Consider the following 57,671-nt stretch of genomic DNA (forward strand, 5'->3'; position numbering starts at 1 on the left):
CTGGCATGGAGCTTCGTTGTGCTGGGCGTTGTGTTAGGTCTGGCAATGGGTTACGGCCAGGTCATGCGCGGGGCGCATTTCTTCTCTCACAACCTGTGGGCTGGGTGGTGGGTCTGGTTTTCTCAGGTGGTGGTCTACGGACTTGTTTCCACCCGGTTTGCTAAAGAGTAACGACACTATGTTAGAACATCTGAATTACGGGCTGTTTTATCTGATCAACGCCACACCGGCTTCCCCGGAGTGGTCTATCGATATCGCCACCTTTTTTGCAAAGGATCTGATTAGCATTGTTCCACTCCTTGCCGCGATCCTCTGGCTATGGGGCCCGCGCAGCCAGGTCAACTCCCAGCGTCAACTGGTGATCAAAGTTGCCATGGCGCTTGCGGTGAGCGTGCTGGCAAGCTTTGCGCTTGGGCATATTTTTCCTCACGATCGTCCTTTCGTTGATCATGTGGGTTATACCTTCCTGCACCATGCACCGGATGACTCCTTCCCAAGCGATCACGGTACGGTGATCTTTACCTTCGCGCTGGCGTTCCTGTTCTGGCACCGCGTCTGGTCTGGCGCTGTGCTGATGGTTGTCGCCGTCGCTATCGCCTGGTCGCGCATCTATCTGGGCGTGCACTGGCCGCTGGATATGGTGGGCGGTTTCCTCGTCGGATTGATTGGCTGCGTGAGCGCGGCGATCCTGTGGAGTCTGTTTGGTCAGGCGCTTTATAACGGGCTGTCGCAGCTTTATCGCACGCTTTTTGCCATCCCGATCCGCAAGGGTTGGGTGCGTGACTAACCCCAGCCCAACAGGTTACACTTGAGCCCCCGCATTGCGGGGGCTCACTTTTTCACCCCGAGGAATTATGGAAACACGTCGCGATGACCGCATTGCTCAGCTGCTTCAGGCGCTGAAGCGCAGTGATAAGCTGCATCTTAAAGAAGCCGCAAACCTGCTTGGCGTTTCTGAGATGACCATTCGTCGTGACCTGAACAGCGACAGCGCGCCCGTCGTGCTGCTGGGCGGGTATATTGTTCTTGAGCCCCGCAGCGCCAGCCATTATCTGATAAGCGACCAAAAGACGCGTCTGGTTGAAGAAAAGCGTAAAGCCGCACGTCAGGCCGCCTCTCTGGTACAGCCTCATCAGACGTTATTCTTTGATTGCGGGACGACAACCCCGTGGATAATCGAAGCCATAGACAGCAGTCTGCCTTTTACCGCCGTTTGCTATTCGCTGAACACCTTCCTTGCCTTGCAGGAAAAACCCGAGTGTCGGGTGATTCTCTGCGGTGGTGAGTTCCACGCCAGCAATGCTATCTTTAAGCCGCTTAATCTCCAGGACACGCTCAGCAACCTGTGCCCGGATATCGCCTTTTATTCCGCGGCCGGGGTCAATGTGCAGCAAGGGGCGACCTGTTTTAACCTGGAAGAGTTACCCGTGAAGCACTGGGCGTTAAACGCGGCGCAGTATCATGTCCTGGTGGTTGATCACAGTAAGTTTGGCAAGGTCCGTTCAGCACGAATGGGCGAGCTGGCACGCTTTGACGCGATCGCAAGCGATTGTCGCCCGGATGATGAACTGGTCGCCCATGCGAAGGCACAGCAGATTAAGTTGATGTATTAACCCTCTCCCACAACAAAAGGGCAAAGAGTGTAGGCCGGGTAAGGCGAAGCCGCCACCCGGCAAAAAAATCAGAACCAGCTACCAAACCAACCGTGGAATTTCATCATCACGAAGTCCCACATCCGGCTAAAGAACCCACCCTCTTCAACTGCTTCCATCACAATCAGCGGACGCTGTTCAATCGATTTGCCATTAAGCTGGAAATCAATAGTGCCGACCACCTGGCCTTTTTTCAGCGGCGCAGTGAGTTGGCTGTCGGTCAGGGTATAGCTGGCTTTCAGGTTTTTCAGCTGACCACGCGGAATGGTTACCGATCCACCCTCGCCTGCGCCAAGGTTGACCTCGCTCTTGTCGCCAAACCAGACTCGCTGGCTAATGAAGGTGGCATCAGGTTTGATAGGCGTAACGGTTTCGAAGAAACGGAAGCCCCAGGTCAGCAGTTTTTCCGATTCGTTAAAGCGAATACGGTCGGTTTTAGTACCCAGCACCACTGAAATCAGGCGCATATCGCCCTGAGTTGCGGAAGCGACAAGGTTGTAACCCGCGCCTGCCGTTGTCCCGGTCTTCATGCCATCAACGTTAACGTTGCTGCTCCACAGCAGGCGGTTGCGGTTCGGCTGGCGGATCTTATTGAAGGTAAACTCTTTTTCTTTGTGGATGGCATATTCGTCCGGCACGTCGTGGATAAGCGCCTTCCCTAACAACGCCATGTCACGCGCGGTACTGAACTGACCCGGCGCATCAAGGCCGTGCACGGTTTTAAAGGTGGTATTGCTCAGCCCGAGCTTCTGGGCATAGCCATTCATCAGGCCAATGAAGGAGTCCTGGCTGCCCGCGACATAATCAGCCAGGGCGATACAGGCATCGTTACCTGACTGAATAATCACCCCTTTATTTAAATCTGAGACTGAAACCTGATCGCCAGGCTTAAGGAACATCACCGAAGAGCCACGCAGCGCGGGGTTACCGGTCGCCCAGGCATCTTTCCCGATGGTGACCATATCTTCCAGCTTGATCTTACCGGCTTTTAACGCCTGACCGACCACGTAACTGGTCATTATTTTGGTCAGGCTGGCCGGGTCAAGCTGCTCGTCGGCGTTGCCTTCCGCCAGCACTTTGCCGCTGGCGTAATCCATTAAGATCCAGGCACGCGCATCAACAGGCGGGGCTTCAGGAGCTGCCTGCTCAGCTGCGTAGAGTGTCGGTGCAAAAAGAAAAAGAAGCGCAGAGCCTGCCGCCAGGCTGCGCAGAGAAGAAGTTTTTTGCGTCATAAATGCCACCCGAGTGTCCATTCAAAAAATTACGTCACATCACCGTGTCGCAAGAAGCGATGAGTAATAGCGCACTAAATCTGTTAAAGAAACCTAAACCAGGTAAAGTTTTTAAAGTTTATGCAATAACATCCGGATACGCTTTGATCAGCGTGATTTTTTTGTCTTCTGTTGCGTAATTGTTAGGTTTATCTCACCATGTCGAATTGCTGGCTCTGATTCACATCTCAGGTTGTTTGACTATTTCGGGAGTTAATATGATTACGCTGTGGGGCAGGAACAACTCAACCAACGTTAAGAAAGTCCTCTGGACGCTGGAAGAGCTGGATTTACCGTTTAAGCAGATTATGGCGGGTTTGCAGTATGGGGTGAACAAAGAGGCCGAATACCTGGCCATGAACCCGAACGGCCTGGTGCCACTGCTGCTTGACGATGAAACGAACATTACGCTCTGGGAATCCAACACCATCGTGCGTTACCTCGCCGCCCAGTACGGTCAGAGCCGCCTGTGGGTGGAAAGCCCGGCAAAACGCGCCCAGGGTGAAAAATGGATGGACTGGGCGAACCAGACGCTCTCTCCAACTCACCGGGTTATCCTGATGGGGCTTATCAGAACCCCGGAAGCAGAACGTGATTACCCGGCCATTCACGCCGCGCAGGACGCCTGCGAAACACTGTTTGCGTTAATGGACGATGAACTGGCGAAACATAAATGGTTCTCGGGTGACGCGTTCGGTGTGGGCGATATTGCCGTCGCACCATTTGTCTGGAATCTGACCAATATGGGGCTGAAGTGGACGCCACGTCCTCACCTTGAACGCTGGATCAAACAGCTCAGTGAGCGCCCGGCCTATCAACATGCAGTAATGACGCCCGTTTCCTGATTATCCCCCGGACGGGCTGACTTTCAGCAGTTGCCCGTCCGATTCGTCCGTCAGGATATACAGCGCCCCGTCTGGCCCCACGCGGACATCGCGAATACGCTGCCCTCTGTCCTCCAGAATGCGGCCATCCTCGGTTACACTGTTGCCTTTAACGCTCAGCACAATCACCGCCTTTTCCTTTAACGCTCCAATAAAGAGTTTGTTCTTCCACTGCGGGTGTACATCGCTGTTATAGAACGCCATTCCGCTCACGGCGGGCGAAACTTTCCAGTAAAACAGCGGTGGCTCAGTACCTTTAACCTGTTCGCCTTGTGATTCCGGGATCTTCAGGCCGCTGTAGTTGATACCGTATGTCGCCAGCGGCCAGCCGTAGTTTTTGCCTTTTTCCGGGATATTGATTTCATCCCCGCCGCGCGGGCCGTGTTCATTGAGCCACAGCGTGTTACTCCAGGGGTTCATCGCCATGCCCTGCGGGTTACGAATGCCGTAAGACCAGATTTCAGGCCGCGCACCGGGCGTATTCACAAAAGGGTTATCTCGCGGGACTTTCCCGTCCTGGGTCAGACGCACTACTTTCCCCTGTAGCTTGTCCAGCGCCTGCGCGGTCGGTCGCTGGTTGTTTTCGCCAAGGCCGATAAACAGATACCCTTTGTTGTCGAACACCAGCCTTCCGCCGAAGTGATTCCCCGTCGAGAGTTTTGGCATCTGGCGGAATACCACCTGGAACCCTTCAATCCGTGATACATCGTCGCTCAGGCGGCCATACCCTACCGCAGTACCGGCTTTCCCGTCGTGGCCCACTTCGGCATAGCTTAGCCAGACTCGCCGCGATTGTGCGAAATCAGGTGCCAGCACCACATCCAACAAGCCACCCTGCCCGCTCGCCCACACCTTAGGGACGCCAATAATCGGATCGGAAAGCCCCTTCCCTGCCTGCCAGTGCCTGAGCTGCCCGCCACGTAAGGTCACCAGCAGGCCATTGTTGTTGGGTAAAAATGCCAGCGACCAGGGGTGATCGAGCCTGTTCTGCAACACCTCGACCTTGACCGCATCGGGCGCAGCAAACAGAGAAACGGGAAATAACAATGCAGGCAGGAAAATCAGCGAGGATCGATGCATAACGCGCTCCTTTATCAGCAGATGGCATAAAGGTTAGCTACTCAGCCCGCGCGCGTTATCACTTTTACAAAAGCTTAATCAGATGGGGGAGTTGCCTCCCCCAGGGCTTAGTGCTGTTCGAGCTGGGCGTGCTCGTTCAGACACATGATGCAAAGAGAGATCGTAGTCAGGCAGTGTTCGAGCTTCTCCGCGTTGACGGTAATAAACGTTGGGCAGTCGTGGCGTCCGGTCATCAAACATACCCCTGCGATGGAGAGCACCTCGGCGGCACGACGCAGAGCCAACAGCTCACTTTCAGCGTACTCCGCTTTCAGGATGGGTGCTTTTTCACGCATGAAGTTGCAAAGTTCAAAGAAATTATCACGCAGATGTTCGCTTTCGCTGACTGACATATACCCTTTCGCCGTCCTCAGTTGCAGGTAAGCCGCAAGATCGATTCGGGCGTTGATCAGCTTGTTCAGCAGATCGCGTTTCAGTCTGTCAACGGACATGCTATTTCCTCCTCTGTCAGCCTTTGTGCACCTTCAGGATAAGTACAATTTTTGTTCAATTTACTGCCTCAGATCAATAAAACGCAACTGATTAACATCATTTACAATGTTACAACTTCTCCCCCCGGAAGGCGCTTCAATCAGGCCTATGCTATTTTTTTAACAGGATTGTTTTGTCTGTCACCATGCAGACCTTGAGGGGAATATGTCGACAATTCCAGTGTCAGAAAAAATATGTTCATTATCAAAGATTGACCTGAACCTGCTGACCATCTTTTGCTTAATTTATAGCGTGGGAAGTATTTCCAAAGTGGCCGACATGCTGAATATCTCGCCATCTGCGGTGAGTCAGTCACTGAGAAAACTGCGTGAAATGATGGGCGATAACCTGTTTGTCCGCAGCGGGAACATGCTGCTGCCTACGGTGTTTTCAGATGAACTTTACGACAACACCATCTCTATTATCGACCGTCTCTCGACGCTACTGCCCGGCTCGACACCGACGCTCAAAAAGCGCCTGACCCTGTATACCGAATCCTTTATCTCCCCACTGGTAGTGCCTGAACTAACAGAAAAACTGCTGCTGGCCAATTCCGACATCAGCCTGTTACACCGCACCGCCGACCTCAATGAGCAAAAAATAATAGAGTTGCTGAATATGCGCCAGGCAGACGTGGTGTTCTCCACCTTTGCCATTGAAAACAGCAATATTGCCTGTCAAAAAGTGTGCGATATGAAGCTGGTACTGGTCGCGGCGCAGGATAACCCTCGTTATGGCGATACGGTCACCGAGGCGTTATTCCGCGATGCCAGTCTGGTGGGGTACAACACGCGCAATGAGAAGATTATTTATTATCGCAGCATCGTGGATAAAAAATTTCGCTCCAGCGAGAGATGTCTGCTGACCACCTCGTTTGCCTCGATTTTAATCATCATTGCCAGAACCGAATGTCTGGGCATTATTCCTGAGCGGGCGTTCGCCACCTATTCGGAAATGTATAAACTCAAACGAATCGAAACGCATTTCCCGCTGCCACAGTTCAGCATTTACTCCTCATACAGAAAGGAGAACAACACGTTGCTCTCCTCTGTACTGGATGGTTTGTTGCAATAACCCCCTTCCTGAAGGTCGGGGGTTACGCGCTTACAGCCGTGTTTTACCGATATGCCAGATGTTGTCGGCATACTCCTGAATGGCGCGGTCAGACGAGAAATACCCCATGTTGGCAATATTATGCATCGCGCTGGATGTCCACTCCGCCGGATGACGGTACAGCTGATCCACTTTATTCTGACACTCAACGTAGCTACGGTAATCTGCCAGCACCTGGTAGTGATCGCCGAAGTTAATCAGCGAATCCAGCAGGTTACGATAACGATCAGGCTCCTGCGGGCTAAAGTGCCCGGTGCCGATTTGCGTCAGTATCTGACGCAGTTCCTCATCCTGTTCGAAGATTTTGTGCGGGTTATAACCACCGCAACGCAATGCTTCAACCTGCCGCGCCGTATTCCCGAAGATGAAGAAATGCTTCGCGCCAACGTGCTCCTGCATTTCGATATTGGCGCCATCCAGCGTCCCTATGGTCAGCGCGCCGTTCAGGGCAAATTTCATATTGCTGGTCCCTGAGGCTTCTGTCCCCGCCAGTGAAATCTGTTCAGAGAGATCCGCCGCCGGAATAATCATCTGCGCAAGGCTGACGCTGTAATCAGGGATAAACACCACCTTGAGCTTGCCGCCAATTTGCGGATCGTTATTCACCACCTGCGCCACATCGTTAATCAGGCGGATGATCTGCTTGGCCATGTAGTACGACGACGCCGCCTTACCCGCGAAAATATTTACCCGAGGAACCCAGTTCGCCTCCGGGTTTGCCTTAATGCGGTTATAGCGTGAGATAATGTGCAGCACATTCATCAACTGACGTTTGTATTCATGAATACGTTTCACTTGCACATCGAACAACGCCCCCGGGTTCACGACAATGTTAAATTGCGTGGCGATGTAATCAGCAAGACGTTTTTTATTCGCCCGCTTCGCCCGATAAATTGCCGAATTCACGGACGGGTAATCGATATACCATTTCAGTTCGCTGAGCTGGTTTAAGTCCGTTCGCCATGCCGGGCCAATATTCGTGTCCAGCACTGTGGCAAGCGACGGGTTGGCAAGCGCCAGCCAGCGACGCGCGGTGACACCGTTGGTGACGTTGGTAAAGCGTGTTGGGAAAATTCGCGCAAAATCAGCAAATAACGACTGTGACATTAAATCGGAATGCAGCTCCGATACACCGTTCACCTTATAGCTCACCACAACCGCCAGCCAGGCCATGCGCACAACGCGGCCATGTGATTCATCCACCAGCGACACGCGGCGCAGCAGGTCACCATCATTGCCATGTTGTTCACGCACCTTGTTCAGGAAGCGCTCGTTGATGTCGAAAATAATTTGCAGATGGCGCGGCAGAATGCGGCTCAGCATCGCCACAGGCCAGGTTTCCAGCGCTTCACTCATCAATGTATGGTTGGTGTAGGAGAAAATCTGGCATGTCACGTCCCAGGCTTTATCCCAGCTGAAATTATGGTCATCAATCAATACCCGCATCAGTTCCGGGATAGAGAGCACCGGATGGGTGTCGTTGAGGTGAATAGCAATCTTCTCAGCCAGATTGTCATAGGTTTTGTGCAGCAGATAATGGCGATTCAGGATGTCCTGAATGGTTGCCGAAGCCAGGAAATAGGCCTGCCGCAGACGCAGTTCGCGCCCGGCTTCCGTTGAATCATCGGGATAGAGCACGCGCGAGATCTTGTCGTAGTGATAGGTGTTTTCTCCCGACTCTGACACCTCTTCCTGCGCCAGGCGTGCAGCATTAATTTCGCTATTCACCTGCACATTCCACAGGCGCAGCGTATTCGTGGTATCGATTTTATAACCGGGAATAATTTGGTCGTGCGCCACCGCCAGGATCTCTTCGGTATCAATCCAGCGAGAAATATTACCTTCCTGCTGGACCCGGCCACCAAAGCGCACTTTATAATGCGTATTATGGCGTTTAAATTCCCACGGGTTGCCATATTCCAGCCAATAGTCAGGCGTCTCTTTCTGTCGCCCATCAATAATATTTTGCCTGAACATACCGTAATTATAACGGATACCGTAACCACAGCCCGGCAGACCTTGCGTCGCCAGAGAGTCGAGGAAACAGGCCGCCAGACGACCTAAACCGCCATTCCCCAGACCGGGATCATTTTCTTCATCAATTAATTCTTCGAGATCCAGTCCCATAGCATCCAGCGCGCTTTTCACTTCGTCGTAAATACCCAGTGATAACATTGCATTAGACAATGTGCGGCCGATTAAAAACTCCATCGAGAGATAATAAACCTGGCGCTCGTCCTGGGAGAACTGCGCCCGGTTGGAGCGATGCCAGCGCTCAACCAGCTGGTCACGCACGGCATACAGTGTGGCATTAAGCCATTCGCGATTGGTTGCGATAACAGGATCTTTGCCGACGGTATAAAGCAGTTTATCAATAATCGTTTTTTTCAGTGCTTCAATATCACAATGGTGTGATGTGTGTGTGATGATATTTTGCATAAGCGACCCTCTTCAGGTATCTGAATAATTATAGAAATAAACAGGTAAAATGTTATTTAAAATAAAATTAAAATATTACGCCTGATGTTTTTTAATATGATTTTTGACCGCTGTTTTTAATTCAGCCCGAATTCTGCGCTGAGTTAATCCGGTCGCGACAGCGATATAAGGAACGGAGACGCCATGAGAGTGAAGCGTTTTGGCCATTGCTAATTTTGACTGAACATAGATATCTTTCATTGAGAACCTCACAGGTGTAGTTGATGTGGTGAAAGATATCGCCTGGTGACTTTTTAGCCAATTAGCAACGCTTAAAGCCGGGATAAGTAATTCTAAACAGTGTTCAGCAGCAAAGCAGTTAACCTGCGGCAGACAGACAAGGCCACTTCAGCACACAGATCTGTATAAATCCCCCGCGGAACGCTGTAAAATCCCGCCCTGATAACTCCATAATTGATGAATTTTTAACCTATGAGCAATGTTACGCACCAGCCGAAAATCGGCTTCGTCTCCCTGGGCTGCCCGAAAGTCTAAAATAATACATTGCTGCCTTTTTTCTGATCCCCAGTATGACTGGCTTAGGCGAAAAAAAGCCGGGATATAAACCCGGCGCTTTTAATCAACATTTAATGCTTAGTGTCACAGGCTCATTCTTCACGAAAACCCGGTTTACCATTGGCTTTGCGCCATTCTTTGATCTCCTGAACAACTCCTTCAGGGCTATCTTCGCGGTCATCTCGGGGATAAAAGATGAGGTCAGATCCGTCAGGATGTTCGGTCAGGCGCTTAAACTCCAGTATGTTTTTGATATCTTCACTTTCTGAAGTATCCGCAACGTTGAAGAGTGAACGAACAAACTCCAAGAATTCGCTTTCTGTATAGTCACTTATACTTTTCAATTACTCACCTCGATGGATCTCAATGTGGCGTTTCGGTGTTACAACGCCCATGTTGTCAACGTCGTACACTTCGCCGCCTTCACTGATCGGTCTAATATGATGAATATCATATTTGATCTTGCCGCCAACTTGTTCGGATTCTCTCGGAGCGGGTGCTTTTCCTGCTCGAATATTACCTAAGTTGCCTCGTTTAAACTGTTGACTCAATTCCGGGTCTTTCGAAACTTCCAGCCAGAATGCTTGCCTGAAGCCGTCAAAGTTGGAGAATGTACGCCCACGCAGTTTATCGGCAATCTGTGACGGGATAGGCGAACCGTTGCCCTGATTCGCATCAGCTAACCAGGTGCCAGTTACCTTCTGACCTTTGCCTGTGACTTGCCCCGGCAGGTTGCGAAGATAAACATAAATCGGGTCAAACGTCCCCAACGGATGCACCAGAATATAGTCCCGGAATGGGCGCTCTCCCGGTGCTGGCGTTTCCGTTGCCCACGGGCTGTTAATCTCACTTTCAGGGTAAACCAGCACGTTTGGCGGAATGTAGATGTTATCCTGATTTCCAGTGTTGGATGGTGAAGCATATCCCGGATCGTCAGGTGTCCAGACGATTGTCGGCTTGCTTGCGCCATCTTCCCAAAACTCGTAATTTCCGGTGGTTATGTTTTTCTGGAGCATACGCACCGGCACTTTATCCTGACCGCCTCTGGCGCTGACGTGGAAACCTTTCGGTCTCATAGTGCCGTACTGGTCAGCTTCCCAGCGGAAACGTACACGGGTCGGAACATCTTCTTTATTCCGGGCGGCCTGCTCAAGGCGCATCCTGTCGATATAGTCCTGCTCACCGCTGTTGAGTTTTGGCGAGTAGAACATACCAAACAGAAAAACTGTTGTGGGGTTGGGGGCTATCCAGCGACCAGCGGTTGCAAAATTCCCACCGATTTTTTGCAGTGCCGCATATCCGGCCTCGGTTGTTACACCTGTCGTGATCCCGGTAGTTGTCGCGGCTCTTGCTGTTGCCATTCCTGCTGTCGCTGCGACTTTGGTTGTGTCCGGGGAACTGAAAAGGCGCTTATACCACGGGCGATTGTCTTCCGGTGGTGGAGTGGGGGCGGCTGGTTTGTGTTTCTTTGCTGCCTGCGCGTGCTGAACAGGTTCTTCTATTGGTTGTTCTGCTTGAGGAGTTGCACGGTAATAGCCAGCATGACCAAAATTATCAACGGATTCCTGATCAGTTCCTGCGTCAGTGCAGCCTTCACCTCGCAAACAGGATTTTGCAAAAACAGGCAGAGCACTCAGGGCAGCCGCAACGGTGGCGGCTTTGTTTACTGGTGGTTCAGATACCCCGAACGGATCGTTGATTTGTACGGTTCCAGGTGCGATAAGAAAATTGGTCCCTTGCGGACACCCGCAACGGATTTCTGCACCGTCCACCGCGACCGCGACGCGGTTTGAGCATCGGGGATCGCCGCTAACAATTACCCCCACCTCTCCGCATTTCGGGCAAGGAGTGGTCTTATCGCCGATATAGAGTTTCCACTTGCCCATGACAGACATACCAGGGCGGGCGGCAATACATTGTGCACCTGTAGAGGTTTTATCTCCATGTAGTCCAACATTTTTACCATGAACAGTGCAGCCTCTGTTTACAAATGCCATAGTGACCGCCTTAGTTCAGAAAATTCACTGATGTACTGTTGCATAAGTCCTTCTACTTGTTATAAAAATAATCCACCAGGTCATTTTACAATCAATAACCATACTTTCAATGAGCATTAGTTCTAAATAAAACATCGTTTCTTAACCAGTAGAATCGGTTGGCACTGAAAAGCCGCCGCGAGCGCAATTCTTCAGTACAAATTTCCTCCCAACCTCTGTAGAATCCGTGCCCTGACCATTCCAAAAATCGAACAATTTTTAACCTATGAGCAATGTTACGCACCAGCCGAAAATCGGCTTCGTCTCCCTGGGCTGCCCGAAAAACCTGGTGGATTCCGAACGTATCCTGACCGAACTTCGCACCGAAGGCTATGACGTGGTGCCAAGCTACGACAACGCCGACATGGTGATCGTAAACACCTGTGGTTTTATCGACAGCGCGGTTCAGGAGTCTCTGGAAGCCATTGGTGAAGCCCTGACTGAAAACGGCAAAGTGATCGTTACCGGCTGCCTGGGTGCCAAAGTGGATCAAATCCGCGAAGTGCACCCAAAAGTACTGGAGATCACCGGCCCGCACAGCTATGAGCAAGTACTGGAGCACGTGCACCACTATGTGCCAAAACCAAAGCACAACCCGTTCCTGAGCCTGGTGCCAGAACAGGGTGTAAAACTGACTCCGCGCCACTATGCGTACCTGAAAATTTCTGAAGGCTGCAACCATCGCTGCACCTTCTGCATCATCCCGTCTATGCGTGGTGACCTGGTGAGCCGCCCAATTGGCGAAGTGCTGGCGGAAGCCAAACGTCTGGCTGATGCTGGCGTGAAAGAGCTGCTGGTGATCTCTCAGGATACCTCTGCCTACGGCGTTGACGTGAAGCACCGTTCCGGCTTCCACAACGGCGAGCCGGTGAAAACCAGCATGGTTGGCCTGTGCGAGCAGCTTTCTAAACTGGGTATCTGGACGCGTCTGCACTACGTCTACCCTTATCCGCACGTTGATGACGTGATCCCATTGATGGCTGAAGGCAAGATCCTGCCATACCTGGATATCCCGCTTCAGCACGCAAGCCCGCGAATCCTTAAGCTGATGAAACGCCCAGGCTCTGTTGATCGCCAGCTGGCGCGCATCAAACAGTGGCGTGAAATCTGCCCGGACCTGACCCTGCGTTCAACGTTTATCGTTGGCTTCCCGGGTGAGACGGAAGAAGATTTCCAGATGCTTCTCGACTTCCTGAAAGAAGCACGTCTGGATCGCGTAGGCTGCTTCAAATACAGCCCGGTAGAAGGCGCGACGGCAAACGAACTGGCCGATCAGGTGCCGGAAGAAGTGAAAGAAGAGCGCTGGAACCGCTTTATGCAGCTGCAACAGCAGATCTCTGCTGAACGCTTGCAGGAAAAAGTGGGCCGCGAAGTTCTGGTCATTATCGATGAAGTGGACGAAGAAGGCGCGATTGGCCGCAGCATGGCAGATGCCCCGGAAATCGACGGCGCGGTATACCTGAACGGTGAAACCAACGTGAAGCCGGGTGATATCGTACGTGTGAAAGTCGAAAACGCAGACGAGTATGACCTGTGGGGTAGCCGGGTTTAATCTCCCGACTCCTCTTTTATAGGCCGGGTAAGGCGTATAGCCGCCACCCGGCACATTTCACTGCACTACCCTTTAATCCGCGGATCCAGCGCATCGCGCAACCCATCACCCAGCAGGTTAAACGCCAGCACGGTCAGGAAAATCGCCAGACTCGGAAATATCGCCACATGCGGCGCTATCACCATATCTGCCCTCGCCTCGTTGAGCATTGCTCCCCATTCCGGTGTTGGCGGCTGTGCCCCTAACCCCAGAAACGACAGACTCGCTGCAGAGATAATCGACACGCCAATACGCATCGTGAAATAGACCACGATGGATGACACCGTACCCGGCAGAATATGGCTGAACAGAATGGTGGTATCGCTGGCCCCCATACTGCGCGCCGACTCGATAAAGGTCTGCTGCTTAAGCACCAGCGTATTTCCGCGAACCAGGCGGGCAAACGCGGGGATGGAAAAGACCGCTACGGCGATAATCACGTTCGCCATCCCGCTACCCATAATGGCCACGACCGCGATGGCCAACAGGATGCCAGGAAACGCGAATAACACATCGCAAATGCGCATAGTGATTCTGTCCCACCAGCCTTCGTAGTACCCCGCCAGCAGGCCGAGCACCGTACCTATGGCTGCGCCTATCAACACGGCAAATACCCCGGCCGCCAGTGAGATACGGGTCCCCACCAGCACACGGCTAAAAATATCACGCCCGAGCGAATCCACGCCAAACCAGTGCAGCATCGAGGGTCCGTCATTCAGGCGGTCGTAATCAAAGTAATTTTCCGCATCAAAAGGGGCAACCCACGGGGCAAGGATCGCCACCACAATCAGCAGCAACACAAACAACCCTGCCGCCATGGCCACCGGCTGGCGGCGAAATCGCCGCCAGAACTCCAGCCACGGGGTTCTGATATGGTCCGGCTTTAACCCCGGCATGGCGTTCAAAACGGCCTGACGACGCCAGTTCAACAATCGCATCTTACTTATACCTGATAGCCGGGTTAATGGCGGCGTAGAGCACATCCACCACTAAGTTGATAAGAATAAACTCCAGCGAAAACAGCAGCACTTCGGCCTGAATAACCGGGTAATCGCGCATGTCGACGGAATCAACCAGCAAGCGCCCAAGCCCTGGCCAGTTAAACACCTTTTCCACCACAATCGAGCCGCCCAGCAAAAAGCCGAACTGAAGCCCCATCATCGTGACAACCGGGATCATCGCATTGCGAAAACCATGCTTGAGGATGACCCACTTCTCGCTTACCCCTTTCGCCCGCGCGGTGCGGATATAGTCTTCGCTCAGCACATCGACAAACGACGCGCGCGTAAACCGCGCCATCACCGCCGCCACGGCAGCCCCCAGCGTGAGCGATGGCAGAATGTAGTGTTTCCAGGTATCCGCCCCTACGGTCGGCAACCAGCCAAGCTCAACGGAGAAAACCTGCATCAGCAGCATCCCAAGCGCAAACGCCGGGAAGGAGATACCGGTCACGGCCAGCGCCATGCCCAGTTTATCCGGCCAGCGGTTACGCCACACGGCCGCGACAATCCCGGCCACCAGGCCAAACAGCACCGCCCAGGTCATGCTGGCGATAGTGAGCCAGAACGTCGGCATAAAGCGGCTGGCAATCTCTTCCGATACCGGGCGGCGCGACACCATCGACATGCCAAAATCGCCCTGCAACACGTTGCCGATATAGTGCAGGAACTGCTTATACAACGGCTGATCGAGTCCCAGCTGTTTGCGAACCAGCTCAATCACTGACGCATCCGCTTCTGGCCCTGCGATTAACCGCGCGGGATCACCCGGCAGCATATGGACGAACAAAAACACCAGCACCGCCACAATCAGTAGCGTAGGGATAAGCCCCAGCAGGCGTTTAAATACATAATTCAACATGCCTTTCCCTCTCATCCCGCAGGCCGTCGCCTGCGGGAATGAGTCTTTTATTTCAAATCAGCGTCATCAAAACTAAAGCCCGTATCCGGCATGATGTAGAACCCGGTCAGCGCTTTGTTATGCGCCGAAACCAGCTTTTCTACCACCAGCGGTACCCACGGAGACTCTTTCCAGATAACGTCCTGCGCATCTTTATAGAGACGCGCCTTCTCTTCTGGTTTTGTGGTTTTCAGGGCATCCGCCAGGTCTTTGTCCACCTGCGGATTGCTGTAGAACGCAGTGTTAAACAGCGTCGGCGGCCAGTTCTGCGAGGCAAACAGCGGCGATAGCGCCCAGTCTGCTTCGCCGGTCGATGCCGTCCAGCCGGTGTAGAACATTCTCACGCCGCTCTCTTTTTGCCCTTTACCTTCCACCTCTGCGGCGCGCTGCCCGGCATCCATCGCCGTGACCTGCGCTTTGATCCCCACCTGTGCCAGCTGCTGCTGGGTGAACTGCAACACTTTTTGCGCAGTACTGTGATTATGCGACGACCACAGCGTAGTGCTAAAGCCATTCGGGTAACCCGCTTCTTTCAGCAGCTCGCGCGCTTTGGCCGGATCGTACGGCCACGGCTGATAACTTTGCGCATAAGCAATGGCTGGCGGCAGCACTCCGGTTGCGGGGGTTGCATAACCGGCAAATGCCACTTTCACCAGCGCCTGGCGGTTTATCGCGTAGTTGATGGCTTCACGCACTTTCGGGTTATCAAACGGTTTTTGCGTGACGTTCATGCTGATGTAGCGTTGCATGATAGACGGGCTGGCCACCAGCTCAAGCTTGCTGTTTTTTGCAAGGATTGCCGCCTGCTCGTAGGGAATGGGGAAGGCAAACTGCGCCTCACCCGTTTGCAGCATCGCCGCACGGGTGTTGTTATCAACCACAGGACGCCAGGTAATCGTGTCCAGCTTCGGCAAACCTTTCTGCCAGTAACCGTCGAATTTTTTCACCTTCACAAAATCGGTCTGATTCCAGGTGACCAGTTCGTACGGCCCGGTGCCAACAGGATGGAAGCCAATCTCTTTACCGTATTTTTTCAGCGCTGCCGGGGAGATCATCGCCGTTGCCGGGTGCGCCAGAATATTGATAAACGCGGAGAACGGTTCTTTCAGGGTGATTTTCACCGTCGAAGGGTCAACGACCTCAGTGCTGGCGATGGTTTTAAACAGGTTATAACGCTTGAGGCTATTTTCCTGGTTACTGGCGCGATCGAGGTTAACTTTGACGGCTTCAGCATTGAAATCGGTGCCATCCTGGAACTTCACGCCGGTTTTGAGCTTTATCGTATACACCAGACCGTTGTCCGATATGGTGTAGCTTTCGGCCAGCACGTTTTTCAGCTTCATCTCTTTATCCAGGCCGAAAAGGCCCTGATAGAATGATTTGGCGACCGCCTGTGACAAGGTGTCGTTAGCGTCATACGGATCCAGGGTCGTGAAATTGGAGCCAACCGCAACAACCACATCTTTGGCAGCGAACGCGGGGGCTGCGGCCAGGGCTGCCGTCACGCTCGCGGCTAACAGCCATGTACGAGCAACAAATTTAACCATTGTGTTCTCCTGCCTGTTGTAAGTTATAACCGCGAGAATGCATTGTCCTGACGCGGAGGTGCCACAAAATGACCCGGACTGACTTCGCGAAGCGTCACGCGCTCCACCGATTCGCCCGGTTTACGAATATTGCCCGGCATCTCATCCTGCAACAGCACACGCTGGGCGTGGCGATGGGTAGGATCAGCAACCGGTACAGCCGCTATCAGCTTACGGGTATAGGGATGCTGCGGGTTTTCAAATACCGCCTGACGAGGGCCAATCTCAACAATCTGCCCCTGTAACATCACCGCGACCCGGTGGCTGATGCGCTCAACAACGGCCATATCGTGCGAGATAAATAAAAAAGCGATGCCCATATCCCGCTGTAGATCGAGCAATAAATTAATGATTTGCGCGCGAATAGAGACATCCAGCGCCGACACCGATTCATCGGCAATCACCACTTTCGGGTTCAGCGCCAGTGCGCGTGCAATACAGATTCGCTGCCGCTGACCACCGGAAAACTCATGCGGATACCGCCAGGCGTGTTCAGGCAGCAAGCCAACACGTTCCAGTAACCAGGCCACCCGCCGCTGGGCCGCATCACCATCGAGCAGGTTATGCACCCGCAGTGGCTCCATTATCGAATAGCCAACGGTATGACGCGGGTCGAGCGAGGCGTAGGGATCCTGAAAAATAAACTGAATATCCCGACGCAGCGGCTGGAGCTTACTGGAAGGCAGGGTATCAATACGTTCCCCGTTAAAGGTGATACTCCCTTCCTGAGACTCCACCAGCCGCAGCAACGCCCGCCCGGTGGTGGATTTACCGCAGCCCGATTCCCCGACCAGCGCCAGCGTTTCACCCGGCCAGAGATCAAAACTAACGTTCTCTACGGCATGAACTTCACGCTTCACGCGGTTAAACAGCCCACTGCGCAACGGGAAGCGGGTCACAAGATTGCGTACCTGCAAAACAGGTTGACCCGGTACAACCGTGTCCTGCTCTGTTTCAGCCTCCTGACGCCCGGTATCCCCCGGCGAAATCAGCGGAAAACGCCGCGGTAATGCGCTGCCGTTCATTGCGCCCAGACGCGGCACGGCAGCCAGCAATGCTTTGGTATAGGGATGTTCCGGGGCATGGAATATCTGCTCTACACTGCCCATTTCAACGGCAACGCCCTGGTGCATTACCAGCACACGATCGGCGACATCCGCCACAACGCCCATGTCATGAGTGATAAAAATCACCCCCATGTCCATTTCCTGTTGCAGCACTTTAATCAGTTGCAGGATCTGTGCCTGAATAGTCACATCCAGCGCGGTGGTCGGTTCGTCGGCAATCAGCACCGCAGGGCGACACGACAGCGCCATCGCAATCATCACGCGCTGGCGCATCCCGCCCGAAAGCTGATGCGGATAGCGCGACAAAATAGCCTGCGCCTCCGGAATACGCACCTGTTCCAGCATCCGTTTGGCTTCAGCCAGCGCTTCATCACCGCTTAGGCCCTGATGCAGGCGGATAGATTCTGCAATCTGCTCACCTACCGGGAAAACCGGGTTCAGGGAAGTCATCGGCTCCTGGAAAATCATCGCGATATCCGCGCCGCGTACCCCCTGCATTTGCGATGCGCTCAGTTCAGTTAAATCAATAACCTGTCGATTGCGACGACGCAGCAGCATCGTGTCGCACTCCACCTTTCCGCCCGACTGTTCGAGCAGGCGCATTAATGACAGCGCCGTGACCGACTTACCCGAACCGGACTCGCCTACAATCGCCAGCGTTTCACCACGATTAAGTGAAAACGATAGATTTTTTACTGCGGGGACGAACTGCCGCTCTTCCTGAAACGCAATATTCAGTTGTTGAACCGCCAGAACCTCGCGGCTGTCCAGCTTTTCACTGTGCGGCACGCATAACCCCCTTATTCACGATAAATCCCCGTACTGGGTGCATCTCCGGCATAGCCCCAGGCACGGTACATGCCTTCACTGTTAAAGGGCAACGCCACGTTCCCCTCATGATCCACAGCGATTAACCCACCCACACCGCCCAGCGCCGGGAGTTTTTCCATCACCACACGCTCACAGGCTTCCGCCAGACTCAAGCCGCCGTAATCCATCAGCGCGGTAATGTCATACGCTGCCAGTGCGCGAATAAACACCTCACCGGTTCCGGTACAGGAGACTGCCGCCGTGGCGTTATTGGCATAGCATCCCGCACCAGGGAGTGGGCTGTCGCCTACCCGCCCTGGCAGCTTATTGGTCATGCCACCCGTAGACGTTGCGGCGGCAAGGTTGCCGGCTTTATCCAGCGCAACCGCGCCTACCGTACCCATTTTGCTGTTCTCATCCAGCGGCGCGGTATGGTCAAGCTGTGTAATCCCCTCTGAGCGGGCATCCAGCAGTTGCTGATAGCGTTCCGGGGTCGAAAACAGGTCAGGCGATACCGATTCCATCCCGTGCGCAACGGCAAATTGTTCCGCCCCTGCGCCTGTCAGCAGGACATGAGGGCTGTTTTCCATCACCAGACGCGCCGCCAGAACAGGGTTACGCAGATGGCTTACCCCGGCAACCGCGCCGGCTTTAAGACTGACACCATCCATCACGCAGGCGTCAAGCTCGTGCGTTTCGTCGCGGGTAAACACCGAACCAATCCCGGCATTAAACAGCGGACACTCCTCGAGCAGACGAACAGCTTCGGTCACAACATCCAGCGCGCTCTCGCCCGCTTCCAGCATTCGCTGCCCTGTTTCCACAATATTATAAAGCGCGTCAATATAACGCTTTTCCTGCTCGGGACTGAGCTGCGCACGGGTGATTGCCCCTGCGCCGCCATGAATTGCGATTACCGCATTAACCATTTCGCCTCACCCACTCGCCTGATCAGCGGCTTTTTCTATAAATATCATTATCGTTGCTGATTCTTCAGATAATTTTTGAATATAGAAAGACGCCACGGTGATGTAAAGGGTACACCCATCGGGTCATACAGTTAGTGGCACTTTTCTGCCATAATGAGCGCTTTCGTTGTTACTCCGCAGGAGCCACCCATGGATTTTACCGCCGGACTGATGCCGCTCGACACGGCACTGACCCAGATGCTCAACCGCATTTCCCCGCTGCAAGACCACGAAACGCTGCCCTTAGTACGCTGTTTCGGTCGCATTGCGGCGCGCGATATCGTTTCTCCCCTCAACGTGCCGGGATTCGATAACTCCGCGATGGACGGTTACGCGGTACGCCTGGCGGATATCCAGACGGGTCTGGCGCTTCCGGTGGCGGGTAAAGCCTTTGCGGGCCAGCCGTTTAACGGTGAATGGCCTGCCGGGAGCTGCATCCGGATCATGACCGGCGCGCCAGTGCCAGCCGGTTGCGATGCTGTGGTGATGCAGGAAGAGACAGAACAAACCGACGAGGGCGTGCGTTTTACCGCCAGCGCCAAAGCAGGCCAGAACATCCGCCGCACGGGTGAAGATATTACGCTTGGCGCGACCGTTTTCAGCGCCGGGCAAAAACTGACGGTAGCGGAGCTGCCCGTGCTGGCGTCACTGGGTATCGCCGACATCGACGTTATCCGTCGTGTGCGCGTTGCAGTCTTTTCCACCGGCGATGAGCTGCAACTGCCAGGTCAGCCGCTGCAGGAGGGACAGATTTACGACACCAACCGCCTGGCGGTGCACCTGATGCTGGAACAGCTTGGCTGCGAAGTAGTCAACCTGGGTATTATTCCTGACGATCCCGAAAAGCTACGAGCCGCTTTTATTGAAGCGGATAAATGCGCGGATGTGGTGATAAGTTCCGGCGGTGTGTCTGTTGGCGAAGCGGATTACACCAAAACCATTCTTGAAGAGCTGGGCGAAATTGGCTTCTGGAAACTGGCTATCAAACCGGGTAAACCCTTCGCCTTTGGCAAGCTGGGGCGCAGCTGGTTCTGCGGCCTGCCGGGCAACCCGGTATCCGCAGCCCTGACCTTCTATCAGTTGGTGCAGCCGCTGCTGGCAAAACTGTCTGGCAATAAAGCCAGCCCGCTTCCGGTACGCCTGCGCGCGCGCGCGGCGACCCGTCTGAAGAAGTCACCGGGTCGTCTTGATTTCCAGCGTGGTATTCTGGCACGTAACGCTGATGGCGAGCTGGAAGTGAGCACCACGGGGCATCAGGGTTCGCATATTTTCAGCTCCTTTAGCCAGGGCAACTGCTTTATTGTGCTCGAGAGCGAACGCGGTCATGTGGAAGCAGGTGAATGGGTCGAGGTGGAAACCTTTAACCACCTGTTCGGGGGCTAATCATGACGGTGGAACTGAGCGATCAGGAGATGCTGCGCTACAACCGCCAGATTGTGCTGCGCGGTTTTGATTTCGACGGTCAGGAAGCGCTTAAGGCCGCCAGTGTACTGGTGGTGGGGCTGGGTGGTCTGGGCTGTGCCGCCGCGCAGTACCTGGCTGCGGCGGGTGTCGGTAGCATGACGCTGCTGGATTTTGACACCGTGTCGCTGTCTAATCTGCAACGCCAGACGTTGCACAGCGATGCCACCCTCGGCGAAGCCAAAGTCGAATCAGCAAAAACGGCACTAACCCGCATCAATCCCCACGTTCAGTTCACCCTTATTAACGCCATGCTTGAGGAAGACGCGCTGTTCGCGCAAATCGCCCGGCATGACCTGGTGCTGGATTGCACCGATAATGTCGCTATCCGTAATCAGCTAAATGCAGGCTGTTTTGCCCATAAAACACCGCTGGTTTCCGGGGCGGCAATCCGTATGGAAGGGCAAATCAGCGTGTTCACTTACGCCGAAGGCGAGCCCTGCTACCGCTGCCTGAGTCGTTTGTTTGGTGAAAATGCACTCACCTGCGTGGAAGCGGGAGTGATGGCACCGTTAGTGGGTGTAATTGGCTCAATGCAGGCGATGGAAGCGATCAAGGTACTGACCCGCTACGGCACGCCTGCGGCAGGCAAAATCGTGATGTATGACGCGATGACCTGCCAGTTCCGCGAGATGAAGCTGATGCGTAATCCGGGGTGTGAGGTTTGCGGAGGTTAAAGCAAACGGCAACCTTCAGGTTGCCGTTTTAATGTTTGCTCCCTCTCCCCGTGGGCTGAGGAATCCCCACAAAAATACGAGCACGGACGGCTCCCTCTCCTTTTCGGGAGAGGGCTGGGGTGAGGGGGAACATACGGCTGTGGTGGTCATTCCGTTCACTTTACGTTCCTTGCTACTCTGTCACCACAATACCGGTGAACGTGCCAGGGTAGCTCACCGCCGCTACCCTGGCGACCCGGGCTCCCGGCAAGAAAATAGTCGCTTCGCGATGCCCTCAGCGTTTGCTCCAGGCTAATCGGGGACGGGCGGATGAAACGTCCCTGTAAAGCCGCCCTCGCCGCGCATCCATGCGCGTCGCCCCGGCCTTCCGTAAACGCGTCGGCGATTTTCAGCCGGACCATGACACCGCTGTAAGTCCCTTAATTCAATGGCGTAATATCATCGCTGAATTAAAGACAAAAATTACTGGGGAACCCTCAGCCCTGTGTGAGAGGGTTGGGGTGAGGGCATCAGGCCGCACCCGTCAGATAGACGTCCGTCCAAATGCCCCCTGCCAGTCCTGCTCAAACTTCACAATCGCCGCATCCACAGCCGGTGATGCAATAAACTGCTGCGCCACATCCAGCGGCAGCGTAATTGACTCGCAACCCGCCAGCAGGCAGTCCAGCGCCTGACGCGGCGTTTTGAAACTGGCGGCCAGCACTTTGGACTGTGGAGCATGAAGCGACAACAACTGCTGTAACTCCACAACAGTCTGGATACCGTCCCCGCCCTGCGCATCCACACGGTTAACGTAAGGCGCAACATACTCAGCACCCGCCAGCGCGGACAACATCCCCTGTGCGGCACCGTATACCGCCGTGCCAAGCGTTGGAATACCTTCAGCTTTAAGCATTTTGATTGCCGCCAGCCCTTCTGCCGTCACCGGCACTTTTACCACCAGATCATTAATAATGGCACGCAGTTTACGCGCATCTTCCACCATGCCTTCTGCGGTGGTCGCCATTACCTGTGCAAACAGGCGACCTTTGCCACCCAGCGCGTCGTGCAGTTCAGGCAGTAAAACATCCAGCGGTGTTTTACCCGCCGCAACAATGCTCGGGTTAGTGGTTACGCCAGCCAGCGGGAAGATGCGGGCCAGTTTTTTGACTGCCGCAACGTCGGATGTGTCGAGATAAAGTTCCATGATGTAACCCTCAAAATTAGCCTGCATTTACCCTACCACGGCAAAACCTGCTCAAGAGTTGACCTGCATCAAGATAACTTTCATTCGAAAGTAATTTAATCTTCATATGCAAGATGAGAGGCGAAACAATGATCTTCAATATACAGCGTTATTCTACCCACGATGGCCCTGGTATTCGTACCGTGGTGTTCCTGAAAGGCTGCTCCCTGGGCTGCCGCTGGTGTCAGAACCCGGAAAGCCGCTCCCGTACCCGGGACGTGCTGTTCGACGCTCGTCTGTGCCTGGACGGCTGTGATCTGTGTCAGCAGGCAGCCCCGGGGTATATTGAGCGGGCATTAAATGGGCTGCTCATCCACCGCGAAAAACTGAACGCAGAAACGCTGGACGCCCTCACCGATTGCTGCCCGACTCAGGCTCTCACCGTCTGCGGTGAAGAACAGCAGGTCGAGGAGATTATGGCGACCGTGCTGCGCGATAGACCCTTTTACGACCGCAGCGGTGGCGGGATCACGCTCTCTGGCGGCGAACCCTTTATGAGCCCGGAGCTGGCGCACGCACTGTTTAAAACCAGCCACGAACAGGGAATTCATACCGCTGTTGAAACCTGTCTTCACGTGCCCTGGCACTATATCGAGCCATCCTTGCCCTATGTCGATCTGTTCCTGGCTGACCTGAAGCACGTGGATGGCGAGGTCTTCAGACAGTGGACGGACGGCTCGGCCAAACGCGTGCTGGATAACCTTAAGCGCCTTGCCGCTGCCGGAAAACAGCTCACCATTCGCGTGCCGCTGATCCAGGGCTTTAACGCCGATGAGGCCTCCATCACCGCCATCACTAATTTCGCCGCCGATGAACTGAACGTCCGCGATATTCATTTTCTGCCGTATCACACGCTGGGCATGAACAAATACACCCTGCTCAGCCAACCCTACTCTGCCCCTGATAAACCGCTGGATAATCCTGCGCTGCTGGATTTCGCGCAACAGTACGCCTGCCGGAAAGGGTTAACCGCGACCTTACGAGGATAAACTTATGACTACCCTGAATCTCAACACCCTCAGTGACCGTATTAAGGCACACAAAACCGCACTGGTGCACATTGTTAAGCCGCCAGTCTGTACCGAGCGCGCACAGCACTACACCGAGATGTATCAGCAGCACATGGACAAGCCGATCCCGGTACGTCGTGCGCTGGCCCTGGCGCATCACCTGGCGCAACGCACCATCTGGATCAAACACGATGAGCTGATCATCGGTAACCAGGCAAGTGAAGTCCGCGCGGCGCCAATCTTCCCGGAATACACCGTTTCCTGGATTGAAAAAGAGATTGATGACCTGGCGGATCGTCCGGGGGCAGGTTTTGCGGTAAGCGAAGAAAACAAACGCGTGCTGCATGAAATTTGCCCATGGTGGCGTGGGCAGACGGTGCAGGATCGCTGCTACGGCATGTTCACCGACGAGCAAAAAGGCTTGCTGGAAACCGGCATCATCAAGGCAGAAGGTAATATGACATCCGGTGATGCGCACCTGGCCGTGAACTTCCCGCTGGTGCTGGAAAAAGGCCTGGACGGGATACGTGCCAAAGTTTCCGAACGCCGCTCCCGTATCAACCTGACCGTGCTGGACGATCTGCATGGCGATCAGTTCCTGAAAGCGATTGATATTGTTCTGGAAGCGGTCAGCCTGCACATTGGACGTTTTGCCGCGCTGGCACGTGAAATGGCGTCAACCGAAACCCGTGAAAGCCGCCGTGACGAACTGCTGGCAATGGCTGAAAACTGCGATGTGATTGCCCACGAACCGCCAAAAACCTTCTGGCAGGCGCTGCAACTGTGCTATTTCATCCAGCTTGTCCTGCAAATTGAGTCCAACGGCCACTCAGTGTCGTTCGCCCGTATGGACCAGTATCTCTACCCATACTATCGTCGCGATGTCGAACTGAACCAGTCTCTCGATCGCGAACACGCCATTGAACTGCTGCACAGCTGCTGGCTGAAGCTGCTGGAAGTGAACAAGATCCGCTCTGGCTCACACTCGAAAGCGTCTGCGGGCAGCCCGCTGTATCAGAACGTCACCATCGGCGGTCAGAAGCTGGTGAACGGCGAGCCAATGGATGCGGTGAACCCGCTCTCTTACGCCATTCTCGAATCCTGTGGCCGTCTGCGCTCTACCCAGCCAAACCTGAGCGTGCGTTACCATGCGGGGATGAGCAACGATTTCCTCGACGCCTGCGTGCAGGTGATCCGCTGTGGTTTCGGGATGCCGGCCTTTAACAACGATGAAATCGTGATCCCGGAATTCATCAAACTCGGTGTTGAGAAAGACGATGCCTACGATTATGCGGCGATTGGCTGTATCGAAACCGCAGTCGGGGGCAAATGGGGCTATCGCTGTACCGGCATGAGCTTTATCAACTTTGCGCGAGTGATGCTGGCAGCACTGGAAGGTGGCCGCGATGCCACCAGCGGTAAAGTGTTCCTGCCACAGGAAAAAGCACTTTCCGCCGGTAACTTCGGCAACTTCGAAGAAGTGATGGCCGCGTGGGATACCCAGATCCGCTACTACACCCGTAAATCCATCGAAATTGAGTATGTGGTGGACACCATGCTGGAGGAGAACGTCCACGATATTCTCTGTTCTGCCCTGGTGGATGACTGTATCGAGCGCGCGAAAAGCATTAAGCAAGGTGGCGCGAAGTACGACTGGGTTTCCGGTCTACAGGTGGGTATTGCTAACCTCGGCAACAGCCTGTCAGCCATTAAAAAGCTGGTCTTCGAGCAGGGGGTTATCGGCCAGCAACAACTGGCGGCAGCACTTGCAGACGATTACGAAGGGTTAACCCACGAGCAGTTGCGCCAGCGCCTGATCAACGGTGCGCCGAAATACGGTAACGACGATGACAGCGTCGATTTACTGTTAACCCGCGCGTATGAAACCTATATTGCGGAACTTAAGCAGTACCACAACCCGCGCTACGGCCGTGGTCCAATTGGCGGTAATTACTACGCCGGGACATCTTCAATTTCGGCTAACGTACCGTTCGGCGCGGCGACGATGGCAACGCCTGATGGTCGTAAAGCGCATACGCCACTGGCGGAAGGCGCAAGCCCGGCTTCCGGCACTGACCATCTTGGCCCAACGGCGGTGATAGGCTCCGTAGGCAAGCTGCCGACTGAAGCGATTCTGGGCGGGGTACTGTTAAACCAGAAGCTGAACCCGGCAACGCTGGAAAACGATAGCGACCGCCAGAAGCTGATGGTCCTGCTGCGTACTTTCTTCGAGGTGCATAAAGGCTGGCATATTCAGTACAACATCGTATCGCGCGAAACGCTGATGGAAGCGAAGAAACACCCAGACCAGTACCGTGACCTGGTGGTGCGTGTCGCCGGTTACTCGGCATTCTTTACCGCCCTGTCGCCGGATGCGCAGGACGATATTATTGCGCGTACGGAACATACGCTGTAAAAAAATGCCCGGTGGCGCTGCGCTTACCGGGCCTACATCTTCTCCCCGTAGGCCGGGTAAGGCGAAGCCGCCACCCGGCTTACTGACTTTCATTCGAAATTAAATTTGTGCTCCCCGTCACCTTGTTATTAGAATGTTTCAAACGCAGTGACCCAGGAGCACAGTATGACCGTTAAAGTTATCGTCACCGATATGGACGGAACTTTCCTTGATGATGCCAAGCAGTACGACAGAGACCGCTTTCAGGCACAGTTTGAGCAGCTTAAAGCCCGTAATATTGCGTTCGTTGTCGCCAGCGGCAACCAGTATTACCAGCTCATCTCCTTCTTCCCGGAGCTGAAAGAGCAGATCTCCTTCGTGGCGGAAAACGGCGCGCTGGTTTTCGATCATGGCGAACAGATTTTCCACGGCGAGTTGACCCGTCATGAGTCGCAAATCGTCGTCGGCGAGTTACTGAAAGACAAAGGGCTGAATTTCGTGGCCTGCGGGCTGGAGAGCGCTTACGTCAGCGATACCGCCCCGGAAGAGTTTGTGAAGCTGATGTCAAAGCACTATCACCGCTTAAAACGCATCAGCGATTACCGCGAAATCAACGACATTCTTTTTAAGTTCTCCCTGAACCTGCCGGACAGCGATATCCCGAACCTTGTCGACAAACTGCATGTCTCGCTGGACGGTATTATGAAACCTGTCACCAGCGGCTTTGGCTTTGTTGATTTGATTATCCCGGGTCTGCACAAAGCCAACGGGATCAGCCGACTGCTGAAACGCTGGAAAATCTCCCCGCAGGAGTGCGTGGCCATCGGCGACAGTGGCAACGATGCGGAAATGCTGAAACTGGTGAAATATTCTTTTGCGATGGGCAACGCCGCACAGAGCATTAAAGACATCAGCCGCTATAGCACCGACGATAACAACCACCAGGGCGCGCTGAATGTCATTCAGGCCGTGCTCGACACACATTCCCCGTTCGACCTCTGATCGCTTCCCACCGGGGCGATGCCCCGGTACCTCACTCTTTTTTCATCCTGTGTTGCACGTCAAACTTTTAAACTTGCATTAACTTTTTTTTAACTTAAAGTATCACTTGTAGATATTTTTACTTTCGAATGAAAGATGCGAGGCTGTTATGACGTTGACGTTTACCAGTGAAATTTTGCCTGCGGACCACAAAGCAGCAATCCGTCAGATGAAACGCGAGTTACGTGCGCAGATCGGTGACGTACAGGCGGTGTTCGACAAGCTCAGTGATAACATCGCCACCCGTGTGGCAGAAATTAACGCGCTGAAAAATAAGGGCGAGTCCGTCTGGCCGGTGATCCCGTTTGCGGATGTCAAAAACGGTCAGATCACAGATGCACAGCGAGACGCAGTAAAACGCCGTGGCTGTGCGGTAATCAAAGGTCACTTCCCTCGCGAGCAGGCGCTGGCATGGGATAACTCGATGCTCGACTACCTCGATCTCAATCAGTTTGATGATGTCTATAAAGGCCCGGGCGATAACTTCTTCGGCACCTTAACGGCTTCCCGCCCGGAGATTTACCCTATTTACTGGTCCCAGGCGCAGATGCAGGCCCGCCAGAGCGAAGAGATGGCGCAGGTACAATCGTTCCTGAACCGTTTATGGACATTCGAGAGCAACGGTAAACAGTGGTTCAATCCGGATGTGAGCGTCATTTATCCTGACCGTATTCGCCGCCGCCCGCCGGGAACCACCTCCAAAGGTCTGGGCGCGCACACCGATTCCGGCGCGCTGGAGCGCTGGCTGCTGCCAGCTTATCAGCAGGTGTTCGCTCGCGTGTTTGACGGCAATGTAGAGAAATACGATCCGTGGAATGCCGCGCACCGTACCGAAGTGGAAGAGTACACTGTAGATAACACCACGAAGTGTTCTGTGTTCCGCACCTTCCAGGGCTGGACGGCACTGTCGGATATGATCCCGGGCCAGGGCCTGCTACACGTAGTGCCTATCCCGGAAGCGATGGCTTACATTCTGCTGCGCCCACTGCTGGACGACGTACCGGAAGATGAACTTTGTGGCGTGGCGCCAGGTCGCGTGCTGCCGATTTCTGAAAAATGGCATCCGTTGTTAATCGAAGCGTTAACCAGCATTCCGGCGCTGGAAGCGGGTGATTCTGTCTGGTGGCACTGCGACGTGATCCACTCCGTCGCCCCGGTAGAGGAACAACAAGGCTGGGGTAACGTGATGTATATCCCTGCCGCGCCGATGTGCGAGAAAAACCTCGCCTATGCGAAAAAGGTGAAAGCGGCGCTGGAAACCGGTGCATCTCCGGGCGATTTCCCGCATGAAGATTATGAAACCACCTGGCAGGATCGCTTTACCGTGAATGACCTGAATATCCACGGTAAGCGCGCGCTGGGCATGGTCTAACTGTCGTATAACCCTTCCCGCTCAACGGCGGTGCGTCGTTTCCCCTGACGTATCCGCCGTACTGATTCACGAATTGTCAGCGTTCCATTCAACAATAACGTACCAATCGGCGCTGTCGGGCGCATCAGTCGCTGCTGAAGCATATGCACCGCTTCTGTTCCGAGCTCATCGCGTGGAACGTGTATCGCCGTGAGCGGCACATCCTGGATGGCCGCCAGATTAAAACCATCAATACTCATCACCGACACATCCTGCGGAACGCGCAGCCCGTGCTTTTGCAAGGCGCTTATGGTTCCCGCAGCCATAAAATCACCGCCAACTAAAAACGCCGTGGGCAGGTCTTTCCCCTCTCGCTGACGGAGCCATTCGCTGACCAGCTGTTCGGTCTCTTTCGCGCTAAAGCTTGGTACTACCAGCAGGTCACGCTTGTCCGTAAATTTCAGATTATGGTATTGCCACGCTTCACGAATGCCCGCCAGACGTAGCTCCATGGTGTAACGACGCAGGCACAGCACAGTCATCACTTCGCGATGCCCCATTTCAAACAGATACTCAGCCGCGCGTTCACCGATGGCCCGGTGGTCAGGGGCAACTGCGGGTAGACGCATCAGACGATCGCGGCAGTTGATAAGCATACAAGGTTTACCCACATCCACCGCGAGATCGTGGATATGCGGATCGTCTATCCCCAGTAAAATAGCGGCCTGCGTATCGGCTTCATTCATGCGTGCCAGAAACAGCTGGGCGTCGCTGTCATTCTCTTCCAGCGCGCAATAACGCAGCCGGACTTCATGAGACGCCAGCCCTTTACTTACACTCTGGATAACCCGGTAGTAAAAGATGTCGGACCGCTCATCAAATGCCCGCTGCGGCGCAAAGACCATCAGGCTATTCAGCAACAGCCTGCCAGCTGCCATGCCATCCATCACGCCCAGCTCCCGCGCGCACTCCAGCACTTTGCTGCGCGCTTTTTCACTGGTGTTCGCCTTGCCTGCCAGCACCCGCGAAACCGTACTAATGGAAAGCTGAGTGCGGGCGGCAATTTCAGCGATTTTTAGCCTTTTATCCATTTTGTGATCTTGCTCCATTTGCGAAATGAAAAAATTTTCATAACGTGAATGCCAGGTAAACAGTGCATTAAACACAATGATGCCAAATGATTGCGGCCAGTTATGAGAAAGCTTGCACAAAATCCGCTATTGCCTGCCTATTTTCTCCCTTAATGTGAATTTGTCACACAGCTTCCATACTAGTTGTATAGCAACTTTTATCAGCAAAACGGATAACTATCAAAGCCATAAAAAAATGTGTGTGACATCCGAAACGTCTGCCCCCTACCGTCCCTCTAGTGGAGAGAGAAATGAGTCAGGATATCAATAACACTGCAACAGCAAGTAAAACCCGCCGGGTCATTAAAAACCTGCGCTGGTACGTACTGGTTCTGTTTTTACTTGGCGTCACCGTCAACTACATCACCCGTAACTCACTGGGAATTCTTGCACCTGAGCTGAAAGAGAGCCTGGGCATCACCACCGAGCAATACTCCTGGATAGTGGGCGCGTTCCAGATTGCCTACACCATTTTCCAGCCGCTGTGTGGCTGGCTGATTGATGTCATCGGCCTGAAGATTGGTTTTATGGTCTGTGCGGGTCTCTGGGCGCTGATGTGTATTTTCCATGCGGGAGCCGGAAGCTGGCTGCATCTTGCGATCCTGCGCTTCTTTATGGGTGCCTCAGAAGCGGCTGCCACCCCGGCGAACGCCAAAACCATCGGTGAATGGTTCCCGAAATCTGAACGCCCGGTGGCCGCCGGTTGGGCGGGTGTCGGCTTTTCGATTGGCGCGATGCTTGCACCACCGATTATCTACTTTGCCCATGCCTCGTTCGGCTGGCAGGGTGCATTTATGTTCACCGGCGTGCTGGCGCTGCTGTGGGTGATCCTCTGGTGGGCGTTTTATTACAACCCGGAACAGCACCCGAACCTGGGCAAGGATGAACTGGCATATATCAAGCAGGATAACGAACCGCCTGCGGTCAAACTGCCTTTCCTGACGGCGCTGAAGACGGTTTCAAAAAACAAACGTTTTTACGGTATTGCTATCCCGGCCTTTATGGCGGAACCGGCCTGGGCCGTGCTGAGCTTCTGGGTGCCATTGTACCTAGCCAAAGAGCACGGCATGGACCTGAAGCAGATTGCGATGTTCGCCTGGCTGCCGTTCCTCGCCGCCGATATCGGTAGCGTGGCGAGTGGCTATCTTACCCGGCTCTATACCCGCTGGTTCGGTTGCTCCCGCGTTAACTCAATCGTTGCCAGCTCCGTGACCGGCGCGTTCCTGATGATCTCTCTGGGCATCGTGGCTATTACCCGCGACCCGTATATCACCATTGTGCTGATCTCCATTGGTGGTTTTGGGCATCAGATTATCTCCTGCATGTTAAGCGCTCTGGTGGTGGAGTCTTTTGATAAGGGCCAGATGGCCACCGTCAACGGGATGCGCGGATCGGCGGCGTGGATCGCCAGTTTCCTGTTCTCTCTTTTGATTGGTGTTACCGCCGACAAAATCGGCTTTAACCCGCTGTTCATTGCCATGGGTTTCTTTGACCTGATTGGCGCTGTTTTCCTGGTGGCATTTATTGCTGAACGTCGCGCCAAGCGCGCCTGATAGTGGATGTATTGCATATGAAAACCCTGAAAAGCTGGACCGTAGATAAACAGTCGGCGAACCATCTGGAACTGGTGGTGGATAATCAGCACCGCCTGTGTCTGTATGTGCTGGAAGAGAACCTGTTCCGCGTGCTGATTAAACGCAAAGGCGAGCTGGCACTGGACCGCACCTGGAGCATCGCGCCAGAGAAAGATGTGCCGTGGGAAGGCCGTCGCCGCGACGATCTCAGCGGTTTTTCCTGCCCTGCCTGGACGCTGACACAACAGGGCGATACCCTGACGGTCGCCACGGAACAGCTGCGTGTGACAGTGCATCAGCCGCTGTGGCTGGAGTGGCATTACCGGAATGAAGCGGGCGAGTGGCAGCCGCTGGTGAATGACCGCCCGACCAGCGCCTATCTGCTGAACGCCCATGGCGATGGCGTGGCGCACTACCTGAGCCGTCGTAAAGACGAGCGTTTCTACGGTCTGGGTGAAAAAACCGGTGATTTACAGCGTAACGGTAAGCGCTATGAGATGCGTAACCTTGACGCCATGGGCTATAACGCGGTCAGTACCGACCCGCTCTACAAACATATTCCGTTCACTATCGCCCGTCGTGATGACGTGAGCTACGGCCTGTTTTATGACAACCTGAGCAGCTGCTGGCTGGATTTGGGTAACGAAATCGACAACTACCATACCGCCTATCGCCGCTGGCAGGCGGAAGCCGGCGACATCGATTACTACATCTTTACCGGTAAAAAGGTACTGGATATCACCAAAGCCTTCGTGCGCCTGACCGGGAAAACGCTGTTTGGGCCAAAATGGAGCCTGGGTTACAGCGGCTCAACCATGCATTACACCGATGCGCCGGACGCGCAAAACCAGCTGATGAACTTTATCCGCCTGTGCGAAGAGCACGCCATTCCGTGCGACTCGTTCCAGCTGTCGTCGGGTTATACCTCCATTAACGGCAAGCGTTACGTCTTTAACTGGAATTACGGCAAGGTGCCGCAGCCGAAAGTGATGAGCCAGGCGTTCCACGATGCGGGGCTGAAGCTCGCCGCGAACATCAAACCGTGCCTGTTGCAGGATCATCCGCGCTATAACGAAGTCGCAGAGAGCGGCCTGTTCATTCGCGATTCAGAAACCGATGCACCAGAACGCTCCAGCTTCTGGGATGACGAAGGATCGCACCTCGACTTTACCAACCCGCAGACGGTGCAGTGGTGGCAGAACGGCGTGACCACACAGCTACTGGAAATGGGGATCGACTCCACCTGGAACGACAATAACGAATATGAAGTGTGGGACGGCGAAGCACGTTGCTTTGGTTTCGGCAAGGAGATCGCCATTAAGCACATTCGCCCGGTGATGCCGCTACTGATGATGCGCGCCTCGCTGGAAGCGCAGCAGCGTTTTGCCCCGGAAAAACGCCCGTATCTGATCTCCCGCTCCGGTTGTGCCGGGATGCAGCGCTACGTGCAGACCTGGAGTGGCGATAACCGCACCAACTGGGACACGCTACGCTTTAACACCCGTATGGGGCTGGGGATGAGCTTGTCCGGATTGTTTAACGTGGGCCATGATGTCGGCGGTTTCTCCGGGGATAAACCAGACGCTGAGCTGTTTGTCCGCTGGGTACAAAACGGTGTGATGCACCCCCGTTTTACCATTCACTCATGGAATGACGATCATACGGTGAACGAACCGTGGATGTATCCGGGTGTGACGCCTGCAATCCGTAGCGCCATTGAACTGCGTTATCGCCTGCTGCCTTACCTTTATACCCTGCTCTGGCAGGCACATGCGGACGATGAACCGATGTTGCGCCCAACCTTCCTCGATCATGAACATGATGTTCAGACCTTTGAAGAGTGCGATGACTTCTTGCTGGGCCGCGATGTGCTGGTGGCGAGCGTGGTCGAAGCCGGGCAGCGCGAACGTCGCGTCTGGCTGCCGGATAACGAAACCGGCTGGTATGATTTTTACACCCACGAGTGGTTCTCTGGCGGCCAGTGGATCACCCGCGATGCGCCGCTGGAAAAACTGCCGTTGTTGGTACGCGCCGGGGCTGGTCTGCCGCTTAGCGAACGTATTACCCATGTGAGCACCGAAAAAGACGATACCCGCGAACTGAAACTGTTCCCGGTGAAAGGCGTGGGTACGACGACCGGCCTGGTGTTTGAAGATGACGGCGAAAGCTGGGGTTACCAGAAAGGTAATGCGCTGTGGCTGGAGTGGGAAATGGTGTGTGACGGAGCGACCATCAATCTGAAGGTCAACGCGCGCGGGGATTACCGTCCGGCGTGGAAAGCACTGAAGGTGTCGTTACCGACGGGAGAAAAACGTAAGCTGCTGGTGAATGGCGTTGAAGGGGGTGAATGGGTGATGCAATAGCCCCTCACCCCGACCCTCTCCCCATAGGGGCGAGGGTGAAAACCGCACGGAGCAGTCCCCTCTCCCCTATGGGGAGAGGGTTACGGTGAGGGGAATTATTTTAGTTATCGATACCTTTGCTGCGCAGGTAATCTTCGTAGTTACCAGTGAAGTCCACTACGCGCTCAGGCGTAATCTCAATCACGCGGGTTGCCAGCGAGCTCACGAACTCACGGTCGTGGGAAACGAAGATCAGCGTACCCTGATACATTTCCAGCGCCATGTTCAGCGATTCGATAGATTCCATATCCAGGTGGTTGGTCGGTTCATCCATCACCAGAATATTCGGTTTTTCCATCATCAGCTTACCGAATAGCATACGCCCCTTCTCACCACCGGAGAGCACTTTCGCTGGCTTCTTGATATCGTCCTGGCTGAACAGCAAACGCCCCAGAATGCTGCGCACTGCCTGCTCGTCATCGCCTTCTTGCTTCCACTGGCTCATCCAGTCGAAGACCGTCAGATCGTTTTCAAACTCGTATTCGTGATCCTGCGCGTAGTAGCCAATCTGCGCATTTTCGGACCACTTCACGGTTCCGTTATCCGGCTGCAGCTCGCCGACCAGCGTTTTCAGCATGGTGGATTTACCCACGCCGTTAGCACCCAGAATGGCGATCTTCTCGCCCACTTCCAGCAGCAGGTTGAAGTTTTTAAACAGTGGACCGTTTTCGAAGCCTTTGGTGAGGGCTTCCACTTCCAGCGCGTTACGGAACAGTTTCTTGTCCTGCTCGAAGCGGATGAACGGGTTCTGACGGCTGGAGGCTTTCACTTCATCGAGCTTGATCTTATCAATCTGACGGGCGCGAGAGGTTGCCTGACGCGATTTAGAGGCGTTGGCGCTGAAGCGGCTGACGAAGGATTGCAGGTCAGCAATCTGTGCTTTTTTCTTGGCGTTATCGGCCAGCAGACGCTCACGGGCCTGGGTTGCCGCAGTCATGTATTCGTCGTAGTTGCCCGGGTAAACGCGCAGCTCGCCGTAGTCCAGATCCGCCATATGCGTACAGACCATGTTCAGGAAGTGACGGTCGTGCGAAATGATAATCATGGTGCTGTCACGATCGTTGAGCGTCTGCTCCAGCCAGCGGATGGTGTCGATGTCCAGGTTGTTCGTTGGTTCGTCGAGCAGCAGAATGTCCGGGTTAGAGAACAGCGCCTGCGCCAGAAGCACACGCAGCTTCCAGCCCGGTGCGACTTCGCTCATCGGGCCGTAATGCTGTTCAACAGAAATACCGACGCCCAGCAGCAGCTCACCCGCGCGTGATTCCGCAGAGTAGCCATCCATTTCACCATACAGCACTTCAAGATCGGCCACTTTGTAGCCATCTTCTTCACTCATTTCAGCCAGCGCGTAGATACGATCGCGCTCCTGCTTCACTTCCCACAGCTCCGCGTGTCCCATGATCACCGTATCAAGCACGGTGAACTCTTCGAAGGCGAACTGATCCTGACGCAGCTTACCGATACGCTCGTTAGGATCGAGCGATACGTTGCCAAGCGTCGGCTCTAAATCGCTGCCGAGGATCTTCATAAAGGTGGATTTTCCGCTACCGTTGGCACCAATCAGGCCGTAACGGTTGCCGCCGCCAAATTTGACGGAAATATTTTCGAACAGCGGCTTACTGCCAAACTGCATAGTGACGTTGCTGGTAACTAACACGGGAGATTCCTGCGAAAAGTGTGATAAACACGGCATTATGCCACAATTCCGAAATGAGATCCCGTGTTGCAGCTTTCCACTAAACTTTAACAAAATCGAAAAAAGTGTGATTTCGTACACATCTGAATTCCCTGCGAGAGGGAATGCACATATAATGCGCTCCCATCACAGATTCAGACTTATCAACTAATCGCCAGAGTGGCTCAGATACCTCGCACAACATGAACATGAAATTAAAAACGCTTTTTGCGGCGGCGTTAGCCGTAGTAGGTTTTTGCAAAACCGCTTCTGCGGTGACTTATCCTCTGCCGACAGACGGTAGCCGTCTGGTGGGTCAAAACCAGGTTGTCACCGTTGAAGAGGGTAACTCCCAGCCACTGGAATATTTTGCTGCACAATACCAGCTCGGCCTGTCAAACATGCTGGAAGCAAACCCGGGTGTTGACCCGTATCTGCCAAAAGCCGGCACCGTACTGAACATCCCACAGCAGCTGATCCTGCCAGATACCGTGCACGAAGGTATCGTGATCAACAGCGCCGAAATGCGTCTGTACTACTACCCGAAAGGCACTAACACCGTGATCGTGCTGCCTATCGGTATCGGCCAGTTGGGTAAAGACACCCCGCTGAACTGGACCACCAAAGTTGAGCGTAAGAAAGCAGGCCCAACCTGGACCCCAACGGCGAAAATGCACGCGGAATATATTGCCGCAGGCGAGCCGCTGCCAGCCGTTGTACCGGCAGGCCCGGATAACCCAATGGGTCTGTATGCCCTGTACATCGGCCGTCTGTATGCGATTCACGGGACCAACGCCAACTTTGGTATAGGCCTGCGTGTGAGCCACGGTTGTGTACGTCTGCGTAACGACGACATCAAGTTCCTGTTCGAAAACGTACCGGTCGGAACTCGCGTACAGTTCATCAACGAGCCGGTAAAAGCCACTTCCGAGCCGGATGGCAGCCGTTACATCGAGGTTCACAACCCGCTGTCTACTAGCGAAGACCAGTTCAACAACAACGAAATCGTGCCAATTACGCTGAACAGCGCAGTACAATCTGTGACTTCTCAGGCTGACGTAGAATCCACGGTTGTTGACCAGGCAGTTCAAAACCGTTCCGGGATGCCTGTGCGTTTAAACTAAATGCACCCGCTATTTAGGTAATCCGAAAAACCCCGCGCTGTCGGGGTTTTTTATTTGCGCTATCCCACATTCTTGCCACGGCCAAAAGACATTAATTGCTATATTCCCCATTGCCGCCATTTTCTGCTAAAGCTTCGGGGTTACTTCTTTTCATCTAAGTGCTATCATGCGCCAACTTATAAAATCAGCTTTTTCTGTATTTTGTAGGGTTGTAAATTCTTTCTGGAGCCCGCTTAGTCACGATGATCAGTATTAACTTAACAACAACAAAATCGCGCCTTTATCTCTGTTCGCAAACAGTGTGGTCACTTGCGAACCAGAGTACCAGGGTCGATCAAATTGTTGTTTGGGTTTCCAGCACAGCATATCTCAGTGACGATGGCATCACTGAAGAGCCAGAGTGGGCGGATAAAATCCGCCAGACAGGCACTAACCTTGTCTTTAAATGGGTAAAGAATACAGGACCTTATCGTAAATTATTCCCGGCACTGCAAGTTGCTACGGATGACGATATTCTGATCTATGCCGATGACGATGCCATTTATAACGAAATTTGGGCGCAAACCCTTCTTGATGACTTTTATCGTCATAATCAAAAATGTGTTGTTGCGGCCCGTGTGCGTAAAACGGTAAAGAAGAAGAAAGATATCCTCGATACCTATCGTAATTTCCCGTTAATTACGGTGCCGAAAGTGATTGAGCAGGACTATATCATCACCGGTCTGGGTGGTGTGGTGCTCAAGAAAAGTATGATCCCGGAGTATTTTCACTACAATGAGGACTTCCTTAAGGTCTGTCCTCGCGCGGATGACATCTGGATCAGTAAACTTATCCAGTTAACCAAAACGCCTGTCTATGTTTCGGCTCAGAGCATCCGTTTTGTTCATGAAATCATCCATGATTACGGTTTGTCCCGCGCAAATACCAGTAAAATTAAACGTTCACTCTTTCAAAAAATTCGATTTACGTTTAAGCCTGGTCAGATCCACTATTTATGCCAGAACGATCTCTATATTAAAGACACCGACAGTTACTTTGAGTCGTGTGCCTGAAAGCTGAATAGCACATTACCCATTATTTACGATCACGATCCCGCTGTGATCGTAACGATAGTGACAGTGGGCATACTCCAGCGGTGTGCCATCTTCCAGATAGATAACCTGCTCGACCTCCAGAATCGGATCTGTTTGTTCGCAAACCAGATGCTGCATATCCAGTGCATTCGGTTTTAGCGCACGCACCACACGGTATGACCCCATGATTTTCAGGCCCAGCGTCTCCTGCACGTATTGAAATACCGAGCTTTCCAGATGTGTTTTATTCAGGCCGGGCACCAGATTGAGCGGCATTACGGTTGAATCCAGCGACATTGGCTCGCCATTAAGCAGCCGCAGGCGTACAAAGTCGTACACGGGCGCATCACCGTTAATCATCAGAGAGGCTTGTTCTTTCTCATTGGGAAAACGCAGTTCGAAATGGACAACCTGACTGCTGACCGTGCCCAGATGCTCCCAGGTTTTTGTCGCGCCAAAGTAGTCGCTTCCTGAAAGATCCCACTGCGAGAGTTGCAGGAAATTCTTGCGGATGAACGTCCCCTGCCCCTGACGGGTGTACACCAGTCCTTCAACAATCAACTGCCGCATGGCCTGCTGAATAGTCATACGACTGGTACTGAACTCCGCCGCCAGCGCAAACTGGTCCGGCAGCGGTTCATTGGCGGCATACTGTTGGCTGATAATACGTTTTTTAATTTCACGCGCTATGGTGATGTACTTCGCCGCCATCGTCCTTTCCTTCCGTTAGTTTTCTGTCCCACTGTTTCTTAATGCCACTCTCTCGGCAATCTTGAGGAAAGGCAGGTAGAAGAATACACCAAATATAATGATTGCCAACTGCACAACCACGGCCCGCCAGTCCCCTGCGGTCGCCAGCCAGGCGCTCAGAATAGGCGGTGTTGTCCAGGGGATCATCACCACACAACGCGACATTAACCCGAGCGTCGTACAGAGCCAGGCAAAGTAAATGCCAATGGCAGGCAACAGGACAAACGGGATCATCAGCGGCAGGTTAAATACAATCGGCAGACCAAAAATCACGGGTTCGTTGATATTGAATAAACCTGGCGCCAGAGACAGGCGTGCAACCTGTTTGGCCGATTTTTGCCGTGAGAAGACAAAAATAGCGATCAGCAGTGAGATGGTGCTGCCGGTACCGCCCACCATGCCAAATGTCGGCACAAAGATATTGTTGATGATATGTGGGATCGGCTGACCGTTGGCGAAGGCCAGCATGTTCTCATTGGTATTAATCAGCAGGAACGGCTCAAGCACCACGCTGTTAACCACCGACTGATGTATACCGAGCGTGAACAAAAAATTACCGAAGCTATAGATAAAAATAGTGCCCGGCAGGCTGGTGTTAATCAGACGTAAAGGCTGCTGAATAAAGGTGGTAATAAGATGGATAAGATCCGTATGCATCACGGTTGCCAGTACCGCGGCCAGTACGGCAAATAACGAGAGCGTGAGGATCGTTGGGATCAGCGCGGTAAAAGATTTGCTCACGGCCGGCGGCACATTTTCCCCAAGCGAGATGTGCAGTGCCTTCAGTCGGGAAATGGCGATAAACACTTCCGTCGAGAGTAAACCAATCAGTACGCCGGCAAAAATCCCGGTCGAGCCGATGTTGGCAAACGTCAGCACCTGCGTGACGTTGACCGTGGTCTGGCTTCCGACCGGGGTAAGTTGCAGATGCATTGGCATCATGATGATAAAACTGCTGACCGCGATAACCACTGCCGAAACCGGGTTGTCGAAATCTTTGTTGCGTGCCAGCGACCAGGCAATCATCGGTGCAAGCAAAAGTGCGGCGATATTCAGCGTACCGTTGATAATCGCCTCTCCCCATACTTTGAACTGCGTCAGCGTGTCACCGTGAAATAGCCAAGGAAACACCACATTGTTCACCAGCACCGCTAAACCGGCGAGGATAAAAATGGGCATTACCGTGGCGAAGGCATCGCGCAAGGAACGCAGGTGCACCTGGTTGGCAAGGCGCGCCGAAAACTCAACAAATCTGTCGACGAAGGACTGCATCGCAGGTGTAATTTTTGTTTCAGACATAGCGGATATTCCCATTCATCAGTCACAAAAACGGCCCGGCAGCGTACAACTTACATCTCGCGCCCGTTGGTATGGATAACCTGTTTCAACCACGCATAGCTCTTTTTCGGCACGCGTTTCATATCCCGCAGGTCATGATTCTCGCGGTTCACATACACCACACCGTACCGTTTACGCATGTCGCCCTGCGAACTCAGAATGTCGATAAGACCCCAACCGAGATAGCCAATAACCTGCGCCCCGTCTTCAAAAATGGCCTCTTTCATGGCCTCGATATGCGCGCGGTGATAATCAACGCGGTAGGTATCGTCAATCGGGTTAACGCCATCCCAGGATTCAATCACCCCAATTCCGTTCTCAATCGGGAATACCGGCAGACGCCAGTCGTTGTAGTAGCGGGTGATAATGGCGCGGAAGCCCAACGGATCAATCTGCCAGTTCCACTCAGTCGCTTTGAGGTACGGATTGTTTTTGTCGCCATGCAGCAGGTAATAGTTTACCGGCGTCCCATCCGGGATGGCGTCGCTGTCGAGGGTTTTACTGGCATAATAGCTGAACGCCATGTAGTCGTTTTTGGTACGCGCCAGCAGCGCCAAATCCTCAGGATGGTAGATATCCCCGAAGCCCTGTTGTTCGACAACAGCCATCACCGCCGGGCTATAGCCCTGCCCTGCAAAGACGCGCAACAGGTTTTGATTAAGGAACTCGTCATACTGCTGGGCACAGAAGATATCGCGCGGTTTACAGGTGGCCGGATAGATAAGCTGGTGTGCCAGCATCCCGCCCATCAGCTTGCCCGGTTTGGTCTGGTGCAGATATTCTGTCAGCGCCATATGCGCCACCATCGTATGATGCTGGAGCTCATACAGTTCGCGCAGGGTTTTCTCCCCTTTCATGTAACCGGAAATTCTGAAGGCTTCCGGCATATGGAAAATGTTCTGCTCATTAAACGTCAGCCAGTACTTCACGCGATCGCCATAGCAGTCGATCATCTTTTTGCCGTAACGGATAAACGCGTCCATAACGCGGCGATCGTTAAAACCGTTGTACTCCTGCGCCAGCGCCAGCGGCATATCAAAGTGGTAGAGGCAAATCATCGGCTCAATACCGCGGGCAATCAGGTCGTTGATGAAGCGATCGTAAAAGGCGATTCCCTCTTCGTTAAACTCGCCGTCACCCTGCGGACACACGCGGCTCCAGGCTATCTGGAACCGATAGCAGTTCATGCCCAAATCCTGCATTAAATCAAAATCTTCGCGGTAACGATGGTAAGAATCGGTTGCTACTTTCCAGTCAGAGGCGTGTTCACTGGCTTCCCGGATGTCGTACACCGACATCCCTTTTCCGCCCTCATTCCATGCGCCTTCAGTCTGCATACTGGAAACCGAGTTTCCCCATAAAAAGTTTGCTGGCAGTAATTTCTTCATGGCCTCTTCCTATATGACTAGTCATTTAAATTTCATGACTAGTCATATAGATGAAGATGAAAAATCAATCAAAGAGAAGGATCGTTTTTTGTGAGCAGTACGGGAAAAATAGTGACCCGTGTGGGGCCGGTATCACGCATCAGTTCAGTGATGGCCATGACGTGATGGCACCGCAAACTCCGTTCCCGTCTGGAAATGTCCGGTGCACCAGGTGAAAAATCGGGAGAAACCCTACGCTCAAAGCGTACCGAAGAAAGTCTACTTTTTCAGAGGCACATTTTAATAAGTAGAGTTTGTTGTAAATGAAATAAGTGTTTAACCGGGTTGATGGGCCCGGTTAAACGATAAAAATAAGAAAACTTACTGCACATATGACGCTTTAATTACGTCATTCTTGAAAACATCATGATTTCTGGAATTAACAGATGTAACAATATCATTGTTAATAGTATATCCTTTCCTTTTCCTGTTACGGGTATAAAGCTCTTCTCTTAGACCAGCTTCGGCTAGTTTAAATGACAGGTCACGTGTAACCTGCCATAAGCGATGAGAAGATGCCCGTAATTCGTTCTTTTCCCAGACTTCTGTCATAAGCTCTTCATCAGAAACAAATCCTGATCGTGAATTTAACAGAAAATAGAGAAGCAAGTTCCCCATTGTACCACGTAGTTGAATTCTTTTTAAATTACATGCGCTTATGTTGACGAGCAATAATTTATCAGGAAAGTAAATAACACTCCCTGAAATCTCATAAATACCTGCTGGCAGTTTGCTTTTGTAGACTTGTGTCCGAGACATAATGTCAATCCCTTATAACCATTCGCAGATTTCAATTCATCATAAGTAATATTTATGATTATTAAAGCCATCAAATTAAATAATTAATCATCAAAATCTTAGACTGTGAAAATTAAATGTAAAAACCATATTATTCGCGACAACGTCAGTTATCAGGCTAAAAATCTAAATCAGCATGTGTATGCCTAATCTTTCCATAAAATACCAAGGCAAACGTCATAAAAATTTTATACTGTTTACATTTTCCTACTTCATCAAAGTGCTTAACGTCATGCTGACTGCGGTAACATTAACAAAAAAAACACCATACAGAACAATATATTTGCAAAACGACTTAATATAGTTTTATACTCTGAAATATACGGCAAGTATAAAAATTACAACTTTAAAATGATGAGCTATCGTAGAATCCTAACAAGAGCTATATTGTTACCGTATAGAGCAGGGAGTGTGGCTATGAAATTCATTCTGTCTGATACCGTCTATTACAGCCCTGACGATAGGAGAATTTGGTTTAAAGATGAAGATAGTGCTGAAGGCGTTGAACTCACCCCTATTCCTGGTAGGATACTTTTGCTATTAATAGAAAATCAGGGAAGTATTGTTACGCGTGACATTTTTTTTGAGTTGGTATGGGATCGTTATGGTAAAACAGGGTCGTCAAATACATTAAAGCAGTATATTGGTTTGCTAAGAAAAATACTGGAGAAATACACAGGTGTCGAATGCATAATTACAGTTCCTGGTGAAGGTTATTCATTCACCAGTGGTGTTACAATAGAACGAGTGACAACAGAAACAATAATCAGTCACAATCTGGATTGTGAACACGAACCCCAATTAAAAAAAACCAAGATCTACACTAAAAAGAAATCACTTTTAATTATTACAATACTGGTTTTGATTATTTTCGCAGGTATGTTTTTTATAGTTCCACCAACGCACTTTCTGGTTAAAAACAATATATCATTATCAGACACTTGTAGGGTTATACATTTAATAGATGATGAGGCTCTGACTTCAGATAAAAACACTAAAGAAGCTATTAATAATATTATCATAAAACAAAACATTAAATGTACCCCAGATGCTCAGATATTTTATTATTCAAATGAAGAAGAAGGAATGCAAAATAATAACGCATTTAAAATTTTGGCGGTTTGTAAGAAAGATAATTCCCGCGTTTTAAACTGTACAACATACAGAAACAACTGGTGACTTATGAAAAAGCTATCAATATTCATTATCCCCGCAGTACTTATTTTTATATTTTCATATTGCTATTATCATTATCGTTTTCAATCTATATCCTTCCCTGCATTTAAGATATGCAATGGAAAAACAATCTCTGATTTGAATATTAATAATGAAGAAGTTAAACTTACCCTGACTCATAAAATAACAATGACATCCAGAAAAGAAGGATATGATTACATCAGGGGAATAGTAGTAATCGGCGATAAGCTATACAAAATAAACAGAACACTGCAGTTCAGGGTGTCATCAATCGGATTATTAAACAACCATCAGTATGAAGTTAAGCTGGTGCAAGTATTCCCGGAGGATTCATTACCTCAATATTTAGCAGAGAAATACATAACATTCCTAAAGCCAGGTGAAGTAAGGGATATAAACATTGAGAAGGTGGGTGATGGCCTTTTGTTAATTGGAGATACTACAGGCCCTTCTTTTGTATGTCGATACACAATGTAATAACAGAATACAAAAGTCAGCTAATCCTTGCTGCCGGATGGCCATGTTACATCAAAGAATTTGTTATATTCCTCATCGTAGACAGGGATTTTTATCAATGATGGGTTTAAAAAGTAGACCTCATCCTTAATTGAACGGATAAGATAATTTTCAAAGCCATACTCTGAAAGAATCAAGTGTAAATCTGTAATAAGCTTGTGAAGTCTTTCTCTTGAAAACCACAATTTATTTTCATTCATTAGATAGAATGATAATTCATCATAGTAAAACATATTTTTATTACTGCTTAAAATATAATCCAGCATATTCCCCATGGCAGAGGGCAACTTTGCACGTAACGAATTATTTCTATCACATCGTACTAGTTGTTTACCGGAACGAAACCAGATGAGATCGCCATTCAGTCGCCATCCTGCAATTATTTTTCTACCTGTCAGAGGTGAAGTAATATCCAGGTCCATATTCTTTCCTTATTACTAAAAAAACCGTGCTCCGGAGAGCACGGACTGGATTACCAATGGTATGAGTAACTCAGTGAGGCCTGGATACTATCGGTCCGGTAGTCTGTCTCCTGCCATCCAGTGCTGGCCTGAACCGCTGAATTCGGCGTGAGCCCAACGCTGACTGCGGCCCGTACGTAAGGCTTCACGTCACGGGTCTGACCATGGTCATAGGCAAAAGCACCAATGTAGTCGATATTGCCTGTGAAACCTGCACGCTGGCGCGACAGGGTAATATCAGCCCCGGCTCCGGCGTGCATCGTCACACTACTGCCAGTCTGATGGGTAAGTTCAACACCGGTATTCAGGGACACACTTTTATTGCCCATTTTTCCGTAGCGGGCAGCAAACTCAGCATCGCGGGTTTCGGTATATGCACTACGTGACACATCCTGCCATGTCAGGCCGGCAACCGGCGCAACAAGAGTATTCTCCCCTCCCATGAAGCCCCAGGACACCGCGCCTTTTGCATGCCAGCCTTTCACGCTGGCATCGCCTTTTCCGGCCTCAGTATTACTCAGACGCTCGCGGCGGATAGTCACATCCTGCTGAATGAACGCCCCGGCGACATCGACGCTCAGGCCCGTACCGTCAACATTGTCCTGCCAGCGGGTAAAGACACCCAGCCCCGGTTTACGACTTCCATCACTGTCATAACCACTCATCAGGTTAACCGGTCCGGCAAAATTGACGGATGCGCCGGCGGTGAGTTTATCGGACGGCAGGAGCTTGATGGCACCAAACAACCCGGTGGTATTCATACTGTTGCCTGGGCTCCGGTCATATTGCGTGAATGCACCGAGGCAGTAGTTGTCTGCGCCCAGTTCGCAGCGGGTGCCGGTAAGACCGGTCAATGCGGCCTGATACAGGGCCAGAACACGCTGTGCTCTGGATGCGGTATCAAGCATGGCCAGATGTGAGTTTTCGACGTCGACAATTTTAACTACAGGTTCCGGAGTGGTTCCGGGTTTGTACTCTGGCGTCGTGCCTGGTGTCTTCTCAGCGCTGGTATCAGGCTTCTCTTCTGGCTCCGGGTTGATTCCAGGCTTCTCTTCTGGCTCCGGATTCGCATAACTGATTTTCCAAATTGCAGCATGAGTGTTACCACTGTCGGCAGAAGATGTACCTGCCACAACCTTTCCATCATCAGACACCGCATTAGCGGTAGATGTCCCGGTACCATCTGCTTTGAGAGTACCCAGATTACTGATGTGCATATCTCCCTTTTGCCAGATGAATGCCTGCATAAAACCAGCATCCGTTTCAGCTTGACCCACAACTACAGTTCCTTGTGGATTAATGTTATTAGCAAAAGATGAACCTGAATTATCAACTCTAAGTGAGCCCAGGGAGGTAGCTGATTTATCTCCTTTGTGCCAGATGTAGGCCTGCATGGAGCCAGCATCAGTATCAGCTACACCAATCAGTATGTTTCCATTATCTGCAAGTTTACGTACCTGAGAGCTACCTTTATTATCACTCCGGAGCGTCCCAATACCGGTTAGTCTTTCATCTCCTGCGTTCCAAATAAAAGCTTGTATATCATCATTATCCGTTGAAGCTGAGCCTGCAACGACTTTTCCGTCAGAGGAGACCGTGACAGCCTGAGAAATGCCAGAATTATCCTTTTTAAGGGTTCCAAGCCCCTTGATTTTTTGATCACCCCTATGCCAGATGAAAGCCTCCTCATCCCCATTATTATTATCAGCCGAACCGACTAATACCCCGCCGTCTGAAGATGCACCATGTACTGAAGAGTAGCCCGTATTTTCATCGGCTATCGTTCCCAATCCCTTGATTACTCGCTCATTTACATTCCAGTAAAAAGCCTGAGTATACTGACTATCGATATTAGCGGTTCCATAAACAACCAGGCCATCGGAGGAAATACCATTTGCGATAGAAAATCCTTTACTATCCTTGGCAAGAGTCCCTATAGGGGATATTTTCCTATCATTTTTATTCCAGTAGAATGCCTGAGTATAACCATCATCGGTTTCAGCTATACCAACCAGTGCATCACCATTAGAAGATATTCCCGTACTATATGAGATACCTGAGTCATCATACTTAAACGTGCCTATTTTTATTCTGCCAATATCATCTCCCCATATTACAGCATTAAGACCATTATTAGTTGACCACCAGGATTCAGTCCATGATGCTCCTGAAACAGTTCTCCCATCACTCGACATATAGACTGCACTTGAACCCGTAACAGTTTGATTAAATTTAAACTCCAGTTCTTCGGCATCGGCTACCAAATTTCCTGACACACTAGCAACCGTGGCCTCAGGAATCATATAAAAAAACGGCACTAAAAAAGTAAACACTCTCTTAAATTTCATTTCAACAACCTTTGATTGATATCTTGCTGGCATTTAAATACAGCAAAAAAAAACAAAAAAATCTCAACTCATCTTCTTGACTAATTTATATTGAAAAAGTATGCAACTTTAAGTCGCGTATAAACAATTACCATTCTGAAAACTCATACCTCCTCGACAAAAAATATTTTTTGTAAGTCACCAGAAAGAACATTGATGGTAACATGGAGAAAATGATATTAGTTGTATATATTTTCGTTTGTCATATTTCTAGATTTATATGCTGTTTTATACCATAAAACAACACATTAACTCCATTTAAGTGACTTTATATCCATTCCAGCACTAACCAAATTATTTAATAAACGATTGAAAAGGTATTTGATACTTTTAAATGAGCAGAATTAATCTTTTAAGTTAACAAAAAGATACGCATATTTCACACATTGAAGAATATTTCTTCTTGATAACCCGAGAAGGTTCATGAATTGATATTTTTGAGAATGAATTGTTTTTATAGACACATTGTGAATATCAGCGATCTCAGTAATATTCATTCTAGTATTAAGGAGTTCGCATGTACTTAATAATTTTGATCCCAGCCTGTTTTTTTTGTGTCTTAATTGAATGCTTTCTCTACATGGCCGACTAATCGCCTCATAAAAAATATCAAGAGAAGCGAACTTTGATATAATAATCACTCCGCAATAAATAAAAAAATCCTTTACAATTGGTGTATCTATAACTACAACTACAATTGATTTGGATTTTAACCTACAGATTTCAGAACGAAGCAATTCAAAGTTATCAAAACAAATTATATACATTTGTTTGCGATGCGTATCACACGTTAAATCACCATCAAGAGTGATAAAATCAATTAGTGTGCAATGTTGTATTTTTGACTCTAAAAAAAACTTTAATCCATAAGCAAAAAAGTAATCCCTCACAAATATATTTACCAAATTCATTTAACTCTCCAGTATGCACACCATCATCTTTAAAATTAAAAAAATTATCACCATTCATTATGGCTTATATATATTGAATCTTAATTCTGACAGGAATTATAATAAATACTCATCTTAAATCATTACACACACACTGTAAGTTAATTACTTTGCACAAAACAACAATATCAATTTATAAAACCCATAAACATCAATTATTGCAGTATACTATATTGCACATTAATTAATTTTAGGCATAAAAAACCATTTACACCTTATAATTACGGTCAAAATAAAGTTTTATTTTCCAGTGAATTTCAGTGTTTTGTTTTATAAAGCGAGGGTTGCCTTTGAAAGCACAATTGCACTTAGGGTTAGATATTTATTAATGAATATGTTAAAAGCGCATCAGGTTTTCTACCTGAAAAAGCACTTTAATTAGATTGTCAATATTAATGTAGTGCGCCACTTTTTTCGGCATTCCGTACCTGGTGTTACAACGCTGGACAAGCAAAACCTCTGGTTATCGTAAGCTTCTATATCGATAAAAATATCAGCCAAATCATCGCATTCGTAAAGTTTACAGCTTTTTGAATGCCAACCATTTATTAAACCGTTCGATCTCTTCCAGCACACGAATGACCAATGGCTCAATGGTTTCCCAGTCCTGCTCTGTGTTGCAGGCGATTTCCAGTGCCTCACAGACCTCTTTCAGCGATGTAAAATTCATCATCCGCGCACCGCCGTTAATCCGGTGCGCCATGCGACCAACCTTGTCGCGATCTCGTTGCCCAAGTCGCTGTTTAAGTTGTTCGGCGTCGTCATGATTCACTGTGATCATCTCAAGCTGAAGCTGGCGTGTTTTATCGTCAACGGTAACGTCCGTCTTTCCGGCACTGTCTAAATATCGCTCCAGCATCTCCTGCAATTTCTGCGGCGTTAGCGGTTTTTCCAGATATTCATCCATCCCAGCATCAATACAGCTTGCGGCCACTTCTGTGCCATTCATGGCCGTCAGGCCAAAGATGTGGACCGCACGGTTCCCTCTCCGTTGTTCATGCTGGCGAATCTGCCGGGTCAGTTCGTAACCATCCATCACCGGCATAGTGCAGTCAGTAATAATGGCGTCATAACGCTCTGGCTGCTCTTTCCACATTGCCAGCGCCTCTTCTCCTTGCGTGGCCAAAGAGACGCGATGTCCCCATGACTCGAGTCGCTGCTGCAAGGTCCGACGCGCGGGAGGATAATCATCCACCACCAGGATGTGCAGGCTGGCCACGCAGTCCGGCGTCGGGTGATGCAGAGTTATTTTCGCAGAGGGTGTAGCATTAAAGAGGAAGCTCACCACGCATCCTTCGTGCGGCTCGCTTTCAATACGCACCTCCGCCCCGGCAGCGCGTGCCATATGCAGACACGCGGGCAAACTAAAGCCAGTGTCGGTCCACTCAGATTTAAGCGTCACGTTGTTCACGCGTTCGATGATTTGCGCCTGGGTTCGTTCAGAAATCCCCTGACCCTGATTACATATCTCAATCACCAGGCGGACGCTTTCAACCTGCGGATCACTGGTTCCCTCGTACACCTCGATATCAATGGCGTCGCCGTCAGCATGTTTGATGGCATTGCGCAGCAGGCTTGAGAGAATGCGGATAATTAACAGCGGATCGGTATCGTAGCGTTGCGCTGAAAGCTCGATCAGCACGTTCAGGCTCATTCCTTTCGCTTCTGCCTGCTGACGATAGAGGGCGACCGTGCTGTCAATCAGCTGCGGCAGGTTCGTGCTGCGGGTTAAGCCGAGCAGTTGCGGGTTATCGGCGCGGAATACATCGAACATGTCACCAATTAACGAAAGCAGATTAAGGGAGGACTCCCAAATAAGATGCAGATTCTCGTTGCGTTCATGGCGTTCGTCCAGCGCCTGAAGTTCCAGTTCCAGCAGTCCCGTAATCACGTTAAGCGGTGTGCGAACCTCATGCCCCATGCTCAGCATGAAGGCATTTTTACTGGCAATAGCCTGCTCAAGATTACTTTTTGTTTCAGAGAGTTGAGCAATCAACAGCTCTTTTTCGGTGATATCCAGCCAGCCACCAATTAACCCACCAATCTCGCCCTGCCCGTCATACCACGGCACTATCCAACCCTGTAAGTATCGTGGCTGCTCACCTACCTGAAATCTGGCGGACCATTTCTGCGGTTGACCATCCTCCAGTGCCTGCCGATACCTGGATTCGATCGCCGCCAGCTCTGAAGGCTCAACCGTATTGATGGCGGTGATCGGCAAACCTTTCAGATCCTGTCCTGACAGACCGATGGTATCGCTCCAGGCCTGGTTATAACGCAGTAAATTCCCCTGACGATCTCGGACATAGAGCGCAACGGGAGAGGCGTCTATCAGGGATTGGATAAATTTCAACTGCTCAGCCAGCTTCTGCTGCCAGACGTTGCCGCGGCGTAATGCACGGCGTAAATACTGGATCCACAGCCAGCAACCCACCACGACAAGTAATAACAATATGCCCCATAGCAGCGAGTTAACGAACGTGCTTTTATTCCAGTTTTCACTGTTTTCTATCGCCGCCTGACGCCAGTCACCCGCCATTTGCATCAGCGCGCGCGGCTGCATATCGGCCAGCGCTTTGTTCAGGATGTTAATCGGCTGGCTGTTGTCCGTTTGCGCCGACAACACCAGATCGATGGGTGTCACAGGAAGGGTCACCGCCAGATGAAAACGAGTTGGATGGTGGAGAGTCACGAGGTAGCTGGCAATGAACTGCGGTGCAATCACCCCACGCACCTCGCCACGCTTTAAGAGTTCAAGGGCGTCGTCCATATGCGGAACCTTCACCAGTTTAATGGTGGGATACCAAGTGTCCAGCCAGGACAACAGCGGGTCGTTCGCCTGAATGGCAATTTTCTCGCCTTTCAACTGCGAGAAATCACTGGGGCGTTTGATGCCTTGATCCATCACCACCACGGCGGGCGTGGTAAGCAACGGAGGCGTTTTCGCTGCACCGCTTTTGGTCTGCTTCGGCGTATCAATAACCTGTTCAACAAACAGTGCATCAGGGTGAGCGCGCTTCATTGCCAGAAGTTCAGCATCGTTTTCAACGATGAGGAAGGAAAAGCGAATTCCGTACTGATCGTTAAACTGGTTAAGTAAATCGACCACCAGTCCCTGAGGTTCACCTTCGCTGACAAACGTGACAGGCCTTTGGCGGCGGTCAATAATGACCTGAATTTGCCCGTGCTCACGTTGCCAGCTTTCCTCTTCGGGATCTAACCCCAGTGGATTGGCGGTGATAACAAAGCTACGGTTCAGGCCCCAACTGGTCGAAATACGTAAACGGCTGGCTAACGAGATATGTTTAAATACGGTATCGATGGATTCCGCCAGCAACGGGAGCTGTCGGTCGATACCAAAACTCATATTCAGATTAGGTATCGTCGGGCTGAACGTCCAGCTCAGGTCTCTGACCTGATGGTATTGCGTAAGATATTCCGCGCTGGCCCGGTTAATCCACAACGCATCGATTTGCTTAAAGGCCAGCGCGCTGACCGCGGTGGTATACCATGACTGCAAGCGCAGTGTGCTTTCCGGGTACTGGAGGCGAAGCGCTTCACTGGCCTGACTTCCTGAGACGACTCCAACCACTTTATTTCGCAGATCGACAGGCGTTTCACCCTGTGTTTTTGGGGTCATCAAAACCGCTTTATCCAGCAGCCATGGCGGTGAGGCTTGCAGGTCCGGGCTTGGCCACAGTTCCGGGTTCCAGATAGCCACCATGTTTATTTCCCGACGCTGCAACGCCAGTAACGCCTCGCTGCTGTTTTCGTAGTAATGCAGTTTAATTTTTACCTTAAGGCTGTCTTCCAGTATTGCCAGGTAATCAGCGGCAATGCCGCCAAAGACGCCATGCCCCATACCTTCGCTTAACGGTGGCTGCTCCTGCCCCCAAACTCCTACATGAAGCGTGGGATGGCTGTCCAGCCAGCGTTGCACCGCCTCACTGAACTGGACATGCGGCGCGTTAACCTGAGCGCGACGTTGCAGTTCCAGAGACTGAGCGTGCAGTTGCCATACACAAAACACGGTAAGAAGCAGGCTCAATAGCCGGGCTGATAAAAAACGCATCGTACGAGTCGTTCCCTGAATAAAAACATGCTGGAAAATAGAATAATACCGATTATCCGGCTTAGCCTGAGTAAGCCTGGTCTTGTTCTGCTGAGTTACCTCAGTGGCAGGCAAGATCCCGACAGTATAAGACCGGACTTATTGTCGCGCCTGTTCCGTCCTGGTAAAAATTTTCACTCCACTTTACCAGGAAAGCACTTTTTACGTTTGGACAGGTTAATCCGTGATGAACAACAATATTGATAATAGCGATATCGCGTCAGAAACCCTAACGGATGGGGACCGCGATACGCCAACTCCGGTGGTACTGGAAATAACCCTCAACGACATTTTAATTCAAAATGAAGAGCGTCTTTTTGCCGACAACACCAGCCAGCAACTGATGATAAAAGGTGATGCAGGGGATAAAATTACCCTCTCCGACCTTCTTCACGCGGGCACGGAAATGGGTGAATGGACGAAAGCCCGGGGCTCAGTAACTGTCGATGGCGTGCAATATGCCGTATATCAGCATTCAGGTATGGAAACGGAATTGCTGGTTCAGGTAGATATGCAGGTCGCCCTCAATAATACGTAACCGCAGGCGTCCTGCGATCCTGACGACTCGCGGGACTCTGCATTTCCGGGAGTCCCGCAACCTATATCAGATTCCGCGACGGTCGTCGTCGTTCACCATCTCGACCTTAACGTCTCCAAGACGAAACCCCTCGGCAAGAAAAAAAGGCACAGGCAGTTTCCACTGATCCTGTCGCACGGGGGCCGTATAACGCCAGGCGTTACCGTTCATTTTCAGCAACACAGCCTGTTTTTCCCCGTCTCGTTTATGACTGGGCCCGGCCATGATCGTAAACCCGGCGTTGCTCCCGACATGGAAATGTTCTGCCTTCCAGCGAATAGGGGGATGCGCCGGCCATGGCTCAGCATGATGAAAACCAAAAATATCATCATGGCTAAGTAAACTTTGCCGTACGGTGGACCACAGCGCCGCCTTCAGGAAATACTGATCGGTGAAACGCACATTCCCCTGATACTGCGCGACAAACTCACGCATCATTCTTTCAACGTTAGGGAAGATGCCGCCACATCCAGCCCACATCCCGGCAAGTAACAACTCGGTATGCGTGAAATAGTCACGCATATGGTGAAAGTACCAGGGCGAACGTAGCCACGCCTCGACGCAAACCTGTTCGCGTTCCGAAAGCAACGAGTCGGCATCACGAACTAAAAACCGCTCAACCGTCGGGTCGTCCATCACCAGAAAACGCCATAACGTGGGATAGATGCCTTTTTCGTGGCTCATATCGACACATTGAGCACCAGCCGCCTGCAGACGTCGCCAGACATGCTGAGGCACAGAATTATCCAGATACACACGGCAGCACCAGCCTGGAAACAGTGAATTTGCGGCTTCGATGTTTTTGATCAGCGTTTCGCAGTAGCGCGGCTGATCGCCATACAGGCTGAAGGCGATAATATTTTTTTCGCGCTGTCTGGGATTAAAAGGACGCGGTGGCGTTGAGGGAAGCGGCCAGCTTTTGCCGTGACCAAAGCGTTGATCCGACAGCGTCAGCGACTCACGGCCATAGGTGCGCATCTCCTGGGTTTTCCCCATGTGCCCACACAGTTCCGCAAAACCATCCAGCCAGGTTTCAGAGGCTTCATGGCGCTGCGGCGACTGGTATATTTTACGATATACTTTATACGCTTGGTCGTATTTTCCCTGACGCATCAGGCTCAGCGCATAGTCACTTTGCACTGACATATTTTTGGGCAATACGGTCAGAGCTTTTTCGCAGCAGCGCGAGGCGCTGGCGTAGTCCCCTTCTGCCATAGACTGACGGTAAATCTCCGCCAGTGAATTTAATTGCTGGCCTATTGCGACGTGGTTAACCGTTCGACGTTGAGGTGCCGGGCGCATAAAAATCCGCTCAATTATTTAATCAGAAAAATTAAGCCGATTTTTTCACTGTTACACGTAACTCACGATAAGACCCGTCTTGATATTCCCTGAAGTTAGCGCGCCCCCGGTACAGGTAGGTAAAAAGCGATTCCAGCCTCTTATTCAATTTCAGTTAAGAAGTTTATTTTACAGCGAGTTAATTCACATTATTACTGTTTTCTATGAGGTGTTATTTCATTACGAAAAATAACTAAGTCAGGTCTTATAACCCTTTCTCATCTGTTTCATCATACTGCGCACACATAAATGATGATGACATCGTATAATTCGACCATAGTATTGCTGAGGTCCAGTATGAAGGATACCTTTTCATCAGTTATACAGTACGTTATGGGCTAGCCCGTACAGGTTGTTTATTATGTTTCATTCACAGCACGCCAATGCCTGGGGAAGGTATTCCCCCTGGTCACTTCATTTTCAGGAGTCAGTTAAAAAGATATGCGTCACTATTTTCGCCTTTTTTTGCTGCTGGTTTTACTCTCGCTTTCAATGCCTTCAGCGATAGGCGATGAATATAAGATCCTGATGAGAACACCGGTCCAGGGATTACAGCGTTTATCTCTCACCGCCGATCAAGCCGCCTTTATTCACCAACAACGACAACTGAACGTGGGTGTAACCCATTACGATGCCCCACCGTTTGGCATGCGTAACATTCGCAACGAGTATGAAGGTTTGAGCGCCGATTATACAGGGCTGGTCGCCTGGCAGCTTAATCTCCCGGTTAAGGTGAAAGTATTTAACTCCTCCGAAGAGGCGTGGCAGGCGCTGGCACGTGGCGATATTGACCTGATCCCGTCCGTGGCCGCATTCCCGGATAACGATACCTTTGCCTTTTCATTACCTTATGCCAGCGATAAACCGGTGTTGGGCCTCAATGATAACGATACCGCCCCTCTGGCAGAGGATCTGCGTGACACCGATGTCGCGATGCCCAGAGACTATCTGCCACTGTCACAGGCTCAGGCCGCCTACCCTAACGCCCGTTTTCGTCTTTTTGACAGTTATCAGGAAGCGCTAAGCGCGGTGGCGTTTGGTCAGTCGCGGGTTTACCTGGGCAACAGTTACTCGCTCAGCCGTAACTACCTGAACAATATCCATGTCGAGCGATTCTCACGGCTGACCAGCCGTGAAGTGGGGTTTGCTATCAGTCAAAAAAAACCGCAACTGCTCACACTGATTAATGCCGCAATCAAGGCCGTGCCAGAAGATGAAAAGCAGGAGCTGTATCGTCTCTGGCAGCCCGACCGCATTGATCTCGCACAGGGGTCTAAATCTCTTCTCTTTAACGAGCAAGAGAAAGCGTGGATCAAAAAACATCCTATCGTTAACGTCCTGATCTACAGCCAGGACAATGCAGCCCCGGTCTCATTTATTGATCATAAAGGCGTCCTGCGCGGTATTGCCGCCGATCTGTTTTCCGTTGTGTCGCTCAGAACCGGTTTACAGTTTCGTTTTGAAACGGGCAGCACCACCGAAGAATTGATTCAACAGGTAAACGAGTCAAGCTCGGATATGCTCGCCTCAATAACCCCCAGTGAAGCGCGCAAAAACAAAATTCTTTTTACCCGTCCCTATCTGCGGAGCGCCTTTTCCCTGGCAACATCGACAAATCGTAACGACATTCACATGCTGGCAGACCTGCGCGGAAAACGGCTGGCAATGGTAAAAAACATTGGCGTGGAGAGTATGGTGCGCCAGCGTTATCCGGAAATTGAAATTGTTCACGTGGGCAATGAATCGCAACTGCTTTCCACCGTGCTTGAGGGGAAAGCGGATGCCGCGGTGGGTATTCTGATCATGAGCGACTATCAGATCTTCATCAACTTTCAGGACAAACTCAAAGTGGTGTCCATTGTGGGTGACGCCCCCGTTTGGATCTCTTTCGGTGTCGGGCTGGCCAATCCGGAACTTCAGGGGATTTTAGATAAAATATTACTAAGCATTCCGCCTGTTGAGCTGGAAAATCTGGCCAACCGCTGGCGGCCCAACGAATTGGTGGCTGTCGACAGCTTCTGGTATCGCTATCGGGAAGTGTTGATTGCCACTGCCGTCTTTAGCGCTGTCTTTATTATTCTGGCTCTGGGTTGGGCACTCTACCTGCGTCGGCAAATCGCGCGTAAAGCGGCGCTTCGCCGTCAGATGAACACGCAGCTTGTGCAATTACGCGAGGTCATCACCGAGCGTGAAGCGCTGCTGGTTGAGCTTAAGGAAGCCAAAGACAGGGCAGAAGACTCTAACCGGGCAAAATCCGTCTTCCTGTCGACCATGAGTCATGAAATCCGCACGCCGATGAATGCAATTATTGGCATGCTGGATATTGTGCTGAAAAAAGGACGCCGTGGTGAGCAAGATATTCAGGCGCTCGAGGTAGCATATGAATCGGCAGAAGGACTGGTGGGATTAATTGGCGATATTCTGGATATCTCCCGTATTGAGGGGGGACATCTTGATTTCAATCCTGAAGCCACGAACCTCGGTACGCTGATTAACAATATGATGCGGGTTTTCCAGGGGGTGGCCATTGAGAAAAATATCGAGCTCACCCGCACATTCGCGACAGCACCCTTAACCGATGTCTATGCCGACCCATTACGCATTAAGCAGGTTTTGTCGAACCTGTTAAGTAATGCCATTAAGTTTACCGACATTGGTGGCGTATCACTGACGCTGCAGCAGGCTGAAGACCCGATAAATGACAGCGTTCACTACATCATTGACGTCAAGGACAGCGGCGTGGGGATCGACGCCAGTCAGCAGGCAGCATTGTTCCGGCCCTTTAGCCAGGCAGACAACCGCCGCGCAGGAACGGGGCTGGGCCTCTATATCAGCCGGACTATCTGCGAAAGCATGGGCGGCACGCTTATACTGACCAGCGAGAAAAATGTGGGTACCACGGTGAGTGCAACCTTTACGCTGCCGAAAGTAAAAACGGCGGCTGTGGATGTCCCGCAGCACGAAGATGAAGACAAAATTCCGGCCCTGAAGATCCTGGTGGTGGACGACAACCCTGCCAACCGAATCTTGCTGGCTAAACAATTAGCCTGGTTAGGACAGCATGCATATCTTGCGTCAGAGGGAAATGAGGCACTGGCTATCTGGGAAAAAACAGATTTCGACGTGATCATTACCGACTGCAACATGCCCGGCATGAATGGCTATCAGCTTACGCACCTAATCCGAACGCGTGAGCAGGAACAAAACAGGGTCGCTGCCTGGATTATCGGCTTTACTGCCAATGCCATGCATGAGATCACGGCGCGATGTTTACAGGCTGGTATGAATGATTGCCTGTTTAAACCCTGCTCAATCAATCATCTCGCGGCTGCGCTGCGAAATCTGCATCCCATTGAGCACAAAGCATCGGACGATACCGTCTCACTGAAATAAAAAAGGAGCCTGTAGAAGGCTCCTGATAATGTCTCGAATGAATCTGCTGAAATGGGATTAAAGCATTTGGTCGTGCCAAAGAAACAGTTCAGAGTCCGTTTTCACGCCCAGCTTTTTCATGGCCGATTTCTTCTGTCCGCTGACCGTCTTACGACTACGCTGGAATTTCTCTGAAATCTGCAGAACAGACATTCCGCCGGTAAAGAGTCGTAGCACCTCGAGCTCCTTGGGGGACAGCTGATCCAGACGGCCAATGCCCTCAATTACCTGCGGCGCGTTGTCACCCTCTGGACCCGATTTAGGGTCTGTACAAGGCTCTGAAATCAGGTAGAACTCTTTCTCCATACTTTCTGACAGTGAGATACGCCCCGCCGCGACCTGACGTGCTGCATTCACCACTTCAACTAAATCACGGCTTTTACCAACATGTCCCCGGACGCCGATTTTTAGCGCCATACGCACAATCGCTGTGTTTTCCAGCGTGGATGAAAGCAGAATTTTCAGCCATGGAAAGTTGCTCCTGAGCTGCTTGATCATCGGTAAACCGTCGATATCTTCATCACCAAGCAGATAGTCAAGAACCAACACATCAATACGGTTGTTGCGTAAAAAATTCATGAGTTCGATACGAGTGGCAAAGCTGCCTTTTAGTTCGAAATCAGGCTCTTGACCAAATACAATTTCTAACCCCTTACGGACAATCGGGTGATCGTCGAGTAAGGCAACGTATATTTTTTTACCTGAAAACGGATTCATACATATTCTCTTTTATGTCTGCTGTGTGAGCTATCTTAAAAAAGACTTA

General features: G+C 51.4%; 46 protein-coding genes (2 of these 46 cut by a window edge). 20 read left to right on the forward strand and 26 right to left on the reverse strand.

The features are described 5' to 3' along the window. The 3 genes from ACS603_RS06115 to deoR form a co-directional block, all read left to right on the forward strand. Positions 1–171, forward strand: the final stretch of a protein-coding gene (locus ACS603_RS06115; RefSeq protein ID WP_474943945.1) for a phosphatase PAP2 family protein. Its footprint begins 558 nt before the window's first position; 171 of the gene's 729 nt are visible here — the last part of the coding sequence; its start codon lies off the left edge, out of view; it ends in the stop codon at positions 169–171. Positions 172–178: 7 nt separating this feature from the next. Then, on the forward strand, positions 179–787 hold the full coding sequence (gene ybjG / locus ACS603_RS06120) for an undecaprenyl-diphosphate phosphatase (RefSeq protein ID WP_182060153.1): 609 nt from the start codon (positions 179–181) through the stop codon (positions 785–787). Positions 788–854: 67 nt separating this feature from the next. Further along, a complete protein-coding gene (deoR, locus tag ACS603_RS06125) occupies positions 855–1,613 on the forward strand; it encodes a DNA-binding transcriptional repressor DeoR (protein WP_014069494.1) in 759 nt (252 codons plus the stop codon). Positions 1,614–1,681: 68 nt separating this feature from the next. Here deoR and dacC read toward each other — a convergent pair whose 3' ends face one another. Further along, positions 1,682–2,884: a serine-type D-Ala-D-Ala carboxypeptidase gene (gene dacC, locus ACS603_RS06130; RefSeq protein ID WP_014069493.1), complete on the reverse strand. Its 1,203-nt coding sequence runs from the start codon at positions 2,882–2,884 to the stop codon at positions 1,682–1,684. A 257-nt stretch (positions 2,885–3,141) separates the two neighbouring features. Between dacC and ACS603_RS06135 the strand changes: the two genes are divergently transcribed. Beyond that, positions 3,142–3,768: a glutathione S-transferase family protein gene (locus ACS603_RS06135; RefSeq protein WP_182060152.1), complete on the forward strand. Its 627-nt coding sequence runs from the start codon at positions 3,142–3,144 to the stop codon at positions 3,766–3,768. Here the strand turns inward: ACS603_RS06135 and ACS603_RS06140 are convergent, their stop codons facing one another. Beyond that, a complete protein-coding gene (locus ACS603_RS06140; protein ID WP_182060151.1) occupies positions 3,769–4,887 on the reverse strand; it encodes a PQQ-dependent sugar dehydrogenase in 1,119 nt (372 codons plus the stop codon). A gap of 107 nt (positions 4,888–4,994) precedes the next feature. Further along, positions 4,995–5,378, reverse strand: a complete 384-nt coding sequence (gene bssR / locus ACS603_RS06145) for a biofilm formation regulator BssR (RefSeq protein WP_446492500.1) — start codon at positions 5,376–5,378, stop codon at positions 4,995–4,997. A 205-nt stretch (positions 5,379–5,583) separates the two neighbouring features. On the opposite strand from bssR, the gene ACS603_RS06150 reads away from it, so the two are divergent. Beyond that, the gene (locus ACS603_RS06150) at positions 5,584–6,492 is read left to right on the forward strand and encodes a LysR family transcriptional regulator (RefSeq protein ID WP_182060149.1); all 909 of its coding nucleotides are present in this window, start codon (positions 5,584–5,586) and stop codon (positions 6,490–6,492) included. Between the two features lie 30 nt (positions 6,493–6,522). Here the strand turns inward: ACS603_RS06150 and glgP are convergent, their stop codons facing one another. The 4 genes from glgP to ACS603_RS06170 all read right to left on the reverse strand — a co-directional run bounded on the left by glgP (position 6,523) and on the right by ACS603_RS06170 (position 11,522). Beyond that, positions 6,523–8,970, reverse strand: coding sequence for a glycogen/starch/alpha-glucan family phosphorylase (glgP, locus tag ACS603_RS06155; protein ID WP_474943946.1), 2,448 nt, complete (start codon positions 8,968–8,970; stop codon positions 6,523–6,525). A gap of 75 nt (positions 8,971–9,045) precedes the next feature. Further along, positions 9,046–9,210, reverse strand: a complete 165-nt coding sequence (locus tag ACS603_RS06160) for a hypothetical protein (protein WP_315688199.1) — start codon at positions 9,208–9,210, stop codon at positions 9,046–9,048. Between the two features lie 407 nt (positions 9,211–9,617). After that, positions 9,618–9,869: a bacteriocin immunity protein gene (locus tag ACS603_RS06165; protein ID WP_315688198.1), complete on the reverse strand. Its 252-nt coding sequence runs from the start codon at positions 9,867–9,869 to the stop codon at positions 9,618–9,620. Beyond that, a complete protein-coding gene (locus tag ACS603_RS06170) occupies positions 9,870–11,522 on the reverse strand; it encodes an S-type pyocin domain-containing protein (RefSeq protein WP_474943947.1) in 1,653 nt (550 codons plus the stop codon). A 265-nt stretch (positions 11,523–11,787) separates the two neighbouring features. Here ACS603_RS06170 and rimO point away from each other — a divergent pair, with 265 nt between their 5' ends. Next, positions 11,788–13,113 carry a 30S ribosomal protein S12 methylthiotransferase RimO gene (gene rimO, locus ACS603_RS06175; RefSeq protein ID WP_014069489.1) on the forward strand — a complete coding sequence of 442 codons (1,326 nt, stop codon included), beginning with the start codon at positions 11,788–11,790 and terminating at the stop codon, positions 13,111–13,113. 65 nt (positions 13,114–13,178) lie between these two features. Here rimO and gsiD read toward each other — a convergent pair whose 3' ends face one another. Genes gsiD through iaaA form a run of 5 tightly spaced genes read right to left on the reverse strand, consistent with a single transcriptional unit; the run spans position 13,179 to position 19,443 of the window. After that, positions 13,179–14,090, reverse strand: coding sequence for a glutathione ABC transporter permease GsiD (gene gsiD / locus ACS603_RS06180; RefSeq protein WP_182060148.1), 912 nt, complete (start codon positions 14,088–14,090; stop codon positions 13,179–13,181). Position 14,091: 1 nt separating this feature from the next. Continuing rightward, the gene (gene gsiC, locus ACS603_RS06185; RefSeq protein ID WP_014069487.1) at positions 14,092–15,012 is read right to left on the reverse strand and encodes a glutathione ABC transporter permease GsiC; all 921 of its coding nucleotides are present in this window, start codon (positions 15,010–15,012) and stop codon (positions 14,092–14,094) included. A gap of 47 nt (positions 15,013–15,059) precedes the next feature. Then, complete coding sequence (gene gsiB / locus ACS603_RS06190) at positions 15,060–16,598, reverse strand: glutathione ABC transporter substrate-binding protein GsiB (protein ID WP_474943948.1); 1,539 nt, start codon at positions 16,596–16,598, stop codon at positions 15,060–15,062. Between the two features lie 23 nt (positions 16,599–16,621). Continuing rightward, positions 16,622–18,493: a glutathione ABC transporter ATP-binding protein GsiA gene (gene gsiA / locus ACS603_RS06195; protein WP_315688195.1), complete on the reverse strand. Its 1,872-nt coding sequence runs from the start codon at positions 18,491–18,493 to the stop codon at positions 16,622–16,624. Between the two features lie 11 nt (positions 18,494–18,504). Next, entirely contained in the window at positions 18,505–19,443 is a 939-nt protein-coding gene (gene iaaA / locus ACS603_RS06200) for a beta-aspartyl-peptidase (protein WP_474943949.1), read from the reverse strand. A 189-nt stretch (positions 19,444–19,632) separates the two neighbouring features. Between iaaA and moeA the strand changes: the two genes are divergently transcribed. Both moeA and moeB read left to right on the forward strand, forming a co-directional pair. Next, positions 19,633–20,865 carry a molybdopterin molybdotransferase MoeA gene (moeA, locus tag ACS603_RS06205; RefSeq protein WP_474943950.1) on the forward strand — a complete coding sequence of 411 codons (1,233 nt, stop codon included), beginning with the start codon at positions 19,633–19,635 and terminating at the stop codon, positions 20,863–20,865. Between the two features lie 2 nt (positions 20,866–20,867). Continuing rightward, positions 20,868–21,620 (forward strand): molybdopterin-synthase adenylyltransferase MoeB, encoded by a 753-nt coding sequence (moeB, locus tag ACS603_RS06210; RefSeq protein ID WP_315688192.1) that lies wholly within the window; start codon positions 20,868–20,870, stop codon positions 21,618–21,620. Positions 21,621–22,143: 523 nt separating this feature from the next. On the opposite strand, the gene fsa is transcribed toward moeB, so the two are convergent. Continuing rightward, positions 22,144–22,806: a fructose-6-phosphate aldolase gene (gene fsa / locus ACS603_RS06215; protein ID WP_446492493.1), complete on the reverse strand. Its 663-nt coding sequence runs from the start codon at positions 22,804–22,806 to the stop codon at positions 22,144–22,146. Between the two features lie 128 nt (positions 22,807–22,934). Here fsa and ACS603_RS06220 point away from each other — a divergent pair, with 128 nt between their 5' ends. The 4 genes from ACS603_RS06220 to ACS603_RS06235 all read left to right on the forward strand — a co-directional run bounded on the left by ACS603_RS06220 (position 22,935) and on the right by ACS603_RS06235 (position 28,663). Beyond that, entirely contained in the window at positions 22,935–23,834 is a 900-nt protein-coding gene (locus ACS603_RS06220; protein ID WP_315688190.1) for a glycyl-radical enzyme activating protein, read from the forward strand. Positions 23,835–23,838: 4 nt separating this feature from the next. Continuing rightward, positions 23,839–26,271 carry a formate C-acetyltransferase/glycerol dehydratase family glycyl radical enzyme gene (locus tag ACS603_RS06225; protein WP_474943951.1) on the forward strand — a complete coding sequence of 811 codons (2,433 nt, stop codon included), beginning with the start codon at positions 23,839–23,841 and terminating at the stop codon, positions 26,269–26,271. Positions 26,272–26,436: 165 nt separating this feature from the next. Then, a complete protein-coding gene (locus ACS603_RS06230) occupies positions 26,437–27,252 on the forward strand; it encodes a Cof-type HAD-IIB family hydrolase (RefSeq protein ID WP_182060137.1) in 816 nt (271 codons plus the stop codon). A 148-nt stretch (positions 27,253–27,400) separates the two neighbouring features. Further along, entirely contained in the window at positions 27,401–28,663 is a 1,263-nt protein-coding gene (locus ACS603_RS06235; protein WP_474943952.1) for a DUF1479 domain-containing protein, read from the forward strand. On the opposite strand, the gene ACS603_RS06240 is transcribed toward ACS603_RS06235, so the two are convergent. After that, entirely contained in the window at positions 28,660–29,733 is a 1,074-nt protein-coding gene (locus tag ACS603_RS06240) for a LacI family DNA-binding transcriptional regulator (protein ID WP_182060135.1), read from the reverse strand. The genes ACS603_RS06235 and ACS603_RS06240 overlap by 4 nt on opposite strands. Before the next feature lie 290 nt (positions 29,734–30,023). On the opposite strand from ACS603_RS06240, the gene ACS603_RS06245 reads away from it, so the two are divergent. Both ACS603_RS06245 and ACS603_RS06250 read left to right on the forward strand, forming a co-directional pair. Further along, the gene (locus ACS603_RS06245; protein WP_182060134.1) at positions 30,024–31,325 is read left to right on the forward strand and encodes an MFS transporter; all 1,302 of its coding nucleotides are present in this window, start codon (positions 30,024–30,026) and stop codon (positions 31,323–31,325) included. Between the two features lie 17 nt (positions 31,326–31,342). Beyond that, complete coding sequence (locus ACS603_RS06250; protein ID WP_474943953.1) at positions 31,343–33,709, forward strand: glycoside hydrolase family 31 protein; 2,367 nt, start codon at positions 31,343–31,345, stop codon at positions 33,707–33,709. A 100-nt stretch (positions 33,710–33,809) separates the two neighbouring features. Here the strand turns inward: ACS603_RS06250 and ACS603_RS06255 are convergent, their stop codons facing one another. Beyond that, on the reverse strand, positions 33,810–35,405 hold the full coding sequence (locus tag ACS603_RS06255) for an ABC-F family ATPase (RefSeq protein WP_315688185.1): 1,596 nt from the start codon (positions 35,403–35,405) through the stop codon (positions 33,810–33,812). A gap of 221 nt (positions 35,406–35,626) precedes the next feature. Here ACS603_RS06255 and ldtB point away from each other — a divergent pair, with 221 nt between their 5' ends. Both ldtB and ACS603_RS06265 read left to right on the forward strand, forming a co-directional pair. Next, a complete protein-coding gene (gene ldtB / locus ACS603_RS06260; protein WP_182060131.1) occupies positions 35,627–36,547 on the forward strand; it encodes a L,D-transpeptidase in 921 nt (306 codons plus the stop codon). A gap of 242 nt (positions 36,548–36,789) precedes the next feature. Continuing rightward, positions 36,790–37,599, forward strand: a complete 810-nt coding sequence (locus tag ACS603_RS06265) for a glycosyltransferase family protein (protein WP_182060130.1) — start codon at positions 36,790–36,792, stop codon at positions 37,597–37,599. 15 nt (positions 37,600–37,614) lie between these two features. Here the strand turns inward: ACS603_RS06265 and ACS603_RS06270 are convergent, their stop codons facing one another. From ACS603_RS06270 to ACS603_RS06285, 4 genes are all read right to left on the reverse strand, one after another. After that, complete coding sequence (locus ACS603_RS06270) at positions 37,615–38,331, reverse strand: GntR family transcriptional regulator (protein WP_182060129.1); 717 nt, start codon at positions 38,329–38,331, stop codon at positions 37,615–37,617. Positions 38,332–38,346: 15 nt separating this feature from the next. Then, a complete protein-coding gene (locus tag ACS603_RS06275; RefSeq protein WP_014069469.1) occupies positions 38,347–39,669 on the reverse strand; it encodes a PTS sugar transporter subunit IIC in 1,323 nt (440 codons plus the stop codon). A gap of 50 nt (positions 39,670–39,719) precedes the next feature. Continuing rightward, positions 39,720–41,096, reverse strand: a complete 1,377-nt coding sequence (locus tag ACS603_RS06280; protein ID WP_182060128.1) for a glycoside hydrolase family 1 protein — start codon at positions 41,094–41,096, stop codon at positions 39,720–39,722. A gap of 360 nt (positions 41,097–41,456) precedes the next feature. Continuing rightward, positions 41,457–41,894, reverse strand: a complete 438-nt coding sequence (locus ACS603_RS06285; RefSeq protein ID WP_315688183.1) for a CadC family transcriptional regulator — start codon at positions 41,892–41,894, stop codon at positions 41,457–41,459. A 456-nt stretch (positions 41,895–42,350) separates the two neighbouring features. Here ACS603_RS06285 and ACS603_RS06290 point away from each other — a divergent pair, with 456 nt between their 5' ends. Then, positions 42,351–43,112 (forward strand): winged helix-turn-helix domain-containing protein, encoded by a 762-nt coding sequence (locus ACS603_RS06290; RefSeq protein WP_315688182.1) that lies wholly within the window; start codon positions 42,351–42,353, stop codon positions 43,110–43,112. 3 nt (positions 43,113–43,115) lie between these two features. Further along, positions 43,116–43,607 carry a hypothetical protein gene (locus ACS603_RS06295; protein WP_315688181.1) on the forward strand — a complete coding sequence of 164 codons (492 nt, stop codon included), beginning with the start codon at positions 43,116–43,118 and terminating at the stop codon, positions 43,605–43,607. A 20-nt stretch (positions 43,608–43,627) separates the two neighbouring features. Here the strand turns inward: ACS603_RS06295 and ACS603_RS06300 are convergent, their stop codons facing one another. From ACS603_RS06300 to ACS603_RS06315, 4 genes are all read right to left on the reverse strand, one after another. Further along, positions 43,628–44,068 (reverse strand): hypothetical protein, encoded by a 441-nt coding sequence (locus ACS603_RS06300; RefSeq protein ID WP_315688180.1) that lies wholly within the window; start codon positions 44,066–44,068, stop codon positions 43,628–43,630. A 50-nt stretch (positions 44,069–44,118) separates the two neighbouring features. Beyond that, entirely contained in the window at positions 44,119–46,455 is a 2,337-nt protein-coding gene (locus ACS603_RS06305; protein ID WP_474943954.1) for an autotransporter domain-containing protein, read from the reverse strand. A 383-nt stretch (positions 46,456–46,838) separates the two neighbouring features. After that, the gene (locus tag ACS603_RS06310) at positions 46,839–47,405 is read right to left on the reverse strand and encodes a hypothetical protein (protein WP_474943955.1); all 567 of its coding nucleotides are present in this window, start codon (positions 47,403–47,405) and stop codon (positions 46,839–46,841) included. Positions 47,406–47,964: 559 nt separating this feature from the next. Further along, complete coding sequence (locus ACS603_RS06315; protein ID WP_474943956.1) at positions 47,965–51,516, reverse strand: response regulator; 3,552 nt, start codon at positions 51,514–51,516, stop codon at positions 47,965–47,967. 226 nt (positions 51,517–51,742) lie between these two features. Here ACS603_RS06315 and ACS603_RS06320 point away from each other — a divergent pair, with 226 nt between their 5' ends. Next, positions 51,743–52,093 (forward strand): Biofilm associated protein A, encoded by a 351-nt coding sequence (locus ACS603_RS06320; RefSeq protein ID WP_474943957.1) that lies wholly within the window; start codon positions 51,743–51,745, stop codon positions 52,091–52,093. Positions 52,094–52,159: 66 nt separating this feature from the next. On the opposite strand, the gene ACS603_RS06325 is transcribed toward ACS603_RS06320, so the two are convergent. Beyond that, positions 52,160–53,434, reverse strand: a complete 1,275-nt coding sequence (locus ACS603_RS06325; RefSeq protein ID WP_315688175.1) for a tetratricopeptide repeat protein — start codon at positions 53,432–53,434, stop codon at positions 52,160–52,162. Between the two features lie 480 nt (positions 53,435–53,914). Between ACS603_RS06325 and ACS603_RS06330 the strand changes: the two genes are divergently transcribed. After that, complete coding sequence (locus ACS603_RS06330) at positions 53,915–56,866, forward strand: transporter substrate-binding domain-containing protein (protein ID WP_315688174.1); 2,952 nt, start codon at positions 53,915–53,917, stop codon at positions 56,864–56,866. 57 nt (positions 56,867–56,923) lie between these two features. On the opposite strand, the gene ACS603_RS06335 is transcribed toward ACS603_RS06330, so the two are convergent. Together ACS603_RS06335 and ACS603_RS06340 are read right to left on the reverse strand one after the other, a co-directional pair. Further along, positions 56,924–57,622, reverse strand: a complete 699-nt coding sequence (locus ACS603_RS06335) for a response regulator transcription factor (RefSeq protein WP_315688173.1) — start codon at positions 57,620–57,622, stop codon at positions 56,924–56,926. 46 nt (positions 57,623–57,668) lie between these two features. After that, positions 57,669–57,671 carry the 3' end of a TolC family protein gene (locus ACS603_RS06340; protein ID WP_315688172.1) on the reverse strand. Its footprint extends 1,446 nt past the window's final position, so 3 of the gene's 1,449 nt are visible here — the last part of the coding sequence; the start codon falls outside the window, past its right edge — the gene reads right to left on this strand; it ends in the stop codon at positions 57,669–57,671.

Source organism: Enterobacter sp. Li2LvB3 (genome assembly GCF_056156645.1).

What these genes read in the sequence shown, in the direction of transcription:
- ybjG (WP_182060153.1), top strand. Translation starts at nt 179, where the DNA reads ATGTTAGAACATCTGAATTACGGGCTGTTTTATCTGATCAACGCCACA.
- deoR (WP_014069494.1), top strand. Translation starts at nt 855, where the DNA reads ATGGAAACACGTCGCGATGACCGCATTGCTCAGCTGCTTCAGGCGCTG.
- dacC (WP_014069493.1), bottom strand. Translation starts at nt 2,884, where the DNA reads ATGACGCAAAAAACTTCTTCTCTGCGCAGCCTGGCGGCAGGCTCTGCG.
- ACS603_RS06135 (WP_182060152.1), top strand. Translation starts at nt 3,142, where the DNA reads ATGATTACGCTGTGGGGCAGGAACAACTCAACCAACGTTAAGAAAGTC.
- ACS603_RS06140 (WP_182060151.1), bottom strand. Translation starts at nt 4,887, where the DNA reads ATGCATCGATCCTCGCTGATTTTCCTGCCTGCATTGTTATTTCCCGTT.
- bssR (WP_446492500.1), bottom strand. Translation starts at nt 5,378, where the DNA reads ATGTCCGTTGACAGACTGAAACGCGATCTGCTGAACAAGCTGATCAAC.
- ACS603_RS06150 (WP_182060149.1), top strand. Translation starts at nt 5,584, where the DNA reads ATGTCGACAATTCCAGTGTCAGAAAAAATATGTTCATTATCAAAGATT.
- glgP (WP_474943946.1), bottom strand. Translation starts at nt 8,970, where the DNA reads ATGCAAAATATCATCACACACACATCACACCATTGTGATATTGAAGCA.
- ACS603_RS06160 (WP_315688199.1), bottom strand. Translation starts at nt 9,210, where the DNA reads ATGAAAGATATCTATGTTCAGTCAAAATTAGCAATGGCCAAAACGCTT.
- ACS603_RS06170 (WP_474943947.1), bottom strand. Translation starts at nt 11,522, where the DNA reads ATGGCATTTGTAAACAGAGGCTGCACTGTTCATGGTAAAAATGTTGGA.
- rimO (WP_014069489.1), top strand. Translation starts at nt 11,788, where the DNA reads ATGAGCAATGTTACGCACCAGCCGAAAATCGGCTTCGTCTCCCTGGGC.
- gsiD (WP_182060148.1), bottom strand. Translation starts at nt 14,090, where the DNA reads ATGCGATTGTTGAACTGGCGTCGTCAGGCCGTTTTGAACGCCATGCCG.
- gsiC (WP_014069487.1), bottom strand. Translation starts at nt 15,012, where the DNA reads ATGTTGAATTATGTATTTAAACGCCTGCTGGGGCTTATCCCTACGCTA.
- gsiB (WP_474943948.1), bottom strand. Translation starts at nt 16,598, where the DNA reads ATGGTTAAATTTGTTGCTCGTACATGGCTGTTAGCCGCGAGCGTGACG.
- iaaA (WP_474943949.1), bottom strand. Translation starts at nt 19,443, where the DNA reads ATGGTTAATGCGGTAATCGCAATTCATGGCGGCGCAGGGGCAATCACC.
- moeA (WP_474943950.1), top strand. Translation starts at nt 19,633, where the DNA reads ATGGATTTTACCGCCGGACTGATGCCGCTCGACACGGCACTGACCCAG.
- moeB (WP_315688192.1), top strand. Translation starts at nt 20,868, where the DNA reads ATGACGGTGGAACTGAGCGATCAGGAGATGCTGCGCTACAACCGCCAG.
- fsa (WP_446492493.1), bottom strand. Translation starts at nt 22,806, where the DNA reads ATGGAACTTTATCTCGACACATCCGACGTTGCGGCAGTCAAAAAACTG.
- ACS603_RS06220 (WP_315688190.1), top strand. Translation starts at nt 22,935, where the DNA reads ATGATCTTCAATATACAGCGTTATTCTACCCACGATGGCCCTGGTATT.
- ACS603_RS06225 (WP_474943951.1), top strand. Translation starts at nt 23,839, where the DNA reads ATGACTACCCTGAATCTCAACACCCTCAGTGACCGTATTAAGGCACAC.
- ACS603_RS06230 (WP_182060137.1), top strand. Translation starts at nt 26,437, where the DNA reads ATGACCGTTAAAGTTATCGTCACCGATATGGACGGAACTTTCCTTGAT.
- ACS603_RS06235 (WP_474943952.1), top strand. Translation starts at nt 27,401, where the DNA reads ATGACGTTGACGTTTACCAGTGAAATTTTGCCTGCGGACCACAAAGCA.
- ACS603_RS06240 (WP_182060135.1), bottom strand. Translation starts at nt 29,733, where the DNA reads ATGGATAAAAGGCTAAAAATCGCTGAAATTGCCGCCCGCACTCAGCTT.
- ACS603_RS06245 (WP_182060134.1), top strand. Translation starts at nt 30,024, where the DNA reads ATGAGTCAGGATATCAATAACACTGCAACAGCAAGTAAAACCCGCCGG.
- ACS603_RS06250 (WP_474943953.1), top strand. Translation starts at nt 31,343, where the DNA reads ATGAAAACCCTGAAAAGCTGGACCGTAGATAAACAGTCGGCGAACCAT.
- ldtB (WP_182060131.1), top strand. Translation starts at nt 35,627, where the DNA reads ATGAACATGAAATTAAAAACGCTTTTTGCGGCGGCGTTAGCCGTAGTA.
- ACS603_RS06265 (WP_182060130.1), top strand. Translation starts at nt 36,790, where the DNA reads ATGATCAGTATTAACTTAACAACAACAAAATCGCGCCTTTATCTCTGT.
- ACS603_RS06270 (WP_182060129.1), bottom strand. Translation starts at nt 38,331, where the DNA reads ATGGCGGCGAAGTACATCACCATAGCGCGTGAAATTAAAAAACGTATT.
- ACS603_RS06275 (WP_014069469.1), bottom strand. Translation starts at nt 39,669, where the DNA reads ATGTCTGAAACAAAAATTACACCTGCGATGCAGTCCTTCGTCGACAGA.
- ACS603_RS06280 (WP_182060128.1), bottom strand. Translation starts at nt 41,096, where the DNA reads ATGAAGAAATTACTGCCAGCAAACTTTTTATGGGGAAACTCGGTTTCC.
- ACS603_RS06285 (WP_315688183.1), bottom strand. Translation starts at nt 41,894, where the DNA reads ATGTCTCGGACACAAGTCTACAAAAGCAAACTGCCAGCAGGTATTTAT.
- ACS603_RS06290 (WP_315688182.1), top strand. Translation starts at nt 42,351, where the DNA reads ATGAAATTCATTCTGTCTGATACCGTCTATTACAGCCCTGACGATAGG.
- ACS603_RS06295 (WP_315688181.1), top strand. Translation starts at nt 43,116, where the DNA reads ATGAAAAAGCTATCAATATTCATTATCCCCGCAGTACTTATTTTTATA.
- ACS603_RS06300 (WP_315688180.1), bottom strand. Translation starts at nt 44,068, where the DNA reads ATGGACCTGGATATTACTTCACCTCTGACAGGTAGAAAAATAATTGCA.
- ACS603_RS06305 (WP_474943954.1), bottom strand. Translation starts at nt 46,455, where the DNA reads ATGAAATTTAAGAGAGTGTTTACTTTTTTAGTGCCGTTTTTTTATATG.
- ACS603_RS06310 (WP_474943955.1), bottom strand. Translation starts at nt 47,405, where the DNA reads ATGAATTTGGTAAATATATTTGTGAGGGATTACTTTTTTGCTTATGGA.
- ACS603_RS06315 (WP_474943956.1), bottom strand. Translation starts at nt 51,516, where the DNA reads ATGCGTTTTTTATCAGCCCGGCTATTGAGCCTGCTTCTTACCGTGTTT.
- ACS603_RS06320 (WP_474943957.1), top strand. Translation starts at nt 51,743, where the DNA reads ATGAACAACAATATTGATAATAGCGATATCGCGTCAGAAACCCTAACG.
- ACS603_RS06325 (WP_315688175.1), bottom strand. Translation starts at nt 53,434, where the DNA reads ATGCGCCCGGCACCTCAACGTCGAACGGTTAACCACGTCGCAATAGGC.
- ACS603_RS06330 (WP_315688174.1), top strand. Translation starts at nt 53,915, where the DNA reads ATGCGTCACTATTTTCGCCTTTTTTTGCTGCTGGTTTTACTCTCGCTT.
- ACS603_RS06335 (WP_315688173.1), bottom strand. Translation starts at nt 57,622, where the DNA reads ATGAATCCGTTTTCAGGTAAAAAAATATACGTTGCCTTACTCGACGAT.